Annotated in this window: 47 protein-coding genes; 25 read left to right on the forward strand and 22 right to left on the reverse strand. The window is 55.4% G+C overall.

Annotated features, from left to right (window positions below):
* Window positions 1-7: 7 nt before the first annotated feature.
* A complete protein-coding gene (locus I4W09_RS10530; protein ID WP_271756774.1) occupies window positions 8-178 on the forward strand; it encodes an IS3 family transposase in 171 nt (56 codons plus the stop codon).
* A 665-nt stretch (window positions 179-843) separates the two neighbouring features.
* Here I4W09_RS10530 and dinD read toward each other — a convergent pair.
* The 4 genes from dinD to I4W09_RS05265 form a co-directional block, all read right to left on the reverse strand.
* Window positions 844-1,704 (reverse strand): DNA damage-inducible protein D, encoded by an 861-nt coding sequence (gene dinD, locus I4W09_RS05250; RefSeq protein WP_196032564.1) that lies wholly within the window; start codon window positions 1,702-1,704, stop codon window positions 844-846.
* Between the two features lie 161 nt (window positions 1,705-1,865).
* Window positions 1,866-3,392, reverse strand: coding sequence for an FAD-dependent oxidoreductase (locus I4W09_RS05255; protein ID WP_196032567.1), 1,527 nt, complete (start codon window positions 3,390-3,392; stop codon window positions 1,866-1,868).
* Window positions 3,393-3,648: 256 nt separating this feature from the next.
* Window positions 3,649-4,653, reverse strand: coding sequence for a GGGtGRT protein (locus tag I4W09_RS05260; RefSeq protein ID WP_006235553.1), 1,005 nt, complete (start codon window positions 4,651-4,653; stop codon window positions 3,649-3,651).
* Between the two features lie 18 nt (window positions 4,654-4,671).
* Window positions 4,672-5,406, reverse strand: coding sequence for an iron-sulfur cluster assembly scaffold protein (locus tag I4W09_RS05265; RefSeq protein WP_117816822.1), 735 nt, complete (start codon window positions 5,404-5,406; stop codon window positions 4,672-4,674).
* 403 nt (window positions 5,407-5,809) lie between these two features.
* Between I4W09_RS05265 and I4W09_RS05270 the strand changes: the two genes are divergently transcribed.
* A complete protein-coding gene (locus I4W09_RS05270) occupies window positions 5,810-6,619 on the forward strand; it encodes a transposase (protein ID WP_196032570.1) in 810 nt (269 codons plus the stop codon).
* A 78-nt stretch (window positions 6,620-6,697) separates the two neighbouring features.
* On the opposite strand, the gene sufU is transcribed toward I4W09_RS05270, so the two are convergent.
* Genes sufU through sufC form a run of 5 tightly spaced genes read right to left on the reverse strand, consistent with a single transcriptional unit; the run spans window position 6,698 to window position 11,943 of the window.
* Window positions 6,698-7,132: a Fe-S cluster assembly sulfur transfer protein SufU gene (gene sufU / locus I4W09_RS05275; RefSeq protein ID WP_055286548.1), complete on the reverse strand. Its 435-nt coding sequence runs from the start codon at window positions 7,130-7,132 to the stop codon at window positions 6,698-6,700.
* Window positions 7,125-8,450 (reverse strand): aminotransferase class V-fold PLP-dependent enzyme, encoded by a 1,326-nt coding sequence (locus I4W09_RS05280; protein WP_230318691.1) that lies wholly within the window; start codon window positions 8,448-8,450, stop codon window positions 7,125-7,127. The genes sufU and I4W09_RS05280 overlap by 8 nt, the downstream gene beginning before the upstream one ends.
* Complete coding sequence (locus I4W09_RS05285) at window positions 8,447-9,718, reverse strand: SufB/SufD family protein (protein WP_196032573.1); 1,272 nt, start codon at window positions 9,716-9,718, stop codon at window positions 8,447-8,449. Before I4W09_RS05285 ends, I4W09_RS05280 begins: the two co-directional genes overlap by 4 nt.
* Window positions 9,718-11,130: a Fe-S cluster assembly protein SufB gene (sufB, locus tag I4W09_RS05290; RefSeq protein ID WP_196032576.1), complete on the reverse strand. Its 1,413-nt coding sequence runs from the start codon at window positions 11,128-11,130 to the stop codon at window positions 9,718-9,720. Before sufB ends, I4W09_RS05285 begins: the two co-directional genes overlap by 1 nt.
* Window positions 11,131-11,142: 12 nt before the next feature.
* Entirely contained in the window at window positions 11,143-11,943 is an 801-nt protein-coding gene (gene sufC / locus I4W09_RS05295; protein WP_196032579.1) for a Fe-S cluster assembly ATPase SufC, read from the reverse strand.
* A 218-nt stretch (window positions 11,944-12,161) separates the two neighbouring features.
* On the opposite strand from sufC, the gene I4W09_RS05300 reads away from it, so the two are divergent.
* The 3 genes from I4W09_RS05300 to I4W09_RS05310 all read left to right on the forward strand — a co-directional run bounded on the left by I4W09_RS05300 (window position 12,162) and on the right by I4W09_RS05310 (window position 16,551).
* Window positions 12,162-12,593, forward strand: a complete 432-nt coding sequence (locus I4W09_RS05300; RefSeq protein WP_117770222.1) for an RrF2 family transcriptional regulator — start codon at window positions 12,162-12,164, stop codon at window positions 12,591-12,593.
* Between the two features lie 139 nt (window positions 12,594-12,732).
* Complete coding sequence (locus tag I4W09_RS05305) at window positions 12,733-14,550, forward strand: VgrG-related protein (protein WP_196032582.1); 1,818 nt, start codon at window positions 12,733-12,735, stop codon at window positions 14,548-14,550.
* Window positions 14,551-14,751: 201 nt separating this feature from the next.
* Complete coding sequence (locus I4W09_RS05310) at window positions 14,752-16,551, forward strand: AAA family ATPase (RefSeq protein WP_196032585.1); 1,800 nt, start codon at window positions 14,752-14,754, stop codon at window positions 16,549-16,551.
* A gap of 17 nt (window positions 16,552-16,568) precedes the next feature.
* Here I4W09_RS05310 and I4W09_RS05315 read toward each other — a convergent pair whose 3' ends face one another.
* Window positions 16,569-17,591, reverse strand: coding sequence for a glycosyltransferase (locus I4W09_RS05315; protein ID WP_196032588.1), 1,023 nt, complete (start codon window positions 17,589-17,591; stop codon window positions 16,569-16,571).
* Between the two features lie 256 nt (window positions 17,592-17,847).
* Here I4W09_RS05315 and I4W09_RS05320 point away from each other — a divergent pair, with 256 nt between their 5' ends.
* The 6 genes from I4W09_RS05320 to I4W09_RS05345 all read left to right on the forward strand — a co-directional run bounded on the left by I4W09_RS05320 (window position 17,848) and on the right by I4W09_RS05345 (window position 25,516).
* Window positions 17,848-18,951: a glycosyltransferase family 2 protein gene (locus I4W09_RS05320; RefSeq protein ID WP_196032591.1), complete on the forward strand. Its 1,104-nt coding sequence runs from the start codon at window positions 17,848-17,850 to the stop codon at window positions 18,949-18,951.
* A gap of 6 nt (window positions 18,952-18,957) precedes the next feature.
* Window positions 18,958-19,998 carry a glycosyltransferase family 2 protein gene (locus tag I4W09_RS05325; RefSeq protein WP_196032594.1) on the forward strand — a complete coding sequence of 347 codons (1,041 nt, stop codon included), beginning with the start codon at window positions 18,958-18,960 and terminating at the stop codon, window positions 19,996-19,998.
* A 74-nt stretch (window positions 19,999-20,072) separates the two neighbouring features.
* On the forward strand, window positions 20,073-21,191 hold the full coding sequence (locus I4W09_RS05330) for a glycosyltransferase family 2 protein (protein ID WP_196032596.1): 1,119 nt from the start codon (window positions 20,073-20,075) through the stop codon (window positions 21,189-21,191).
* 12 nt (window positions 21,192-21,203) lie between these two features.
* Complete coding sequence (locus tag I4W09_RS05335; protein ID WP_196032597.1) at window positions 21,204-22,271, forward strand: glycosyltransferase family 2 protein; 1,068 nt, start codon at window positions 21,204-21,206, stop codon at window positions 22,269-22,271.
* Window positions 22,272-24,758 (forward strand): glycosyltransferase family 2 protein, encoded by a 2,487-nt coding sequence (locus I4W09_RS05340; RefSeq protein WP_196032599.1) that lies wholly within the window; start codon window positions 22,272-22,274, stop codon window positions 24,756-24,758.
* Window positions 24,759-24,949: 191 nt separating this feature from the next.
* Complete coding sequence (locus I4W09_RS05345; protein WP_187360521.1) at window positions 24,950-25,516, forward strand: DUF8462 domain-containing protein; 567 nt, start codon at window positions 24,950-24,952, stop codon at window positions 25,514-25,516.
* Here I4W09_RS05345 and I4W09_RS05350 read toward each other — a convergent pair.
* The 3 genes from I4W09_RS05350 to I4W09_RS05360 form a co-directional block, all read right to left on the reverse strand.
* Window positions 25,466-26,194: a nucleotidyl transferase AbiEii/AbiGii toxin family protein gene (locus I4W09_RS05350; protein WP_196032600.1), complete on the reverse strand. Its 729-nt coding sequence runs from the start codon at window positions 26,192-26,194 to the stop codon at window positions 25,466-25,468. The two genes, I4W09_RS05345 and I4W09_RS05350, sit on opposite strands and share 51 nt — an antisense overlap.
* Complete coding sequence (locus I4W09_RS05355) at window positions 26,194-26,736, reverse strand: type IV toxin-antitoxin system AbiEi family antitoxin domain-containing protein (RefSeq protein ID WP_158570937.1); 543 nt, start codon at window positions 26,734-26,736, stop codon at window positions 26,194-26,196. The genes I4W09_RS05350 and I4W09_RS05355 overlap by 1 nt, the downstream gene beginning before the upstream one ends.
* Before the next feature lie 184 nt (window positions 26,737-26,920).
* Window positions 26,921-27,865 carry a virulence RhuM family protein/type II toxin-antitoxin system death-on-curing family toxin gene (locus I4W09_RS05360; RefSeq protein ID WP_118237770.1) on the reverse strand — a complete coding sequence of 315 codons (945 nt, stop codon included), beginning with the start codon at window positions 27,863-27,865 and terminating at the stop codon, window positions 26,921-26,923.
* 433 nt (window positions 27,866-28,298) lie between these two features.
* Between I4W09_RS05360 and I4W09_RS10415 the strand changes: the two genes are divergently transcribed.
* A complete protein-coding gene (locus I4W09_RS10415) occupies window positions 28,299-28,595 on the forward strand; it encodes a glycosyltransferase family protein (protein WP_055252705.1) in 297 nt (98 codons plus the stop codon).
* A gap of 418 nt (window positions 28,596-29,013) precedes the next feature.
* Here the strand turns inward: I4W09_RS10415 and I4W09_RS05370 are convergent, their stop codons facing one another.
* The 4 genes from I4W09_RS05370 to I4W09_RS05385 all read right to left on the reverse strand — a co-directional run bounded on the left by I4W09_RS05370 (window position 29,014) and on the right by I4W09_RS05385 (window position 32,987).
* The gene (locus I4W09_RS05370; RefSeq protein WP_196032604.1) at window positions 29,014-30,795 is read right to left on the reverse strand and encodes an ATP-binding protein; all 1,782 of its coding nucleotides are present in this window, start codon (window positions 30,793-30,795) and stop codon (window positions 29,014-29,016) included.
* A 43-nt stretch (window positions 30,796-30,838) separates the two neighbouring features.
* Window positions 30,839-32,113, reverse strand: a complete 1,275-nt coding sequence (locus I4W09_RS05375; protein ID WP_158570935.1) for an SIR2 family protein — start codon at window positions 32,111-32,113, stop codon at window positions 30,839-30,841.
* Window positions 32,106-32,597: a hypothetical protein gene (locus I4W09_RS10420; protein ID WP_226790515.1), complete on the reverse strand. Its 492-nt coding sequence runs from the start codon at window positions 32,595-32,597 to the stop codon at window positions 32,106-32,108. Before I4W09_RS10420 ends, I4W09_RS05375 begins: the two co-directional genes overlap by 8 nt.
* A 153-nt stretch (window positions 32,598-32,750) precedes the next feature.
* Complete coding sequence (locus tag I4W09_RS05385) at window positions 32,751-32,987, reverse strand: phage holin (RefSeq protein WP_118237764.1); 237 nt, start codon at window positions 32,985-32,987, stop codon at window positions 32,751-32,753.
* Between I4W09_RS05385 and I4W09_RS10680 the strand changes: the two genes are divergently transcribed.
* The 11 genes from I4W09_RS10680 (at window position 32,980) to I4W09_RS05435 (ending at window position 45,141) form a co-directional block, all read left to right on the forward strand.
* Window positions 32,980-33,630, forward strand: coding sequence for a DDE-type integrase/transposase/recombinase (locus I4W09_RS10680; protein WP_255413431.1), 651 nt, complete (start codon window positions 32,980-32,982; stop codon window positions 33,628-33,630). The two genes, I4W09_RS05385 and I4W09_RS10680, sit on opposite strands and share 8 nt — an antisense overlap.
* A gap of 48 nt (window positions 33,631-33,678) precedes the next feature.
* Window positions 33,679-33,801: a hypothetical protein gene (locus tag I4W09_RS10535; protein WP_255413388.1), complete on the forward strand. Its 123-nt coding sequence runs from the start codon at window positions 33,679-33,681 to the stop codon at window positions 33,799-33,801.
* Between the two features lie 140 nt (window positions 33,802-33,941).
* The gene (locus I4W09_RS05395; RefSeq protein WP_147357377.1) at window positions 33,942-35,045 is read left to right on the forward strand and encodes an acyltransferase family protein; all 1,104 of its coding nucleotides are present in this window, start codon (window positions 33,942-33,944) and stop codon (window positions 35,043-35,045) included.
* Between the two features lie 208 nt (window positions 35,046-35,253).
* Entirely contained in the window at window positions 35,254-37,773 is a 2,520-nt protein-coding gene (locus I4W09_RS05400) for an N-acetylmuramoyl-L-alanine amidase (RefSeq protein WP_118237758.1), read from the forward strand.
* Between the two features lie 647 nt (window positions 37,774-38,420).
* Window positions 38,421-39,560, forward strand: coding sequence for a glycosyltransferase family 4 protein (locus I4W09_RS05405; protein ID WP_070097158.1), 1,140 nt, complete (start codon window positions 38,421-38,423; stop codon window positions 39,558-39,560).
* Window positions 39,561-39,665: 105 nt separating this feature from the next.
* The gene (locus I4W09_RS05410; RefSeq protein WP_118237756.1) at window positions 39,666-40,853 is read left to right on the forward strand and encodes a glycosyltransferase; all 1,188 of its coding nucleotides are present in this window, start codon (window positions 39,666-39,668) and stop codon (window positions 40,851-40,853) included.
* Window positions 40,854-40,869: 16 nt separating this feature from the next.
* Window positions 40,870-41,676 (forward strand): glycosyltransferase family 2 protein, encoded by an 807-nt coding sequence (locus I4W09_RS05415; protein WP_158570933.1) that lies wholly within the window; start codon window positions 40,870-40,872, stop codon window positions 41,674-41,676.
* A gap of 25 nt (window positions 41,677-41,701) precedes the next feature.
* A complete protein-coding gene (gene wecB / locus I4W09_RS05420) occupies window positions 41,702-42,841 on the forward strand; it encodes a non-hydrolyzing UDP-N-acetylglucosamine 2-epimerase (protein WP_055252470.1) in 1,140 nt (379 codons plus the stop codon).
* Window positions 42,842-44,074 carry a lipopolysaccharide biosynthesis protein gene (locus I4W09_RS05425; protein ID WP_055252469.1) on the forward strand — a complete coding sequence of 411 codons (1,233 nt, stop codon included), beginning with the start codon at window positions 42,842-42,844 and terminating at the stop codon, window positions 44,072-44,074.
* Between the two features lie 49 nt (window positions 44,075-44,123).
* Window positions 44,124-44,816: a glycosyltransferase family 2 protein gene (locus I4W09_RS05430; protein ID WP_055252468.1), complete on the forward strand. Its 693-nt coding sequence runs from the start codon at window positions 44,124-44,126 to the stop codon at window positions 44,814-44,816.
* Window positions 44,817-44,820: 4 nt separating this feature from the next.
* Window positions 44,821-45,141 (forward strand): DUF2304 domain-containing protein, encoded by a 321-nt coding sequence (locus I4W09_RS05435; protein ID WP_055252467.1) that lies wholly within the window; start codon window positions 44,821-44,823, stop codon window positions 45,139-45,141.
* Between the two features lie 423 nt (window positions 45,142-45,564).
* Here the strand turns inward: I4W09_RS05435 and I4W09_RS05440 are convergent, their stop codons facing one another.
* Together I4W09_RS05440 and I4W09_RS05445 are read right to left on the reverse strand one after the other, a co-directional pair.
* Window positions 45,565-47,145, reverse strand: a complete 1,581-nt coding sequence (locus tag I4W09_RS05440) for a glycosyltransferase-like membrane protein (RefSeq protein WP_118237750.1) — start codon at window positions 47,143-47,145, stop codon at window positions 45,565-45,567.
* Window position 47,146: 1 nt separating this feature from the next.
* Window positions 47,147-48,148 carry a glycosyltransferase family 2 protein gene (locus tag I4W09_RS05445; RefSeq protein ID WP_196032606.1) on the reverse strand — a complete coding sequence of 334 codons (1,002 nt, stop codon included), beginning with the start codon at window positions 48,146-48,148 and terminating at the stop codon, window positions 47,147-47,149.
* 873 nt (window positions 48,149-49,021) lie between these two features.
* Here I4W09_RS05445 and I4W09_RS05450 point away from each other — a divergent pair.
* On the forward strand, window positions 49,022-51,076 hold the full coding sequence (locus I4W09_RS05450) for a DUF2142 domain-containing protein (protein ID WP_055252548.1): 2,055 nt from the start codon (window positions 49,022-49,024) through the stop codon (window positions 51,074-51,076).
* A 31-nt stretch (window positions 51,077-51,107) separates the two neighbouring features.
* Here I4W09_RS05450 and istA read toward each other — a convergent pair whose 3' ends face one another.
* Window positions 51,108-51,914, reverse strand: a complete 807-nt coding sequence (istA, locus tag I4W09_RS05455; protein WP_118237746.1) for an IS21 family transposase — start codon at window positions 51,912-51,914, stop codon at window positions 51,108-51,110.
* 273 nt (window positions 51,915-52,187) lie between these two features.
* Here istA and I4W09_RS05460 point away from each other — a divergent pair, with 273 nt between their 5' ends.
* Entirely contained in the window at window positions 52,188-52,829 is a 642-nt protein-coding gene (locus tag I4W09_RS05460; protein ID WP_196032608.1) for a transposase, read from the forward strand.
* A 306-nt stretch (window positions 52,830-53,135) separates the two neighbouring features.
* Here the strand turns inward: I4W09_RS05460 and I4W09_RS05465 are convergent, their stop codons facing one another.
* Both I4W09_RS05465 and I4W09_RS10435 read right to left on the reverse strand, forming a co-directional pair.
* A complete protein-coding gene (locus tag I4W09_RS05465) occupies window positions 53,136-53,903 on the reverse strand; it encodes a phospholipase D-like domain-containing protein (protein WP_055252552.1) in 768 nt (255 codons plus the stop codon).
* A 977-nt stretch (window positions 53,904-54,880) separates the two neighbouring features.
* Window positions 54,881-57,352, reverse strand: coding sequence for a glycosyltransferase family 2 protein (locus tag I4W09_RS10435; RefSeq protein ID WP_271756773.1), 2,472 nt, complete (start codon window positions 57,350-57,352; stop codon window positions 54,881-54,883).
* Between the last annotated feature and the right edge of the window lie 319 nt (window positions 57,353-57,671).

A 57,671-nucleotide genomic window follows, 5' to 3' on the forward strand; every position in this document is an offset into this window, starting at 1 on the left:
GGAGCAGGTGTTCGGCCACATCAAGGACGAGTTCTTCCGCGGAAGGACGTGGCCGGACTTCGAGTCCTTCAAGGCGGACCTCGACGACTTCGTGGTCCATTGGAACACGAGGAGGCGCCAGGTTAAACTGAAGGGACTGACCCCGGAGGAGTTCCGGAGACAGTCCCTTGCGGCGTAGTTTTTATTTAAGCCGTCCAAGTTTTGGGGTGCAGTTCACACTGCCGGGGAGGGGCTTTATGCATTGCCAGATATCCGTCAATATCCGTTCTGCAATGCAGTTTCAGTGCGGTGAGAGCGTGTGGAAACATAACTACCTGCGATTTTGCTGCTACAAGGCACTCCATAACATCACGTTCAAGACTCTTAATCCCAAGGTCCAGGGTTCGACCCCCTGACGGCCCACCCAAAGATCGTTAAAGCGACTGGCTCAGGCTGGTCGCTTTTTTGTTGACCTCGCATGGGGTCGAACCCGTTGGGGCGCGGAGCTGAGGAAATGCGTAAGCATTTGCCAGCGCAGCGCGCAAGGCGCAAAGCGCCGCAGCGACCGCCTGCGCAGCAGGCTGACCCCCTGACGGCCCACCCAAAGATCGTTAAAGCGACTGGCTCAGGCTGGTCGCTTTTTTGTTGACCTCGCATGGGGTCGAACCCGTTGGGGCGCGGAGCTGAGGAAATGCGTAAGCATTTGCCAGCGCAGCGCGCAAGGCGCAAAGCGCCGCAGCGACCGCCTGCGCAGCAGGCTGACCCCCTGACGGCCCACCCAAAGATCGTTAAAGCGACTGGCTCAGGCTGGTCGCTTTTTTGTTGACCTCGCATGGGGTCGAACCCGAAAGGGCACAGCCGCTTTCACAGATCGAGCCTACCCTGGGGATCGGTAAAACCGTCAGTACCCTCCTTGAGTTTCTTCTCGTCTGTCTTCACGCGACGCTCGAGCTTTTTTGTATCCTCGGCAGGCGGTAGGTTCTCGGGGACAATTCCGCGGTCGATGAGGCTGCCACGCACGCTTGTGTTGTTCTCGACGTGCTCTTGCTTGATCTGGTCCAGGCCGTACAGGTCGTGTTCCTCGGCGTTGAAGGCCGTCATCGAGTTCGTAAGGTCCTTTGCTTTGATGAGGACATCGGCTAACCTGTCCGCCAATGCCGCGCTCTTGGGTACGCCGAGCTGCTGCTTCATTTCCGCCGTGCTTCTGCCGCCGAATAACGCCTCATCGCCCTTCGACTTGATGATCGCGAATCCTTTGGAGTCCACGCCGCGTTTGAACGCAATACCCGAGAGCTGTTTCTCTGAATCGGATAGCGAGTGACGCGCCTGCAAGCGCTGAATCTCTGCGAAGCGCTGCTCTATGAGCTCTTGGCGGCGCGTCTGCACGGCAAAGTATGCCTGGGCGAGCGCGATCTCTGGCTTGTTTGAATCTCCGTTCTGCGCGATTAAATAGCATGCATAGCGCGTAAGTTTGTAGTCTTTAACCGCGCGAGCGGCGACACCGGCAGTTACCATTTTCGTGGTGTCACGAAAATGGGAATCAACTGGAGTTTTGTTTGTTTCGCATGAGACTTTTGCCCTCTTAACAACTTCGGCGAAGTTCTCCCATCGAGTGTACCCCATGGGTTCCATTAAATCGCGTGCGAGCCAATACTCAACGCCGTCTTCCACATTGGCGTAGCTATCAAGTTCGATACGCCACTTCTCGATATCTCTACTGTCCATATCTCCTCCTCGCTGGTCTATTTTCTATGCGGGCTTTGCCCGCTCTGTATTCAGAATAAGGATACGCTGTCGTGCGGACACGAATGGGCCCCGTGCTGCTTCGAGCTCACGGGGCCCATGGATATCGATTGGTTGTGTTCTGCTTTAGATAGGTGTCCGGTTTAATCCGCTCGATAGTGCGACCCGAGACTTTCGGTTCGCTTGCGCATGGCTTTGACCATTTCCTGTGCTAGTCGAATCTGCGATTGCAGGCGGGCGAGGGCAGTGATTTCGCTGTCGTTGGCATGTGGCTTATTTAGAGCCGTGGCTTCGTCTTGCAGGCTTTCAAGCTGTTGCAGGGCCTCGGATAGGCCTGTTTCGGTCCTGTTGATCATGCAATAGGTGCTCATCGTGTGCCTAAGGCTGTGTGTCAGGCGTTCGGCATCTGTTGTGGCAATGCCGTACTGGGGGAGGGTGATATCCGCCTTCAGGGCTGCCTCAGGCTCCTTCTGCGCTGCAAGGGCTGCCGATGCGCCCGCGACGCGCCCGAACACGATGCCGTTGGCGCTTGACAAGCCACCAATGCGGTCGGCGCCGTGCATGCCGCCTGTCGCCTCGCCGCAAGCGTAGAGGCCCTCAACGCCCGTGTGCGCGGTCTTATCGATCTTGATGCCGCCGTTAGCGGCGTGGGCATACATCGCAACGCGCATCTCGTCGGTCGGCGCGATGCCGTGCTCGTCTTGCAGCCAGGTGGCAAAGGTCTGCACAAACTCTGGGACATCCTCGCGGGGGAAGTCGTAGTGGAGTGCCAGGCCTTCGACACCTGCCTGATCGATGACGAGATCGATAGCGCGGGAGGCCAAGCGTGACGTGAAGGGACCATATCCAGAGCGCTGCTCGAGCAGGTCGTTCAGCTTGTCGTCGGCAATATCTACCGGCTGGTCTACATGCACGTAGCGCCAGGTTTTCTCGTTGAAGACCAAGTTACGCCTGGGCTCGATGAAGCCGGGCATCATCTGCATGAACTCTATATTAGTAAGTGTTGCGCCGTGCGCCAGTGCGATGGCCTGCGAGGAGCTGAGCACATCAGCCGACGTAAGGCTGCGCTCGAACAGGCCGCCTGTGCCACCGGCTGCGATGATCGTGGCCTTGGCAGCAAAGGGCACGATTCGATTTTCGGTAAGGTCGTAGAGTACGGTTCCGGTTATTCTGCCGTTCGTGTCCTCAACAAGGTCGATAAGCTCATGGCGGGGGAGCAGGCGAATGCCGAGCGACTCGATCCAGGTCGTCAGAGCGTCCTCAAGGGGCTTGCGGGTGAGGCCGCGCCACATGCGCGTCTTGTGGTCAAAGCAGGGGATAAATTGCTTTTGTTGAGCACTCTTGGCGCTTTGCGGACGCTGGAGCTCAACGCCCAGGTCTTGCTCGAGCCAGTCAATCGCTTGGGGAATGCCGTGGACGAACGTTTGGACGAGTTCGGGGTCGGCGACACCGCCGCCGACGGTCTGGATGGTGTCGATGAGGTCCTGCTCGTCGTCTTCGTCGACGGGACCGATGAGGCCGAGGCCCCAGGTACCCGGGAAGAAGCTCGATCCACTCATGGTCTTGCCGGCGCTTGCCACAGTGACGGTTGCACCCGTGCGTGCCGCTTCGATGGCGGCACAAAGGCCCGCAATGCCAGATCCAATTACCAGTACATCAGTCGATTCCATCGGATTCCTTTCTCGTCCGGCGCATTGTCGCACGGGTGATCGGCAATGGGGCCGCAAAGACCCGTCAAATCGGTAAAGGGCAAATATGGCAGGTGGGCGTCATGGACGCTCTGACGCTCCATCTCTTCACATCTCGTATTTCGCCCCAGCTGATATATCGGCATTAGATACCCTGCGCCAGCGCAAACAAAAAGAGCCGCTACCCAGGTGGGTAGCGGCTCCAAAGCTCAACTATCTGAGCATCGCGCGGGCGCGATTAGGCCTTGAGGGCCTCTTCGACGGCGACAGCGCAGGCGACGGTGGCACCGACCATGGGGTTGTTGCCCATGCCGATGAGACCCATCATGTCGACGTGCGCAGGCACGGAGGAAGAACCGGCGAACTGGGCGTCGGAGTGCATGCGGCCCATGGTGTCGGTCATGCCGTAAGAGGCAGGGCCGGCGCCCATGTTGTCCGGGTGCAGGGTACGGCCAGTGCCGCCACCAGAAGCGACGGAGAAGTACTTCTTGCCAGCCTCGAGGCGCTCCTTCTTGTAGGTGCCAGCGACGGGGTGCTGGAAGCGCGTGGGGTTGGTGGAGTTACCGGTGATCGAGATGTCGACGTTCTCGTGCCACATGATGGCAACGCCCTCGCGGACGTCGTCGGCGCCGTAGCAGTTGACGGCGGCGCGGGGACCATCGGAGTAGGGGATGGTCTCGACGACCTTGAGCTCGCCCGTGAAGTAGTCGAACTGGGTCTTCACGTAGGTGAAGCCGTTGATGCGGGCGATGATCTGAGCAGCGTCCTTGCCCAGACCGTTGAGGATGACGCGCAGCGGCTTCTTGCGAGCCTTGTTGGCGTTCAGAGCCAGGCCGATAGCACCCTCAGCGGCAGCGAAGGACTCGTGACCGGCCAGGAAGGCGAAGCACTCGGTGTCGTCGGAGAGCAGCATAGCGCCCAGGTTGCCGTGGCCCAGACCGACCTTGCGGTCCTCGGCGACGGAGCCGGGAACGGTGAAGGCCTGGATGCCCTCGCCGATGATGGCGGCAGCCTCAGAAGCGGACTTGGCGCCACGCTTGACAGCGAGAGCGCAACCGAGGGTGTAGGCCCACTCGGCGTTCTGGAAGGCGATGGACTGGGTGTTGTTGACGATCTCACGCGGGTTGAAGCCCTTGTCGGTGCAGATCTGCAGAGCTTCCTCGAGGGAGGCGATGCCGTTGTCGGCGAGGCACTTGTTGATCTTGTCAGCGCGGCGCTCGTAACCTTCGAACGTAACAGTCATAGTTATTTCCCTCCCTTTCTACTCGTGAACCGGGAACACGCTGGCGACGGAGTGAGTCTCCTCGTCGGTGCGCGGGTCGATGTACTTGGCAGCGTTCTCCCACTGACCATAGTGGCCCATAGCGCCAGCGATGGCCTCCTCGGGGGTCTTGCCGGCCTTAACGGCGTCGGTGAACTTACCGAGGTTCAGGAACTCGAACGCGATGATCTCGTTCTTGTCGTTGAGAGCCATGCGGGTGACGTAGCCCTGAGCGAGCTCGAGGTAACGGGCGCCCTTGGCCTTGGTGCCGAACATGGTGCCGACCTGGGAGCGAAGGCCCTTGCCGAGGTCGTCGAGGGAGGCGCCCACGGGCAGGCCGCCCTCGGAGAACGCGGTCTGGCTGCGGCCGTAAACGATCTGCAGGAAGATCTCGCGCATAGCAACGTTGATGGCGTCGCAGACGAGGTCGGTGTTGAGGGCCTCGAGGATGGTCTTACCGGGAAGGATCTCGGAAGCCATGGCGGCAGAGTGGGTCATGCCCGAGCAGCCGATGGTCTCAACGAGGGCCTCCTCGATGATGCCGTCCTTGACGTTCAGCGTGAGCTTGCAGGCGCCCTGCTGAGGTGCGCACCAACCCACACCGTGCGTAAGACCGGAGATGTCGGTAATCTCCTTAGCCTGGACCCACTTGCCCTCCTCGGGGATGGGTGCGGGGCCGTGGTATGCACCCTTGGCAACGGGGCACATGTTCTCCACTTCCTGTGAGTACTGCATGCCTCTCCTCTCTATCGTGTTGGCGTCCCGTCTGGGGGTCGTGGCTGGCGATTGCCGGGCGACCCTTCGAAAGGGACATGACATGCAGCCCCTATAATACCGCGAAATGCACGGAATATTCGGCGAACGGCTCAGTTTTCGTAGCGAGAAGTCCGGAAGTTTTAATTGAAACGGTTTAACTCTATGTTCTGTGGTCGCGAACTTCCGTAGAGGGGGTCCGTCTTGGGCAAGCTATTGGTCAGCTCTTGTAAGCATTGCGGGGGTTGACCTGTTGCAACGGTGCCGTTCGCCGCCTGATTTCTGCCTTTGGCCGCGCGAGTGTATTGTTTTGCGTGAATGTTTTGATGGCACGCTTCAATCGTGCTGTATTGGATGGCAAGCAGATCCCGGCGAAGGGAGCGCCATGCAGCGCGTTTGGAGAACGGTTACCGGCTTTTACCATGTCTGTGCCCGCGGTACGGGCAGGCAGCTCATCTTTGAGGGCGATGAAGACCGGTGGGAGTTTTTGGAGCTGATGCGCGAGTGCTGCTGCGAGGAGGGTGTGACGGTTATCGCCTGGTGCCTTATGGGCAATCACGTGCATTTGGTGCTTACAGATTACGAGGACAGGATGAGCGCGGCGATGCACCGGTTGCTTTTGACGTACGCGCGGCGGTTCAATAAACGCACGGGGCGCACAGGGCATCTGTTCCAGAACCGTTTTGACCGGCGCTCGCTCGATACCGACTGGCAGGTGATGGAGGCTATTCGCTCCGTACACGCCGATCCGCAGGAGGCGGGCATCGGTCTCATTGAGCGTTATCCCTGGAGCAGCTTTGCGGAACATCTACGCTCTTACGACTGTGATGCGGCCGATGCCGCGAGGGGATTTTCTGATCCTTCTTGCGTGCTTGAACTTTTTGGTTCTGCCGAGGGCTTTATTGCCTATTCGCTTTCGACGCCCGACGGCAGCGAGCCGGCGCTGTGCGATATGAAAGATACAGAGTGGGAACGCCACGCCTTTGCCGACAAGTTGGCGAAGAGCCTCGGGGTTCCGCTCAATGGGGTTAAAACTGAACCGCCGGCGCAGCGCGATACCGTTATTGTTGGATTGAACAATGCCGGCTTTACGGTGCGCCAGATTGAGCGGTATACCGGGATTGGCAAAAGTACCGTCTCTCGTATCGTGCGCGCTTATGCTCAGGTGGACGCGCAGGTCGAGGGATCGAAATAAAGGCAGAAAAGAAAAATGGCCGAACCGCTCTTAGTCAAGCGATTCGGCCAACGAAATTCTTAAGATTTGGGATAAATACTACTGATTATTTTGCCCCTCGAGCATGCCGTCGAGGGTGCGCCAGGCGAGCTCGGCGCATTTGACGCGGGCGGGCATGTGCGAGATGTCCTGGAGCTGGGCGGCCTCGTCCAGGTCTTCCAGGTCCTCCTCGGAGAGCTGCTCGCCGCGGATCATGGCGAGGAAGAGCTCTGCCAGGCGGTGAGCTTCCTCGACGGTCTCGCCGGTGATGAGGTCGGCCATGATGTCGGCACTGGCCTGACTGATGGCGCAGCCGTGGCCGGTAAAGGAGGCCTCCTCGATCACGCCGTTCTCGACGCGCAGCTGCAAGGTGAGCTCGTCGCCGCAGCTGGGGTTGATGCCGTCGTGCTCGTGCGTGGGAGCATCCATCTCGTACTTATAGTCGGGGTGCGAGTTGTGCTCCATAAATGTGGTGGAGGTGTACAGATTACCCATTGAACGTGCTCCAAACGTGATGTAGGCCGGCGATGAACTTGTCGATGTCGGCCTTGTCGTTGTAGAAGGCCACGCTGGCGCGGCAGCAGGCGAGGTTCTCGACGCCCAGCCAGGTGAGCAGCGGCTGTGCACAGTGGTGGCCGGCGCGAATGCAGACGCCGTCCATGTCCATGATGCTCGCGACGTCGTGCGGGTGGATGCCCTTGACGTTAAAGCTCACAACGCCGTGGTGGTTGTCCCAATAGATGGAGCCGATGATCTGGACAAAGTCGAGCTGCATGAGCTCGCCCATCAGGTAGTGGACGAGTGCCTGCTCGCGGGCCTGGATGTTCTCGTAACCCACCGTGTTGACCAGGTAATCAAGGGCGGCGCCCGTGGCGAAGATGCCGGCGGCGTCCTGCGTGCCGGCCTCGAACTTCTCGGGGACGGGCGCCCAGACGGCTTCCTGCTCGGTGACAGAGTCGATCATTTCGCCGCCGGTGAGCATGGGCGGCATGGCGTTGAGCAGGTCCATCTTGCCCCACAGCACGCCGATGCCCATGGGGCCCATGGCCTTGTGCGCGCTAAAGGCAAAGAAATCGGCGCCCAGATCGGCCACATCGACCGGCATGTGCGGCAGCGACTGCGCGCCGTCGACGACCAGATAGCCGCCGTACTTGTGCACGAGCTTGCCGAGATTCTTGACCGGGTTCTCGACGCCCAGCACGTTAGACACCTGACCCACGGCCAAGATTTTGGTCTTGGGGCCCACCTTGGACAGAACCTCCTCGGTGGTGAGTTGACCGGTCTTGGTGGGGTAGAGGTAGACGAGCTTGGCGCCGGTCTCGCGGCAGACCTGCTGCCACGGAATCAGGTTGGAGTGGTGCTCCATGATGGTGATGACGACCTCGTCACCGGGCTCGAGCACCGTGGGTGCAAAGCTCTTGGCGACCAGGTTGAGCGACTCGCTCGTGTTGCGGGTGAAGACGACCTCGTTGGCCTGTGAGGCGCCGATGAGGTCGGCGATCTGCTGGCGGACCTTCGCGATGGCGTCGGTTGCCTCGACGGACAGCGAGTACAGGCCGCGCAGGGGGTTGGCGTTCATGCGCTGATAGAAGTCGCGCTCGGCGTCGAGCACACAGGCAGGGCGCTGCGCGGTGGCGGCGCTATCGAGGAAGGCGATCTCGGGGTGCTGCTGGAAGAGCGGGAACTGCGCCTTGTAGGGGTTGGTCTCGATGTCTACGGTGGGCCAGCCGCGCGAAGCCTCGTCGCTGGCGTCGAGCTCCATGGGCTCGGGGGCAGTGCAGGTATCGCATTTAACGTGCTCGGTGTCGATCATGCGAGCTCCTCTTCAAAGTTGTCGATCAGGTTGTTGCCCAAGCGGACGACGGCGGCGCGGGTGCGCTCGTCGGTCGCGGAAAGCGCGGCGTCCTCCAGCTTGGCGCGGATGAACAGGTCCTCGGCGGCATTTTGGTCAAGGCCGCGGCAGGCGAGATAGAACAGCTGCTCGTCGCGGACGTGGCCGATGGTGGCTCCGTGGTTGCCGGCGACGTCGTCCTCGTCGCAGAGAATGACGGGGACGGTCTTGTTGTCGACGCCCTTGTTGGCCAAAAGCACCGTCTCGCGCTCGGTGCCGGTTGCACCCTTGCAACCGTGCACGAGGTCGATGGTGCCGCGGTAGACCTTCTTGGACGTGCCGGTCAGCACGCCGTTGGCGTCGATCTCGCACTCGGTCTTGCGACCGCGGTGGCGCAGCTCGTAGTTAAAGTCGCGCACCTGCTCGCGGGCGCCCAGGTAGTCAGTATCGATGGTGACCTTGGCGGTATCGCCCAGCAGGTCGCCGGCAAGGCCGGTGGCGCTGGCGCCGGCACCCAGGACGGTGTGCTGCACGTTGACGCGCGCGCCCTCGTCCAGGAACAGGCCGGTGTCGTCGAGCGCGATCCAGCTATCGTCGAGCGTCTGCGTGCAGGTCACGTTGACGGTGGCGTACTCGTGAGCGCACACGCGTAGCACGGAGCCCACGACACCCTCGCCGGTAACGGGGGAGTCTAGGGCGACCTGCAGATCGAGCGTCGACTGGGGACGAGCGACGACGTCGACGGCGGCGATGGCCGCGGCGGCATCGACACCGCTCACGTGCACGGTAACCGTGGCGTGCTTGTATGTGGGCACATCGATGACGATGCGCTTGGTGGCGTGGTCGACCAGATAGGCGTAAGCAGCCTCGCCCATGCCGGTCTCAAAGGCCTCAGCAGGGGAGAGCTCCTCCTCGAGCTTGATGGCACCGGCCTGGTAGATGGAGGTGGCGGGCACGTCGAGCTCGGTCTCGGGCGTGATGCGGGCGCGGTCGGCGGCGTCGCCGGGGGCGGAGGCGCGGCGCCCGGGGAAGCGCTCGGCCATGGCGTCCATGGCGGCGTCGAACGCGTCTGCCATGCCGGTAAACTGCTCGTCCAAGCCCTCGACCTCAACGGCCCCGGTGGGAGCGGCGGCAAGCTCGTCAGAGAGCTCGAGCTTGGTCTGATTCATCTTCAGCCAACCCCAAGTGGCAGCTGGCATCGCATTGACCTGCTCAAGGGTGGTAGCAGCGGTGTTCGTGGTCTGGTTCATTATCCGATCGCTCCTTCCATCTCGAGCTTGATCAGGTTGTTCATCTCGACGGCGTACTCCAACGGCAGCTCCTTGGAGACCGGGTTGGCAAAGCCGTTGACGATCATGGTACGGGCCTCTTCCTCCGAGATACCGCGGCTCATCAGGTAGAACACCTTGTCGTCGCCGATACGTCCGATGGTGGCCTCGTGGCCGATGTCGACATTCTTGGCGCGGATGTCCATGGCGGGGATGGTGTCGGAGCGGCTCTGGTCGTCGAGCATGAGCGACTGGCAGCTCACGGTTGCCTTGGAACCCTCGGCCTTGGGCGTGGCCACGATGGAGCTGCGGAAGGTCTGGATGCCGCCGCTCTTGGAGATGCCCTTGGTCTCGACGGTTGCCGAGGTATCGGGCGCGTTGAGCACGACCTTGCAGCCGGTATCTAGGTTCTGGCCGGCGCCGGCAAAGGTGATGCCGGTAAAGCTCGAGCGGGCGCGGCGGCCGTTGAGCACGCTCATGGGGTAGAGGTAGCCCACGTGGCTGCCGAAGGAGCCACTGATCCACTCGATGTCGCCGTCCTCGTCCACGCGCGCACGCTTGGTGTTGAGGTTGTACATGTTCTTGGACCAGTTCTCGATGGTCGAGTAGCGCAGGTGCGCGCGCTTGCCCACAAAAAGCTCGACAGCGCCGGCGTGGAGGTTGGCCACGTTGTACTTGGGCGCGGAGCAACCCTCGATAAAGTGCAGGTCGGCATCGTCCTCGACGATGATGAGCGTGTGCTCAAACTGGCCGGCGCCCTTGGCGTTAAGGCGGAAGTAGCTCTGCAGCGGGAAGTCCAACTTGGTGCCCTTGGGCACGTAGACAAACGAGCCGCCCGACCATACGGCGCCGTGCAGGGCCGCAAATTTGTGGTCGGTGGGTGGGATGAGCGTCATAAACTTCTCGTGGATGAGCGGTTCCCACTGCGGGTCGTGCAGGGCTTCCTCAATACCAGAGTAGACGATGCCCATCTTGGAGGCGGTGTCCTGCATGTTGTGGTAGACGAGCTCGGAGTCGTACTGCGCGCCGACGCCTGCCAGGTAGCTGCGTTCGGCCTCGGGGATGCCCAGGCGCTCAAAGGTGTTCTTGATGTCGTCGGGCACCGACTCCCAGTCGTGCTTTTGGTCGGTGTTGGGCTTGACATAGGTGACGATGTTGTCCATGTCCAAGCCCTCGATGGAGGGGCCCCACGTCGGATCCGGGAAGCGGTTGAAAATCTCGAGGGACTTTAAGCGCAGGTCGAGCATCCACTGCGGCTCGTCCTTCTTGGCGCTGATCTCGCGCACGATGTCGGGCGTGATGCCGGCGTCGAGGCGCTCAAATCCCTCCTCGCTATAGGTGAAGTCGTAGAGGCTGCGGTCGATGTCCGCGACCTCGGTGCGGTTCTTGCTCATTGCGTTGCCCCTTTACGCCTGCTGCTCGGCAGCGGCGGCCTCGGCCTGGGCGCGCTGCTCGGCGGCCTCGCGCTCGAAGGTCTCAAAGCCGTTCTTGTCGATCCAGGGGATCAGCGAGGCGTCGTCCTCGCGCACGATGTGGCCCTTGACCATAACGTGGACGCGGTCGACATTCAGGTGCTCCAGGATGCGCGTGTTGTGCGTGATGATGAGCATGGAGCCGTCGCAGCTCTTGCGGTAGGCGTCCATGCCATGACTGACGGTGGAAAGGGCGTCGACGTCCAGGCCGGAGTCAGTCTCGTCCAGGATGGCCAGCTTGGGCTGCAGCAGCAGAAGCTGGAGCATTTCGACCTTCTTTTTCTCGCCGCCCGAGAAGCCCACGCCCAGCTCGCGGTTGAAGTAGGCGGTATCCATGTTGAGCTCGGCCGCGAGCTCCTTGACGCGACGGCGGAACTCCTTGCCCTTCATCTCCAGGCCGGGGCGGCCGGCGATGCTGGCGCGCAAAAAGCTCGACAGCGGCACGCCCGGAATCTCGACCGGGGCCTGGAAGCTTAGGAACAGGCCGGCGCGCGAGCGCTTGTCGGTGGTGAGCTCAGTGATGTCCTGGCCGTCAAAGACGATGCGGCCGTCGTTGACCGTGTAAACGGGGTCGCCCATGACCAGGTGGCCGAGGGTGGACTTGCCGGCGCCGTTGGGTCCCATCAGAACGTGGGTCTCGCCGGCGGCGACGTTGAGGTTGACGTTGTGGAGGATGGTCTTCTCGTCCACGGAGGCGGTCAGACCTTCGATGGAAAGCAGCGGATTTGCGCTCATGCTGTCCCTCTCTGTATATGGTGTACTCATAGGTGTACTAAACCCTAGGAATCTTCTCGGAATAAAGTTACTATGGGTTCGGCGTTAGTCAAGGGAAAACCCGACTAATCCACTCGACTTTTTAGATGAGGGACATAAAATCAGGTTTGTTTGCCCCGCGTGCATAGGATTTGGGCAAACAAGCCTGGTTTTGTCCCAGTAACGATGGGAGGGTAGGTATGCTCATTTCTTCTAAGGGCCGCTATGCCCTCCGACTGATGATCTATATCGCGGCGCTGGGCGACGCCGAGGGCAAGATTGCCCTGCGCGAGGTTGCCGACCGCGAGCATATCTCGCAAAAGTATCTGGAGCAGCTGGTTCGTCCGCTTATGAAGGCGGGCCTGCTTAAGAGCGTGCGCGGCAAGGGCGGCGGCTACATGATGGCCAAGGACCCGGCCGAGGTGCGTGCCGGCGACATCCTGCGCGCCGTCGAGGGCAGCACGGCTCCGGTGGCGTGCGACGGCATCGACAACAGTTGCGCCCGCAGCGATCTGTGCTCGACCGTCAAGTTCTGGCGCGGTCTGGACGACGTGATCGAAAAGTACGTCGACGGCGTGACGTTGGCCGACTTGGCCGCCGTCCCCGAGATCAACTTTGACATTAAGCTGTAGGTTGAGCGCAATTCCTTAAGATTTCGCGGAGGGTTGTTGCCGTTTACCGAGGGGTTGTTGTGCAACAACGGGCGAGCTGCAATACTTATTTTTATCTTTGCAAACTGAACTTTAACTACACCAATGCAGGGAGGATCTTATGCAGCCCAAGCATTCTGCGATTGTCGCGGGCCTGACGCTGGCGCTTTCGTTTGGCGCCGTTTCCGCGCCGGCACCCGCCGCTGCCGAGGAGCCCACGCCAGGCGTTGCCTCGGATGCCACCGATATCGATAAGGGTCTCTACACCCAGCAGTCTTTCTCGGGCGTGCTGAGGTCGGTCCAGGGTGTCTCGTTTGTCAACGTGACTCCCGAGATGAAGTACTTCACCAAATATGAGAGCCATGGCAACTATAACCAGGGCTTTTCGTATGGCGACGGCTATAACGCGCTGGGCTATTACCAGTTCGACCGCCGTTGGTCGCTCATCCCGTTTATGAAGCAGGCCTACAACTACAACCCTGAAAAATACAGCATGCTCAAGGATGCGATTGATCGCGGCAGCGAGATCTCCAACACGAGCAATGCCATGTACGAGAACGGCCAGCTCACCGAGTTGGCCCGTATCGCTCAGGATGCCTTCCAAGGTGCGTACAACACCGATCCTGTTGAGTTCTCAGCACTTCAAGATGCCTATGCGTACAACTCGTACTATGCGGTGACCGAGGCGTGGCTCAAGAGCGGCCTTGGTATTGATATTTCGGGCCGTGCCGATTGCGTCAAGGGCATGGTGTGGAGCATTACCAACATGTGCGGCACCGGTGGCTGCAGGGACTTCTTCCGCTGGGCGAATCTTTCTAATGATATGACTGACCGTGAGTTTGTGACGGCGCTCTCCAATAGCGTGGTCAACAATGTCGCCACCAAGTATTCGAGCCAGCCCCAGTATCATGAGGGCTGGAAGAACCGTTATAAGAATGAGCTGAAGGACTGCTTGGCTTATATCGCCGAGGACGAGGCCGCTGCCGCTGCGACGCCCGTGCAGCCCGAGCCTACACCGGCGCCCTCGCCGACACCTGATTCGAATGACGACTCGAGTGACGATGCCAACGATGACAGGATGGATGCGCCCTCGACCGATGCTGACGGTAATGGCTCTGCTGGTGGCACTACCAACGACGGCTCTACCTCGAACGGCTCCAATTCGAACGGCTCTGCTGCGGGCGATTCGTCTTCAAGCTCTGCCGGCAATACGGACAGCGACGCTTCTGGTTCGACCGACGCTGACACCTCTAACTCATCCACCGGCTCGAGCGATTCGTCCGTTGACACCGGCTCTAACAACGGCTCTGGCTCTGACGCAACCCCTGATTCCGATGCTTCCAAGGACGACTCGAATAAGGCGCCGGACGCTCCCGTTGCTTCGCCGGACAAGAAGCCTTCTTTCTCCGAGCAGCTTGGTTCTACGCTGGGTTCTTCGCTGATGGCTGGCGTCAATAACGGCTCGGCCCAGAACAAGGACAACTCTGATCAGGCTTCCACGGAAAAGACCGAAGCCGCAAAGGGCGACTCCAAGGATAAGGCTTCCGAGAAGGTTGAATCCGATAAGGGTTCTAGCTCTGATGAGAAGGACGACAAGTCCGCTCAGAAGAAGGACGAGGACAAGAAGTCTGAATCTGAGGAGAAGGACAAGAACAAGGACAAGACCGAGGACGGAAAGCAGCAGGGCGAGGACAGCAGTAAGGGCAACACCGACAACCAGAACCAAGAGCAAAATGACTCCAAGACGGTGACCACTACAACCACCACTACAACGACTAAGACTTCGGGCGGTAACATGCCCAAGACGGGCGACCTTATCGTTATGGCGAGCCTTGCCAGCGCGAGCTTGGCCACGCTGGGCGCTACGTCTATCGTAAGTGGTAAGCATAAGCTCGATCAGCAGAAGAAGGCTTCTGGGGAGGACGACTCGGGGGAGTAGGCTCTCAGTTGCCAGATAACTAAATAGTCGGGACGGGGTCCGGTGCGAATGTATCGGGCCCCGTTTTGTTGTGCAACGATTTGTTATGCCCCCTCGGGGCGTCAGTTGCTACCGTTGCCCGAAACCTTTGCAGGTCGATATTGTTGCGCTCCGCCTGCTCGTTACAATAGGCATCGTGCTGCGTTAGAGGGAGGGTTTACGGTGTCTGAACAGGTGAATTGTGGTTTTACTCATGCGTTTGGTGCGCGGTTGCTCAATCATGCGGATAACGCAGCTCTACCGGTTGATGTTCACGACTTTTCCGATGCAATCAATCGGTATTTACTCGTCGATAAGACCATGTTTATTGCCGATATGTTGGATTGTGAGGCATCCGTCGCGTTTTGCTGCCGACCCAAGGGTTTTGGCAAGAGCATGAACTTGTCGATGCTCAAATGCTATTTGGAACGACCTGATCACCGGCGGCCGGATCGAAGCCCGTTCGTCTGCACCCAGATTTGGCAGGCGGGCGGCGGTCGCTATCGTGATGAGTACGCGTGTTATCCGGTCATCATGCTCGACTTTTCAGCTGTCGCTGTGAGGCGCGACGCTGATGCTGCGGCGGCTATTCGCAGCGCCGTCGCGCACGAGTGCGCCCGATTGCTGCCGCTGCTTGCCGCGCCTGATCTGTCAAGACGTGAGGTTCGTCTTATCGAGAGGGCGGCGCGTGGGGTGGCCAGCGATAGAGAGATCGATGCGGCGCTAGGCGTGCTTATTAAGCTGCTCCAGACAGCTTTCGATGAGCAGGTTGTTCTTCTGATAGACGACTACGACGCGGTATGTCCAAAGCGTTTGGACACTAAGGACTACGGTAGCATGGATTCCCTAGAGTCGCTCAGCCGGATGTTGTTCGACACCATTGCCGACGCCGGCGATTTGTTGCGATTGACGTGCCTTATGGGCGAGCGCCCCGGTCCTGCCGAGTTTGCGTTGTCCCAACGTGGGGTTTCCTATCGGTCGGCGACGCCGCTGTCGAGTTGGTGTGATCGATGGTTCGGTTTTTCGGACGACGAAGTCCAGGTACTGTTGGATCGCATCGGTCGCAACGGCTGTCTGGATGACGCGCGTGAGTGGCTCGAGGGTTATCTGTTTGGTGGTTTTTATTGTTCGATCCCGGAGCGTGTGGTGGACTACGCACATCGCGGTTGCGTCGCGCCCGTTCGGACAGATCTGTATGGTTGCGCCGATCGTCTGAGCGCATACGTCGGTGACTGGAATCTCATGCGCCTGTCCGCATTGTTCGATTTGCTTGAGCCGCATGGGTTTATTGAGGCGTCGGTGCATGTGCATGCCGAGGAGGCCGATGCCGCCAAGCCCGAAGATATCTGGACTGCGCTGTATCTGTCTGGATTCCTTACCACGGACATGACGGGGCATTCGGAGGACGGCGTGCGCCTTCGTTCCCTGCGTCTGCCTAACAACGAAGTACGTCAGGCGCTCCGTCTTGTAATTCTGGAATGGTTTGAGTGCGCCGTTGAGGACGTTCGAGTTATCGACTCGTTCCATGACGGGCTGTGTCGTGGAGACGAGGACGCTGTAAAGCAAGCTTTGAGCTGTGCTATCGGCGATCTGGGCATCGATGTGGGCCAATCAGATATGCCGACAGCCTATCATCTGGCGCTGCAGGGGCTCTGCTTTGGACTGCCCGGCTATTGCAATCCCAGCTCCAAGCGAAGTGGCGTTTCGGATCGCTGGGATATCCAGGTGATTCCCACCGGTCGGGTGTTTGACGTGGCCGACACGCTCGGCATACTCGACGAGCGCCCGCTGATAACGATCAACATGATGTACGACCCTGGCGTCGATGCCCTGGGCCTAGAACTGTTAGCGGTTCAGGCGCTGCTCGAAATCGAGCGCAACGGCATCGATGATATTCGCGTGCCACGCCCCGCCGTCGGGCGGATGCGCTGGGGCTTTGGCTTTGACGGGCAGCGTGTGTCCGTGGTGTGCCAACGGTTGTAGGGGATGGCGAAAGCCCTTTACTGTTCCGCGTCCTTCATGGGCGGCATGGGCTTCCAGTCGGGATCCTTGATGATCTTGCGGGCATCCTTCATGCCGCGGCGCAGCGCCGGAATGCCGGTCTTAAAGCATTTGTCGACCGCGGCCAGGCGAATGAATTCCTTGCAGAAGGTTGCGGCATTGCCCAAGCGGAACAGCATGGGGTGGTAGTCACCGTAGATCTGCATATAGCGAGCGAGGAAGCCTCGGTTGCGCATGATGTAGTAGCGGTTGGTGTCGCTCGTGGAGTTGAGCTGTCGTTTGCCGGCGATGTCCCAGTTAGAGACGGCGCGGGCGCGCTTGAGCACCACGTCGGCAACAACGGCGGCGGGGAAGTGCTGGCTGGCCACGTAGCCATAGCAGGCATCGTCGCCGTAGATAAAGAAGCGCGCGTCGGGCAGGCCAATCTTGTCGACCACGCGGCGCGAGAACATGCCGCCCTCAAAGCACAGCTGGTTCATGGCGCGGTAGCCCTCGGGACCCAGATCCCACTTGGCGATGGGGTTAGGGATGCCGAGCGAAAGGATGAGCTGGTACTGCCAAAAGAAAGCGCCGCCGTCAAAGTCCAGGCGCGAACCCTGGATGACATCGTAGCGGTCGGTCCACTTGGCAAGACGCTCGATGCCTTCGGGGATGACGAGCACGTCGTCGTCCATCACCCAGAACCACTGGGCGCCCAGGTCGTAGGCGCATTTGGTGCCGGCGGAGAAGCCGCCCGCACCGCCGCCGTTTTCGAGCTGCGGGGCGTAGATGACACGGTCGGTGCCGCCCTGCGCGTCGGGCTGCTCGGTGTCGATGCCCCACAGGTTGGCCAGGCGCTCGTTGAATGCGGTGCACATGGCCTCGGTCTCGCGCGAATTCTCGTTATCGACAATCACGATGCGCCAGGGCGTTGCCGTGAGCTCGGTCATAGAGTCGAACAAGTTGGCCAGGAGTTCCTGGCGCTTGTACGTAACGACGACGATGGCGAGCTTATCGATGGGAGCGGGAAGGGTTGAAGGCATGGGGCAATATATCCTTTCACGCGCGGCGGGCGAGCGCTGCACGGAAGCTATCGAATACGTCCTTGGGACTGTCCTATTGTAAAGGCTCGGCGCACCTTAGCGGCAAGCTTTGAATAAAACGCAGGAACCTGCCATGGGCCCGCCGCATGACGTGGGGCTGCTTTGCCCGCAAGAGGCTCCATAGATTATATAAACGCCCGCTGGCACGCTGACCCTTTGATACCATGAAACGACAGGTATTTCCTAAGGAGCACATTTGTCTACTAACGCCTCTGGCAGCCCTGTTCTGTCGCTGCTTATTCCCATTTACAATGTTCAGCGCTACCTGCGCGAGTGTCTCGATTCCGCCCTGGCGCAGACGCTCAAGGATATTGAGATCATTTGCATTAACGACGGGTCGACCGACAACTCGCCGGCGATTATCCGCGAGTATATGGAGCGCGATGGGCGCGTCAAGATGATTGACAAAGCCAACAGCGGCTACGGCGACTCGATGAACCACGGTCTGGAGATGGCGCGTGGCAAGTACGTTGGTATCTTGGAGTCCGATGACTTTATGGCGTCCGACGCACTCGAAAAGCTTGTCTCGGCCGCCGATACCAATAATGCCGACTTTGCGAAGGCGAACTTTGATTTCTACTGGTCTAAGCCCGAGGAGCGCCGTTCGCTACACGAGATGTTTAGACCTCGGGATTGCGGCAAGCCGGTGCACCCGAGCGATACGACACAGTTCTTTAAGCAAAAGCCGTCGATTTGGTCGGCCGTGTACCGTCGCGATTTTCTTGAGCGCAACGGCATTAAGTTCCTGCCGACTCCGGGGGCATCCTTTCAGGACACGTCATTCGCCTTTAAGGTGATCGCGTGCGCAGATAAGGCTGTTTATCTGCATGATGCCGTGTTGTCGTATCGCCAGGACAACGAGAATTCCTCGGTCAATTCTTCGGCTAAGGTCTTTTGCGTCAATACCGAGTATGCCGAGATTGAGCGTTGGATTCGAGAGGATTATGCCCGCGACCACGCAAGTGATGACGTCGCGCGCATGCTCATGTTCAATCAGCTCATTAAGTACGATTCGTACATGTGGAACTACGTGCGCCTGGCGCCTAAGTTCTATAAGGAGTTCCTGGTTCAGATGGCCAAGGAATTTCAGGCGGCCTTGGACGCGGGGGAGTTTTCGCTTGACGACCTCAAGCCGTGGAAGCGCGCGAACCTCGCTGCCATCCTCAAAGATCCTGAGGGCTGGGTTGACGAACATCCGAGCTTTGCGACGGATGGTGCCTTGGGGCGTGCTAAGTATTACGCCTCGGTTGGAGGCCCAGGCGTGGTCGCCGCTTTCCTCATCGAATCGCTGAGGGGGTAGGTCGGCATGGGAGAGGCCTCGTGTCCTAAAGCTACCATTGTCGTCCCCGTTTACAACTCTGCGCGCTCCATTCAGCGATGCCTCGATTCGCTGTTGGCCCAGTCTGAGCGTTCGATTCAGGTTGTCTGCGTCAACGACGGTTCGACTGATGATTCGTTGAACGTGTTGCTCCAGATTGCGCAGGCCGACGATCGCGTACTGGTGATTGACCAGGAAAACGCGGGTGTCTCGTGTGCTCGAAATGCCGGTATCGATGTCGCCGAGGGCGAGACCGTCTTTTTTGTGGACGCCGACGATTACATCGATGCCCAGACGGTCGAGCGCGTGCTGCATGCCATGGAGTCTGCGGATGCCGAGGCCGCCGTTTTTGGCGGCGTCTGTAAACCTGCCGATGCTGCCCCCAAACGCGTCCAGCAACTCATGAGCCCCAAAGCTGGTACCTTCGGCGCCCGCGATCCTCAACTGCTGTTCCATTCGAATGCGCAGCCCTATGCCTGCCGTGCGGCTTTTTCGCGCGAGCTGCTCAATCGCGAAGGCATTCGCTTCGCCCCCGGTTTGGCTTTGGGCGAGGACGTCGTCTTCCAATTTGCGGCTTATGCGCTTGCCCGCAGGACCGTCGTCATGCCTGACAAGTTCTACCACTACGTGATGGAGAGCGAATCGGCGACGCACGAGTTCAACAGTGCCGAGGCGCGCGCCAAAAAGCTTGACGCCCACATGAAGATGCTCGAGGAGGTCTTGGAAGACTGGGCGGCCTATGGTCTTTTGGACCTGTGTCCCGGCGAGCTGATAACTTGGTTTTTGGACCTAATTGTGTTCGATCTGGCGCGCTTGGATGCCGATGACTTCCATCGCGTGGCGGCTCGCGTCAACATGGACCTCACGACGTTTTTGGGAACGGAGTGGGCGGATATGCCTGCTAAGGGTGCCGTTCGCCGTGTTGCCCACAAGCTCGTTGCGGCGACCTCGGGCGTTTCGATGGCAGACGCCACGCTGTTCTATCTTTCGACTCGCGGTCTCAAAGCCTGCCTGGAGCGCTTTCTATAATTCCAAGCGCTGCCGCCCGCCGCAACTCGGCTGCTAAAATAACCCTGTTACACGCTATTCAACGGGAGGTTCTCTTGCAGAACTCTGATACCCCTAAAGTTTCGCTGCTTGTCCCCATTTGCAATGTCGAGCGCTATCTGCGCGTGTGCCTCGATTCCGCCGTGGCGCAGACGCTCAATGACATCGAGATCATCTGCATCAACGACGGCTCCACCGATAGCTCGCCGGATATCATCCGCGAGTACATGGAGCACGACCCCCGTGTAAAGATGATCGACAAGGCCAACAGCGGCTACGGCGACTCGATGAACCGTGGCCTGGAGATGGCGCGCGGTGAGTACGTGGGCATCCTTGAGTCCGACGACTTTATGTTTGAGGATTCGCTTCAAAAGCTGGTCGCCAAGGCCGATGCTGAGCATGCCGATGCGGTAAAGGGCGACTTTTATCTGTATTGGTCCACGCCCAGCGAGCGACGTGAGCTGTTTGGGATTATCGACGAGCATATGACGGGCGCCGCGTATCGCCCCGTCGATCGCCCGGGCATCTTCTACCGCAAACCTTCCATTTGGTCGGCTATCTATCGGCGCGCGTTCCTCAACGACAATCAGATTCGCTTCCTTCCCACGCCGGGTGCCTCGTATCAGGATGCGGGTTTTAACTTTAAGGTCTGGGCATGCGCCGAGCGTGCTGCGTTTATCGCGGACCCCATTTTGTGCTATCGCCAAGACAACGAGAAGAGCTCCGTTAATTCGCCCAACAAGGTATTTTGCGTGTGCGACGAATACGCCGAGATGCAGCGCTTTTTGGATGAACGCCCCGAGCTTAAGGCTCAGCTTCAGGGTATTTTAATGCGCATGAAGGTCGATACGTACCGTTGGAACGATGAGCGCCTGGTCGATGAACTGCGCGAGCAGTTTTGGCAGAAGGCCTCGCCCGAGCTCAAGGCCGACTGGGATGCCGGTCGCTTTGATCTGTCGCTGTTTGATCCGCGTGGCGAGACCGACTTGCGCCTGATGGTCAAGTCGCCCCGCGCCTATATCGATTCGCGCTTTGACTTTAAGAAGCCGGGCAAGCTCAATACGTTTAAGCATTACTTTAAGATTGGCGGCCTGCCGCTGGTCTGGCGTGTGCTGACGTATCAGTGCACCTACTGCGACAACCCGCACCCCGATGACGTTCCGGCCGCACAGTAGGAGCGAGTGACTATGGCTACCCCCAAGATTTCCGTTGTCGTTCCCATCTATAAAGTGGAGGAGTGCCTGGCCTGGTGCCTGGACTCCCTGCTTGCGCAGGACATGCCCGATTGGGAAGGCGTGCTGGTCAACGATGGCTCGCCGGACGGCTCGCGCGATATTGCGGCTGCCTATTGCGAAAAGGACGCGCGCTTTACGCTGGTCGATAAGGAGAACGGCGGCCTGTCGAGTGCGCGTAATGCAGGCATCGCCGCGTCCACGGCGCCTATCGTTGCGTTTTTGGATTCCGACGACCGATTTACGCCCGATGCATGCCGCGTGATCGTCGATGTCTTTGAGCGCGAGGACTGCGACGTTTTGACCTTTGGCGCGAACCCGTATCCGCTGGAGGCGGGGTATCCGTGGCTTAACTATGTGCTGAGCCCGCGCGATGTGTCGTTTGAAGGCTATAACTCTGACTTGCTGTTTAAGGAAGCATCTCGCCCCTTTGCATGGCGCACCGCCTGCAAGCGTGAGTTTTTGCTGGGCAACGGGATCGTGTTCGACGAAACCGTTAAGTACGGCGAGGACCAGGTCTTCGATTTTGCCGTGTACGGTCGTTCGCACAAGACCGCGCTTATCTCGAACAAGCTGTATGACTACCGCGTGGCGCGCAAGGGTTCGCTCATGGACACCATGCGCTACGACGACGAGACACGTCTGCTGGAGCACGTGAAGATTTACTCCGCGGTGCTGGCTGACTGGCGGCGCGACGGTCTCGATGCTCAGCATGCCGATGACCTGGCGTACTTCCTCTGCGATCTGGTGCTGTACGATGCGCTTAGGTTGCTGGGTTCGGACTGCGGCAAGGTGTTTGCTGCCGTTACCACGGCGCTCGCCGGCTCTACCGTGGGCAGCGTTGCTGCGCTCGCACAATGCGCTCCTTCTGTTGCTGTTATGGTGCGTGCGGCGCTTACCAGCAAGGCCCCCAATGCCCGCGAGTGCAAAAAGCTCATGTTCGATTACGACGTCTTGAGGTTTGGGCGCCTGGGTGCCTGCAAGCGCGTGGCAGCGAACGCCCTGGGAAAGCGAGAAGTGTAGATGAGTATCAAGCGTTTGGCACTTTGCCGCAGCCAGGGCCGTCTTTTTGTGCTGCTTCGTTTTGCCGGTCAGGATGTCGCCGCGCTTATTGAGCGGGAGGCCTCTCAGGCGTTTGCCCATGCGACTACGAGCGGTTCTTGTTTGCTGTCGCTGGTGCTCCCGGTCGATCATGGCCGTGTGCTGGCGCTTTGCCCTTCCGTTTCCGATTACGAGCGCGAGCTCGCCGTCTTGGTGCTTCCGTTTTTGGATGGCTCGTCGATGGATGTCGTTTTTGCATCCGATGGCCAAAGGTTGGGCTCCATTTGTCTCGATAGCCGCGTGGCCAAGCTGGAATCCAAGATTAACTACAAAGCAAAGCCTGCGCTGTGTGCGCTTATCCGCGATGCGCAGCGTGGCGAACACTGCGGTCGCTACGAGATCGATGCCATTCGCTATTTGCCGGCAGACTCCGGCGCGGTGTGGCGCTATGAGGTTACCTGGGCGGGAGACTCCCAGTGCGCGCCTGAGCTTCAGATCTTCGATACGCATATGAATGCCATCGATGCTACCGTGCATGTGTTCGAATCGCAGGTCGATGTGCCGCAGCAGGATGGATGCCGTGTCAATAAAACGTATCTGAGCGTTGAGATGCCTCAAGATATACGAGATTTTGTCGCGATTGTGAGCGATTCCACAGAGCAGATCCAGAGCGGGTTTTGCGCCATGGATGGTCGCCTGTACAACGGCATGGTCGACGACAGCTGGAACCGCATGAAGGATGCACGCGCTGATGACGCAGCTTATCGACGTTGGTTTGAGCAACATCGCGCAAAGCCGGGCGATCTGGCGTGCCAGCGTGTCGCTTCGGTGGCTTTTGCCTATAGACCACTCGTGAGTATTGTGGTGCCGTGCTACAAGACTGATCGGGAATACCTGCGCGAGCTGCTGGACTCGGTGCTAGCCCAGAGTTATGACAACTGGGAACTGCTCCTTATGGATGCCTCGCCTGAATGGGATGCGGTGGCCGCCCTTGCGGCAGGCGCCAACGACGAGCGCATCCGTCGCATCGAGCTTCCCGGCAACGGCGGTATTGTGCTCAACACCAACGCAGGTATCGAGCGAGCGACAGGCGACTACGTCGCGTTCTTGGACCATGACGACATTCTGGAACCGGACGCGTTATTCCAGTATGTTTCCGCGCTGAATAAGGCGGCCGAGGACAAGCGTCCCCAGGTCCTGTTCTGCGACGAGGACATGTTCCAGAAAACGGGGGAGTGGGGCCAGCCGGTCTTTAAGACGCGGCTCAACGTCGACCTGCTCTATAGCCATAACTGCGTGACGCATTTCCTGATGGTGGAGAAGGCGCTCATCGATCGTATTGGCACGTCCCCGGAAGACGTTGCGGGTGCCCAGGACTACGACTTGACGCTTCGCTGCCTTTCGGCGGACGCGCGGTTTGAGCATGTTGCGCATGTGCTGTATCACTGGCGCGTGCATCCGGGATCGACCGCCGATGGCTCTGCCGATAGCAAGCCGTATGCTATTGAAGCTGGGCGCCTTGCGCTGCAGCGCCACTTTAACGCGCTGGACATTTGCGGAACAGTCGAGGAGACCGAGACGCCGTTTGTCTATCGCATGCGCTATGCGCTGCCGGAGTCTGCGCCGCTGGTGAGCATTGTGATTCCCACCAAGGACCACGTTGAGACGCTCGATGCCTGTGTGATGTCGATCGCCCAGAAGGCCACGTATACCAATTACGAGATCGTCTTGGTGGAGAACAACAGTGAAGCCCCGGAGACGTTTGCGTATTACGAAACCCTGCCAGAGCGCGTGGCTGCAGCATCCGAAGGCAAGGGCATCGCGCGCGTTGTGTACTGGCCGGCCGAGTTCAATTACTCTCAGATCATCAATTTTGGTGTGAAGCACGCCAAGGGTGACTATCTGCTGCTGCTCAACAACGATACCGAGGTCATAAGCCCCGACTTTATCGAAGAGATGATGGGCTATCTGCAGCGTCCCGATGCGGGCGTGGTGGGCGCCAAACTCTACTTTGCCGATCATCTGGTGCAGCATGCCGGCATTTTGGTTGGCGTGCGTGGCGCACTTGCCCATGCCAACCAGGACTTCTCGGCAAAGCGCGAGGGCTATCTTGCCCGCGCTGTGCGCCCGGGCAACTTTAGCGCCGTAACGGGTGCCTGTCAGATGGTCCGACGCGACGTATTTGAGCGGGTCGGAGGCTACGACGAGGAATTCGCCGTCGGCTTTAACGACGCGGACTTTTGTCTGCGCGTGTGGGAGGCGGGCTATCGAACCATCTATACGCCCTATGCCGAGCTGTATCACTACGAGTTCACCTCGCGCGGCAGGGAAGAGGCCAACGAGAAAAAGCTGCGCCGCTGGAAGCGCGAGCAAGCGCTGTTCATGCAGCGCTGGCCAGAGTTCTTCCTCGATGGCGATCCGTGGTTGGGGCCAAACCTATCTGCCGAGAGTGAGTATTTCTCGGTCTAAGGCAATGGGTTTAGGAAGTCCTGAACTTTCTTTCGCTATGAGCTTGGAAGAAAGCAATGGTGGACTACTAACTAAGTCATATTACGAAAGCTCGATACTTCCGCGATAAGTTTATACAAGCTTATACAGCTCGATATTATTCGATATAAGTAGATATCGCACTTGCCTTTGCCGGCTTACCCGCCGGCGTTATGGATCTTATTAACGGCAAGGCGCTTACGTTCTTGCGTCGTGCCCTCTCCGAAGATCTGGCGCCTATCAACCAGGTGGAGGTAGCGCTCTCTATGGGCGATAGCTTTGTCGCGACTGGTTTGACCATAGAGGACGATCTTCTGTCGAGAGCCGCTAAGGCCACTAAGGGCTATGCCTATCTGGTGCAACTGGTCGGTTACTCCATTTGGCAACGCGCCAACTTGCATCGTGCCAAAAGTGCCATTGTGAGCGAGGGCGACGTCACCGAAGGCATTGCGCTGGCAGAGGCTCGTTTTCACGATGTTGTTCACGAGCCCGCGATTTCTGGACTTGGACTCAACGATATCAAATACCTTTTGGCCATGTGCGAGGATAAGCAGCAGTCCAAATCATCTGAGATTGCTAAACGCATGGGTAAAAAGACCAATGAGGTCAGCTCTATTAGGGCTAAGCTGCTTCAAAGAGAGGTTATTCAAGCTCCGCAGAGGGGCTACGTGCAGTTTGCCGTGCCGGACCTAGATATCTATCTGCGAGAGAACGCCGCGGAGATTCTCGAGCGGTTCTAAATCGAGGCATGAATAGCCGCCGGTTAACTGCCCTTGTCGACTTGGCTCGCGTCCCCCCAATCTAGTAGACTCTGAACCGTTGCTAGATTGGGGGGGGGGATTTTCCATGAAACGCTCCATGAAACGAGTTTCCGGGGCCGTTCGGATGCCGTGGCGCAGCAGGGACTTGAGCTTCTCGGCGAACACCTGCTCTTTCGAGTTCGCAAGCAGGCAGACGCCCTCCTGCCGGTGTGCCACGTCGAACCACAGCTCGTCCTGCTCCATCGCAGCGCTCGCGTGGACCCCCAGGTCGAGCTTCGTGTCGAACGTGCTGCGCCCGTCGCTGACCTTGAGGTTGACGCGCCTGCCCTTGTAGTCCTGCTGCGACAGCTCCTCTATCTCGCCGGCGATGCGGACGGTTACGCCGTCGCCGAGGTTCGAGAGGGCGGACACAAAGGAGCGAATGGAGGCGTCGTTCATCGGGTACCGCACGAAGTCGAGGTCTATGTCCTGGGTTGCGCGGCGCCCGCTCCCCGACAGCGCGCACATCAGGACCCCTCCCTTGACCGTCACTCGGTCGCGCATGCTGGATGCCGCCAGCTTTGAGAGGATCACGTCCTGGCAGACGCGCGCGGTCGCGTTGAGGCAGGAGTAGCCCTCCTCGCGCTCGTAGCGCGCCCTCATCTCGTTCAGGTCCATCAGAATACCTCCTCCATGGCGCGCTCGAGGTGTGCCTCGCCGTGCGGGATTGCCTCCGCGTAGTCCTGCAGCCTGTATATGTCCAGCCGCTCCGACCGCCTGCGGAACGAGGCGACGGCCTCCCGGTAGAGGTCGTAGGGCAGCTTGTTGCGCGAGCGCATGAGCTCGAGGAGCATGCGCTCGGGGTCGTAAGCGGCAAGCTCGGTCCCGTCCACCGAGACGGTCGACCTCCCGACGCCCAGCCATCCCTCCGGGATGAAGTGCTGGCGCACGGCGGCGTCGCGTATCTTGGTCCCACCGCGCTTCGTGGCCAGGTCGATCTGGTCGGGGGGCGCGGTCACGAGCCCGTGGGCGTAGAGCGCGGTCTGCCCGGTCAGGATGCCCCCGGGGTAGCGCTTCGCGATCACGGCGAGGGCGTCCTCGTCCCGGTTGGTCGAGTACATCCCTCGGCCGACGGGGTGGAGCGTCCCTTCCGACACCGCCTTGCGAACGCGGTACCTGCTCCCGAGTTCAGCCAGCGCCTCCCGGTAGGTGATCACCATGCCGACCTCCCCTCGAAAGCCATATAAGCCTACATCTGATGACAATTGTAGGCTTATATGGCTTTTCATGGAACGACTCATTGCGGCACCTCCCTCGCCATGACGGTGCCTTACTTTGATGGCCCTTTCCTCGTTTGCATCTGCTATATGAAGGAACGTCGATTCTGGTGCTCGGGCGAAGGCGCTACGCGATGAAATTCTCCACCAGCGTAACCATGGAGTCCTTCTCGCTTGGGTCAGAGAGGGCAATCATGAGCGTCATGGCCGCGAGCGCGTTGCCCTCCACGCGGAGTCTTTCGCCGTTGCGCAGCATCCCGTTCTTGTCGAGGAAGTGAATGAAGAGCGCCGCTGCAGAGCGCTTGTTGCCATCCAAGAATGGATGGTCCTTCACTACGAGGTAGAGAAGGTTGGCGGCCTTTGCTTGAACGGAGGGATATAGGTCTTGGTCGCCAAAGCCCTGATAGAGGGCGCTGATGATTCCGGCGAACTGGTTGTCCCGCTCTCGTCCGAACAGGGTGGACGACGAGTAGAACGGTAGGCTGCGGACGACTTCGAGGGCTTCGGTGTAACCGAGCTCCCAGTTGGGCTCGTTGCCCTGGGGCGCCTTCATCCTTCCCGTGTCGTATTCATCGAGCAGAGTCAGGCTCGGAAGGTACTTCTGTAGAATTTCTGCCGCACCGGAGAGTTCCGGAGTACTCGACCTCTCGAGGACCTTGAAGACCGTTCCGAGCGCCTCGAGTCTCTTTTGGTTGATGGAGTATCCCTGGAGTAGATGCTGCTTGAGCACGCCATTTGCCCACCGGCGGAAGTACACGCCCTGCTGAGACTTCACGCGGTAGCCAACCGAGATGATCATGTCGAGGTTGTAGTGCTCGACCTGACGTTTGACCGTTCTTGTTCCCTCTAAGCGAACTATTTCAAAAAATGAAATAGTTCGAATTCCGGCAAGCTCTTCCTTTGCTGCGGAATGAATGTGCTTGGAGATAGTCGGCACTCCGCGCCCGAACAACGTCGCCATCTGCTGCTGGGTTAGCCAGACCGTATCGCCGTCGACGCGCACGTCAAGGTGGACTGCGTGGTCGGGGTCCTCGTACAAAGCGATCTGCTGGCTTGCGTTGGAATTGTCCATGATGTATGCCCCTTCGGTTTAGTCGACATGCTATGATCCGCACGCCGGAGGACGAGTGGTTTCAACATGCCGGTATTGCGTAGCTTCAACCGGCATCCCGCCGGTCAGTCGGCGTCGCGTGCGCCGGCTAAGCCAGGGTCGGGGCAGCAGGGATCCGCGGCGCCGGCGCTTCGTACCATTGGGGGCCTCCGAAGCGACTTTCACTCTGTCTTATTCTGGTAGATACAGTGTACCACGAAACGCGAACATGCGTACGTATTTCTGTTTAAATTTTAGCTGGACGCGGCGGTGTGTCGTCCTCTGCCTTGTTCTCCGAAGCCAGCTGTATTCCGGGCCGCGGTTCTACAAGGCAGGGGGTAGTCAGATGGATAGGATTATCCTTCTCCTACTTCTCTTGACCTTCCTGGTCATCCTGAGCAAGTAATGGGCTTTAGTGGGTGCCAAGCTCTACTTTGCTGGCCATTTGGTTCAGCTAGCTGGCATTGTGGTCGGCGTGCGCGGCGCCCTTGCCCATGCCAACTGGGACTTTTCGGCAAAGCGCGAGGGATATCTTGCCCGTGCCGTGCACCCGGGCAACTTTAGCGCCGTTACGGGCGCCTGCCAGATGGTCCGTCGCGACGTTTATGAACGGGTTGAAGGCTGCGACGAGAAGTTTGCCGTCGGTTTTAACGATGCGGATTTTTGCCTGCGCGTATGGGGGCTACCGCACCATCTTTACACCTTATGCTGAGCTGCACCACTACGAGTTCACTTCGCGCAGCAGGGAAGAGGCCAGCGAGGAAAAGCTGCGCCGTTGGAAGCGCGAGCAGGCACTGTTTATGCAGCACTGGCTGGAGTTCTTCTTGACGGGTGATCCGTGGCTGGGGCCGAACCTTAGCAGCGAGTGCGTGTATGGTGCGCTGAAAAATACTGTGCTTGTTCTGGCTTGTTGCTAGGCGTAGCGCGCGTCCCGCCGGTTGAGAAGCTCGCAGTAGTTCGACACCGCCTCTACCTGCGGCGCCTGCTCCTGCGGCTCCTCCGGCTGCCCTTGCTGCCCTGCGGCTTACCATCCTACTCACCCACGTATGACTCCCGTGCCCCGAGCGGGCAAAAGGAAATGCCCACAACGTCTCCGTTGCGGGCATTCTCCGGGCCGGCCACAAATAGCTTTATCGAATCCGATTGCTCTTCATCATCCGGATCGTTGGCGTCTCGTCGGCAAAGTCATCGTCTATCTGTAGTTCAAGGGGCACCGTAATGGAGCTTCCCAGCGCGGTCGCGGTTCCCGGGGCGAATGCGGGAAGGCGCATGACCTGGCCATTTGATATGGAAGGGATATTGCGGCGAACGTAATCGAGGTCGTAAGAGTTCTGAATGCGGTGGATTATGAAGGTTCCCGTCTGAGAGAGCACGACGCGGGAAAGCTCACTGGGGATTTGGCTGATGGCGGTAAGGTAAATGCCAAACTTACGGCCCTCCCGTGCAATTCGATTGAACACTGAGTCGTCTGTCAGGTCTGCATCCCTGATATAGCGATGCGCCTCGTCAAAAATGAGATAGATGGGTGTCGAGGAGCCTCTTCCTGCATCTAGGCTAGCCTGAAAGAGGGTGCGCGCAACGTAGTGGGAAAACAACTTCAATCCTGACTCGTCGATTATCTGAGATACGTCTAGCACAAGAATGCCATGCCCCTTGTTTAAGAGGGCAGCAATTGACTCGTCCCGCTCAAGTGAGAAGGGGTCTTGCGAATACCTTTCCCTAAGGTTTCTAAGCTGAGTAACCAGCCCCTCTGAATACGACCTTATCTGACGGTTGCCCCGCACTTCTTCTTCGTCGAACACGAAGTCAAGCGCATCAACGACGTCAGAGATTGAGACCTCGCTTTTAGGTTTTTCGTACTCACATAAGATGCGTTCGATATTGGGAAGTCCATCGGACATGTATTCGTCCTCGATGAACTCCTTCAAAAGGGACTCAAGCCCTTCGACGACATCTTTCGATATGTTTCCGTATTCCAGGTTGAAAGACACTAACAGGTTATGAGCGGTCTGAGGGCGAGAGAAAGGTCCGGACTCGCGTTCGAGAATCTTGTTAAGTTCTCCCTCAATCGGCTGGTAATACTTTGAGACCTGAAACTTCCTCGCTGCGTGGCTATCGATGCTCGTGTCCCGAATTGCGGTATATGCAAAGGCAGCAAATAGCTTCTTCTTGCCCTCCTCGTTGAGGTGGGAGTATCTCACGGCCCTCTCAAGCAGAGGTTTCTGGATGCGTCGCGAGGGGTCGAGAATAGCTGACCAGTCATCCATCGACAACTCTCCGGGCGCGAGGTGGTACTCATCAGCGCCGATTCGTCTCGTGCAGCCGTAACCGCCGCGCGTGAGAAAGTCATAATCGCCGTGCAGATCGAAGACGAAGAATCGGGGCTCTGCATCGAGCGCGTCCTCGGCATCTAAGAGCGATGCCGCCCTATCAAGCAGGAGCCGCGCGGTTGAGGACTTTCCCGAGCCGGTATTACCGAGAATAGCGAGATGACCAGAGAACAGGGAATCGATATCAAAAGTGGGTCTTACTGAATCGTACCCAGCGAGGGACCCAATCTCGACTCCTTCCCGCACGCAAAAGACCCTCTTGAGGATTGATTCATCGCAGGCATAGACATTGGAGCCGACCATGGGGAGGTCTACTACGCCGGGCACGTAGGAAGATCCTTCAATCTCTCCAATGGGGACGGCGGTGAAGATATAGCTCGTGCTAAACCTCGACGAAGGCTGGTCGGAATACGGCCTCTCGGCCTCTTCTACGGAAGTCACGCGAAAAATGATCTTTGTCGAGATAGAGAGATAGGAAAAGAGATATTGATTGAGCCCGTTTAGATGCCTTGGCTCGCCATCGAGCATCCGGTCTGAAAAGTCGGAACGTGATGCGCGTAGTCTTATCTTCTCCTGATCCATATAGCAGATGGTACCGATGAGCCAACCCGGATTGGGAACCTCATTAGTCATTCTTGTCACCAAGCCCCAAAGATCCAGATGCCACATCGTCTCCGAAGGTGATCTCGGGCCCGATAAAGTCAGCAAATTCCGAGAAGTATAGCGGGCGCTTGCGGTCTAGTTCCCTTTCACTTGGATATACGAAATAGGTGTTCGCGCCACCTGCCTTATCGTAGAACACACGTGTAGGGGAACCGACATCTGCTTCTGCCGGGTTGCCGATAAAGGCGAGGAGCGTGAAATCGGGCCTCGCAAGAGCCTGGCTGATAAGGTTTGATATGTGAGAGTCCGCGAAGCTGAATCCACAAGTCAGAAGGACTGTGTTGGGGACGGCGAGGGCATTTACGAACTCGCGGAACATATCGCTATAGGGGGAGCCCTGGGTCAAGGCGTATTTGGAAGTCATCGGGGCGATAAGTTGTCTGTCGCCTTGGTACTCGTCGGTGATGTCGGGAAACCTGGGGATCCTTACGACGTTTCCGTCATAAATCCTCCAGTTGATGGATCCGTGCATCTTGTAAAGGCGAAAGAAGGGGTTCACCGGTTCGTAGTGATCCCTGAATCTCTCGTCGAGGTCAATCGGCCTGCGATGGTATTCCCGCGGGTTGAATGTGGGTATCAGCCCGTTCGAGAACCCGTCCACATAGGCGTAGCCGCTCGATTCAAGGGCCATCTCATGAAATAGGTCGTAGTTTGTTGTGAAGAGATTAACGACGTCGAAGGCAGCTTGACCACCGCGCGCAAGGATCTGTCGCGATACGCCAAGTCCCTGAACAAACTTACGATAGCTATCAAGGACGTCGGAGTGCTCCGCGCTGTATTTGATGTCGACGGACTCGAGAAAGGCCTTGCGAACTGCATCGGAAACCCTCTTGTCGTCATCGGCGCTATCTAGAGAGCCCTCGATGCGCTGACTCAGCCACGAGAGGAGGTTCTCTATGTTCGAGTACTTCGCAGGGTCTTCGTTATCTCGACAGGCAATTTTAGTTATCCGACTTTCCAGAAGGATAGATAGATCGGGATCGTTGAGCTTGAGGTCCGCTCGCAAGTTCCTGAAGGTTTCACCCATCAGGGGAATGGCCGGAGTAGATGCGCCAGAGCCGATAAGCGTGGCTAGGTTAATCGACCTGGAAAGAATGCCTTGAACAAAATGTCTGGCTTCTACCGCGTTTACCTCACGCCTTGTTGCACCCCTCTGCAAGGTAAAAAGGGGTTTGGAGGATTCTTTCTGCATATCGGAGGACACGTTGCCCGGTATGTTTATTGCGTTGTCAGACATGCATGCTCCCAATAAACTCAAGAACTCCTGCTCGAACGCGCCCGGGAACTGAAACATCCGCTCCTTGCCCCCGATGCTCACGTAGATCGAGCCGCCGTCTATCCTCGTCACGGTGCCGGCGCCCCATGCCTTGTGGCGCACCTTGCACCCGGCTCCCAGTGCGTTCAACTGGGCCTTGTTCGACGCCGGCCGCGCCGCTGTCGGCCGCGGTTTTCGGCTTCTCTGCGCCAGCCTTTCTCGCCGCGACGGCACCGTGTATGCAGTCGGTCGCGCTCTTGCGGTAGCGCGAGGCCACCACGGAAAGCTTGCGTCGCAGCACCTCAGCGAGGAAGTTGCCGTTGTCGTACGGCGGCTCCAGGAACCGGGAGTCGATGCGCTCCGTCTCGGATTTCACCATGTCAAGCATGGCGTTCACCTCGCACTCGTTGGTGAAGACCTCGCCAACGTCCTGAACGCGCTCCTTTGATTTACCCTGTACAGCCAAAAAACACCCCTTAGCCCATGCCGGCGGATCAGAAAACCGCAGCATAAAACACTAGTGAACAATTCTAACAGAAGGTGCGGACGCAATATTGCATCTGTTCCCAAGCGGAGCCTTTGCAGCAACCGCCACGGGACGCAGGCCAACCGTTCATTATTATGCCCCCCCCAGCGGAGCAACCACTGCCACGTGCTCACCCGTCGGGGGCCGCCCGCGCCGAACTTGCGTTCGCTCCGGGTGCCGAGCTGGGTCGGTCGCGCCGCGGGCCGCCCATGCGCGTGGAATGGCCTCGTAGCCGAGTCCCAGGTACGCGAGCACCGGTGTCGCCGCCGCGCCCGCGATGCCCAGCCAGAACGCCAGCGGCTTCGTGCGGACCCTCCAGTTGATGCCCATAGGTCTTCTCCTTCCATGGGCAATTCAAAGGGGCTGGTCGCCTGCGCGCCGCGGAGGAGGCGCAGGTACAGCCCGTACGTGGGCGAGGTCTACGTGGCGCCTGGGAACACCTGCCTGGACGAGAGGGGCAGACACCGCTTCGCGGCCAGCCAAACGGGCTGTGGGTCACAGGCATCACGGAATTCCGCATCCCCGCCGGCAAGTGCACCTCTCGCCGGCGATCAATTGCTTCAACGGAATGCCCGTCGGCTGGTCCATCGGCACGCCCCCGAACGCGGTGCTTGCCAACTCATCGCTCCTGCGGGCCTGCTCGCAGCTTGCGTATGGTGAGCACCACTGGGTGCACTCCGACCGCGGCAGCCATTACCGGTGGCCCGGTTGGATCGCCATCTGCGATGGGCACGGCATCGTGCGCTCGATGGCGAGGAAGGGGTGCTCACCCGACAATTCAAGGGCGGAGGGCTTCTTCGGCAGGCTGAAGGTGGAGTCCTTCCACGGAAGGGGCTGGGACGATGCTGGCATGGGGGAGTTCATGGAGATGCCGGACGCCTATCTGTTCTGGTACCGCGACAAGCGCCGCAAGAGCGACCTGGGCTATATGAGCCCGATGCAGTTCCGAAGAAGCCTAGGTCCTGTAGCGTAGGAACACAGTCCGGGGTTTCCGCTGCAGTCCCCGGTGTTCAGTTTAGCCTTGACAGAAGCAGTCCACCTGGAGCGCAACGTCGCGGAGTGGTGCCGCCACAAGCGCGTCGGGGGCGCCACCGTTGCCGCGCTGAAGGCCGCCTTCATGGACAAGCTCGGTAAGGTCGCGTAGGATAACGGCCGACGACGGCCCTGGAGGGAATTACGCCTCTTTTCGTGACACAACTTGCCCTCCAGGTGTAATTGGCTAAATTGTTGGTATGCAGGACACGTTGGCGACTCATAAAAGTTGCACGGTTGATGGGGGAGAGTTTGGGACGATCAAAAGAGCGCAATTCAAAGGTTGAGCTTCTGCGCATCATCTCGATGTGGTTCATAGTAGCTCATCATTTCGTGATTCATAATGCTGAGCCTATTTCCGTTTTCCCCGGGACCGTTGCACGCATGGTGCTGCATGGCGTGTTGTACCCTTCGGGGCGTATTGCCGTTGCCGTGTTTTTTATCATTACGGTGTGGTACCTGGCCGACGCGCAACTGACACTTAAGGGTCAGCTGCGAAGGGCTTGGACCCTGCTGGGGCAAATGCTCTTTTATAGTGTGCCACTCGTCCTGTACTTCGGCGTGTTTAAGGCGGGGGATGGTCTGCAAGCTGAAGAGCTAATGGCTGCCGTCTTTGCTCCGCTCGCCTCTCTGTGGTGGTTTCCTACGGTGTATATTTTGCTGATTCTTGTGGCGCCCTATCTGTTCGACGGGTTGCGTACCTTGACGAGCCGGCGACTGGGTGAGCTCTGTATGCTGCTGGTCGTGTTATATGGGGTCTTGCCCGTTGTGCCGTATTCGACAATTGGTGGCTTTGTTTCCTCCCTGACGGGTCAGACGGTCGTGATCGCGTGCGTGACGTGTTGGTTTAAGTGGCATTATCGCGGTGGGGCGGGTGCGAGGGTTTTGGTGCTGCCCGTTCTTTCGTACGTTGCTGTGTATGTTTGCTACTTTGTGGCTCAAAAGGATGTGCTCCTTTTGAGCGCTTTCGCTTCCAACGTGTACGAATCGGTGGTGACTAATCCCGCAAGCCTCTTGTCGCTTACGATCGCACTTCCGGTGTGCTTGTTTGTCTTTAACGCTCAACCTGCGCATTGGCCTGTTGTCAATTACTTGGCCACGTTGTCGTTTGGCGTGTACCTTGCCACGGACAGCGCGTACATGCAGGAGCTGCTGTGGAAGAACTTGCTTGTGTTCTCCCACTGCCACCCAGCGTGGGGACTGCTGTCGGTGGTGCTCGTGGTGACCGGCGTGTATGTTGCCGCTTCCTGCGTCGAGGCGGTTCGACAGGTTCTGTATCGGGCGTTTTTCAAGCATCCGGGTAGGGTGTTTGATGTTTTGTGGGACAAGATTGAAGGGGTTTCTTTGCCGAAGTAGGCCATTGTTGGGTCAAGTCCTAAGCGGTGCGTAAATTCGTAATCGCGATTCTCCTACGCTGCCTTCCTCAGCTCGGTTCCGATAATGGGGTAAGGGTGAAAATGGGTTAACGGCAGGTCAAGTAATTCAGTTAGAATTATTCGAGTTCTATTTTGTTTTAGTTAAAGTCTACAATTTAGATTTACGTTAATTTATTGGGAGTGCATATATGAAAAAGGTTCGTTGCGCAGTTGCTAATTTGGTTACCGCTGTTCTGGTTTCCTCTTCTTTCCTTGCTCCCGTTTCGTCGGCCTATGCACTTGAGTTTTCCTCGCTCTCTAATAATGAAGCCGAGACCTCTAGCTCCTCTTCATTTTCGGATTTCGTTTCCGAGGATACTGAGAAGACCGCCGAAGCCGACTCTTGTGAGGATACTGAGAAGACCGCCGAAGCCGACTCTTGTGAGGATACTGAGAAGACCGCCGAAGCAGGCTCTTGTAATTCGGATGTCGAATCGGCCGCTCAATCGGCTCAATCTTCCGATTCCTCTTGTGTCGATGCCTCTTTCCAATACTTGTACATTTCGCAACCCTCTCTTTCTTTGGGTGCTATGCAAGAGGCGGCGTTCGCAACTGCATCTGATTCTGATGTTTTGACCTCTGCGTCCCTATCATTCGTCAGCAATTCTGGCGAAGAGCGCTCCGTTGAAGCTTCGGCTTTCTCTGGGAATGCTGCGGGCTTTACATTTGGACAAGATTTGTTGGTAGCGCGGTATTTTTTAACCGGTATTACGTATCAGGTGAAGGATTCGAACGCGATCTATTCAGTGGACCTCTCCTCTGAGGATTACAGCTTTGACGTAGTCAATTCGTCTTCTTCATCTGATAGCGTTGACAATATCGATGATTTGTCGGTCTACTATGCTGATGAGAACGGCAATCCTGTCGAGGCTTTCTCTATTGAAGAGGCGCTTTCCGGTTCTGAAGGTGATGGTGACATTGCGGCTTATAGCGTCGATTCCCGTTCGGCTCGTAAAAACGTTCGCGTGGTTGCACTTGATGCCGGTCACGGTGGATCCGATCCCGGCGCTCAGGGCAATGGGAAGAGTGAAGCCGACCTAACATGGAAGATTGTTAGCGCGTGTAAGACCAAGCTTGAGAATTACGGATTTAAGGTAATTCTCGCTCGTGAGCAGTCGGGCAGCTACGGTAGCAGCGACTTCCTTTACCGCGTTCAGCGTTGCGTCAATCAGGGCGCCCAGGCCTATATCAGTTTCCATATCAATTCAGGTTCGTCCGCAGCTCATGGCGCCGAGGTATATTCGCCTACCGTGAACGGGGCTGACTATACCCAGGTTTCGTACGAGCTGGCCCAGAAGGTTCAGAACAATCTTGTTGCTCTCGGACTTACAAACCGTGGTGTCTTTCAGATGCAGGTAGGCGACGAATTCGCTGTTATTCGTTGCGCTCGTGAAGCTGGAATCCCCGGTATTTTGATTGAGCACGGATTTATCTCTAATTGGGGCGATGCGAACAAGTACTTTAGTGATGCCGGGTGCAAACGCCTTGGAGAAGCTGATGCGGATGCCATCATCGCGCAGTTCCCCAAATCCTCTTGGCTTGATTATTCGTCTGTTTTCGATGCCGACTACTATCTCAATAAGTATCCAGATGTTAACGAATGGGCAAACGGAAGCAAAGATAAGGCCCTGGATCACTTCATCAACTACGGCATGTCGGAGGGCCGCCGCGGCTCCGAGGCGTTCGACGTGCAGAGCTACTACAATGAGTACCCCGATCTCCGCGCCGCCTTCGGCACCGACCTCGCCAGCTACTACTCGCATTACCTTATGTACGGCAAGAAGGAGGGGCGCCACGCCACCGGCTGCTCGAAGCTCAAGGGCGCCGCAACCAAGGCGGGCGGCGTGGACTACGCTCCCGTCTACGACCCCGAGTACTACCTCTCCCGCAACGGCGACGTCGAGAAGGCCTTCACCAAGTCGACCTACGGCGGCGTGACTATGGTCGACGACTCGGCCGTCCTGCGGCACTTCATCAACTACGGCATGTCGGAGGGCCGCCGCGGCTCCGAGGCGTTCGACGTTTATAGTTATAGAACGAGGTACCTCGATCTTAGGAAGGCTTACGGAAGTAATTTAAAAGAGTATTATCTCCACTATCTCGAATATGGGATGAAAGAGCACCGTAATGGTTCGAGCATGACTGGATTTGAGGGCTATATAATGTCCTCGTCTTTCACTTCTTACGAGGATGCTGCCGTTCATTACGGCAGGACTGTTGGGAAGCATACTTATCCAACAAGCGTGTATAAAAGCAAAGGCAGCGCCTCTATTGATGAGTTTTGTAAGATCCTTTACGAAGAAGCCTCATTTGAGGGAGTATGTCCTGAAGTTTTATATGCTCAAGTCATGAAAGAGACGGGCTATTTAAGATTCGGAAATTTGGTCCAGGCAAATCAGTGCAATTTTGGAGGTGTTGGAGCCACCGGTCCTGGAAATCCCGGATATACTTTTTCTTCCGTTAGAGAAGGGCTTAGGGTTCAGGCGCAGCATTTAAAAGCGTACGCAACAACTGAACCTTTGAATAATCCGTGTATTGACCCACGCTTTAATCTTGTTTCCCGTGGGTGTGCTCCCAAGACGACGGACCTAAATGGACGTTGGGCCGTTCCCGGTAAAGGTTACGGCGAAGGCTTAAATGCAATTGTCCTTGATGTTTTGTGCATGTAATGGGTCTACATGAGTAATCGTCCTTCTCTGTACCACCTGTAGCGCGCTTTAGTGCCGCTCACATCCGCGCCCGCGACCCACCGGCTCGCCGCCTATACGCTCGAGACGCCATACCGGTAGTCGAGAGAAAGGAACTGATCTTGGCGAGAAGGATACCGGCGAGGGTGGTGCTCAGGCTGACGTCGTCGAACCTGTCGCTCAACGTGATCGCCTCTGCACTGCACGCGTCGAAGGTCGGCATCACGCTCAGTTTCCTGCACGGCGAGTACCGCGAGGATGCGCCGCGCGGGGCGAGGCGGCGATGTCCTACGACCGCTTCTGCAAGCGGTACAGGCAGTTCACGGTCAGCAGGAACGTCGTGAGCAGGGTCGGCCGCAAGGCGGGCAGGAACATGGAGGTCGACTGGTCCGGTCCGACCATGTCCCTCGTCGACCAAGCGAGTATCTGGGTAACGGTTTTACGACTAATCCCGTGACCGTCAAGTAGCAAAGGGACGGAGCGTGAGCTCCGTCCTTTTGTTTGTAGGGCGGTCTGCTACCATAAACTATATCTTTTGCTAAGAGATTGGGAGCTCTTATGCCAAGATTCAAGCTCGTTCTGGCTTTTCTAGAGCGAGATAGAGATGACGAGAGAGTAAGAAAGAATCAATGGCTGAAGCGCTGAGAATAGCAATCTTTTCCGCTCAATATCTGCCTCACATTGGCGGTGTTGAGTCCTATACCAGAAACCTCGCAGTTACGCTCATTGGCATGGGCCATAAGCCGGTCGTGGTCACGTGTAATTGCGATTCGCTGCCGTCTCGAGAGGTAACAGACGATGGTATTGAGGTTGTAAGACTGCCGTGTTTTCCATTGCTTGGTGGCAGGTTCCCTGTCTCGCGTTTTGGAAGAGCTTATCGGAGCATGCTGAGGGCTCTTGATGGCGAGTGCTTCGATGGCGTCCTAGTTAATACGAGGTTTTATCCCCATTCAATCTGTGGGCTTCGGTTCGCCAGGCGCCATCATCTTACCCCCATCGTTCTTGACCATGGATCGCAGTATCTTACATTCGGAAACGCAGTATTGGATGTGTTCGTTCGCGCCTATGAACACATAATTACTTCGATTGCCAAGCGGTTTCATCCAGTGTTTTGCGGTGTTTCTAAGAAAAGCCTGGATTGGCTTCGACAATTTGGTATTTCTGGCATTGATATCCTGCCTAACGCGATTGACGTTGATGCTTATTGCTCCAATGCCTCAAATCGAGATTTTCGTGCCGAATTGGGCGTCGGGACGGATTCTGTTCTTGCCTGTTTTGTTGGAAGGTTGATTCCCGAGAAGGGTATCGACTCCCTTCTTGCGGCTATGAAGCAACTGAATGAAACGCCCGTAAAGTTGGTGGTTGCGGGTGATGGTCCCCTGCGTGAGTTGATGGATTCTACTCCTGAGAATGTCTCCTATGTTGGTCCTTTGCGTCCGGCGGATGTGTCGTCCTTGCTTCAGGCCGCAGACGTGCTGTGTCTTCCTACGAGATCAGAGGGTTTTTGTACGACCCTTCTCGAGTCTTCGGCGTGCGGCACCCCGGCAATCATTCCCTTGGTGGGCGGAGTTGACGAAGTATTTGGTGAGGAAGATTGCGGTTTTTTGTTGGATGGCTGTGCTCCCGACCAAATTGCCGAAGCAATACGAGTGGCGTGCGCATCGAAAGCGGAGACGCGGCGAAAGGGACGGCTGGTCCAGAGTAGAGTTCGAGAGTATTGTACGTGGGGCAATACTGCAGAGAGGCTCGTTGAACTTCTTGGTGCGTAGCAATTACGTTGGTGTTGCTTTTCCGTTGACTGGGGTTTGCCGCGGTTTTGTTTCCTCGTTCGGATATTGTTTTCTTCAGAAGTAGGAGAATGAGAAGGTATAGTGATGCACGATATTCTTATTGTGACCTCAAGGAATGTTGCCACCTCGGGCGGCGAGTTTAGCCTGATTAAAAATAGAGCAGATGCTCTAAAGAATGGGTGGGGCATTGAGTCTGATGTTGCGGCTCTTTGCAATGTTCGCTTGGGTGTTTCTGAGGGTGGTGAAGCTTTTGGACCCGGCGTTTATGTTCGGCGGGATTTTATGAATCCCATGCAGCTGCTGTCGGGATATGAAGAGCTAATTACCACTGCGGAAAAAAAGGTTTTGAGTGGCTCCTACAAGGCGATCATCCTTTCTGGCGTGGGGCTGTTTCGTTATGTCGACCGGATGAAGCGCGCCGCCGAGGCGTCGGGAGCTTTTGTATGTGCTGATGTTCATGGTTATTACGGCGACGGCTCCCTTCTTGCACGCGACGAGCCCCTCTTCCTTGGCTCATTCCACCGTGCCGCCGCTTTTGTTGAGAGATACGAGCAGCGCAAATATTTGCGTAAGTTCGACCGTATCTTTTGTGTTTCTCGAGCGTATCGCAGTTTCCTTTGTCGAGAGTGCGGCTGCAAAGAGGGTCAGTTCTACATTGTTCCGTGTGCGACGGGGGCGAAGCCAAGCTTTGGTCGTGCGGAGGAGCTTAAGTATCGAGAGGATTATAGGAGGAAGTACGGTGTAGAAGATAACGAGTGGCTGCTCGTTTACTCAGGCGGAGCTTCGTCGTGGCAATGCCTTCCGCAAACTGCAGAGTTGTATCGCGAAATACTGAAGAGGCGTGGGGCAAAGCTACTTGTTTTGTCTGGTGACGTTACTTCTGCACGCGCCGCAATCGGTGATTGTGACGACGTTGAATTCGATAGCTTCAAGCCATCTGACCTCCCTAGCGTGTTCTGTGCTGCGGACTTCTTCGTGATGTTGAGAGAGGACGTTCCAACGAACCACTTTGCTTACCCTAACAAGTTCTTGGAATACGTCGCGGCGCACAGGCCGGTAATCACTACTCCTTACGTTTACGACATTGCCGAAGAGATTGATAGACATGGTGTTGGACTTCTGTATAACGGGGATGTGGATGATCTCGTTTTGAAAATGGACAATGCGGTATGCGACAGGGATTCATGTGATCGCCTGGTGCAAAAGGTTTCTTTTGCAAATTCCCTCATCCCGTTTGCCAGGGATTTGGGAAGCGTTGGGTCCAGTTGCTAAAGTGAGCGGGTCGTCTATGCTTATAACGGTTTTTACCCCGACTTATAATCGCGCATATATCCTTCCCAAGCTATTCGAAAGTCTGAAAAGACAATCTTTTCGAGATTTCGAATGGATAATTGTTGATGATGGAAGCACGGATGATACGCGAAAGCTCGTCGAGGCGATGCAGCAAGATTGTCAGGTGAAATTTCCTATCCGCTATTTTTTCCAGGTCAATAGCGGAAAGCACGTTGCATGGAATAAGGGTCTTGATGAGGCGAAGGGAGCCTTGTTTTTCCCGGTAGACAGCGACGATTATCTAACCGATGATGCCTTGGAGCGTATTGGGGAGAACTGTGAAACCGTTATGTCTAACGAGCGCCTGATTGCCTTGTCGGGAGTTCGTATTTTTCCGGGCAACAAGCTTACGGGAGGAATTCTGCAAGACAATGTGGGTTCGTACATCGATTATTCGTCAATTGATCGCCGATCGAAGGGGATTACGGGTGACCTTGCCGAGGCCTTTGTGACGGAACGGTTGAGGAAGTACCGATTCCCGGTTTTTGAAGATGAGAGGTTTGTTCCTGAAGCAGTTGTCTTTAATAGATTCAGCAACGATGGATATCTAATTCGTGGGTACGCCTTTCCTCTCTACGTGTGCGAATACCTTGCCGATGGCTACACGAAGAATACTGATCGGCTGCTCATTACGAACTGGAAGGGATATCGCCTGTACGTTTCAGAGTTGATGCATAGCACAGTCGGAATAAGGGCAAAAGCCATTCCGTTTTGTGGATTTATGTACCGTTCGTTATTGAAAATGTTTGGTTTGTGCAAATAGGCTTGAGTGAAGTATGGAGTGCAGCATGAGCTCTTTGTCGAAGAAGACGGTCCTGTTGGTATTTGGAACAAGGCCCGAAGCAATCAAGATGTGTCCTCTCGTAAAGGAGCTGAAGAACCGATCTGGCCTTAACGCGAAGGTTTGCGTTACCGGCCAGCATCGCCAGATGCTCGACGTGGTCCTTGAGGAGTTTGGGGTTGTGCCCGATTTTGATTTGCACGTCATGAAACAAAGACAGACTTTGTTCGATGTTACCACGGCTGTTCTTAATGGCTTGGACGGCGTGCTGGATCAGCTCAAGCCCGACGTTGTTCTTGTTCACGGTGATACGACGACGTCCTTTGCCGCCGCACTTGCATGCTTCTACAAGGGCATTCCCGTGGGCCATGTCGAGGCGGGTCTGCGTACATACAACATCCACTCACCGTATCCCGAGGAATTTAATAGGCAGGCAACCGGCATACTTGCCGCTTGGCACTTTGCTCCAACTGAAGCAGCTCGCAACAACCTGCTTTCTGAGCATCGGGATTCCAGTCGAATTTTCGTGACGGGAAATACTGGCATTGACGCGCTTCGTACGACGGTGCGCGATCATTATTCGCATCCCGAGCTTGATTGGGTTGGAGATAGGCGCCTGATCTTGATTACGGCTCATCGTCGAGAGAATCTTGGCGAGCCCATGCACCACATGTTCAGGGCTATTCGCAGAATTGTTGAAAAGCATGATGACGTGCGCGCTGTTTATCCTGTACATTTGAATCCTGTCGTTCGCAAGGCGGCTCATGAAGAGTTGGACGGCTGCGACCGCATTCATCTAATTGATCCTCTAGACGTGGTTGATTTTCATAATTTCATGGCCCGCTCCTACTTGATTCTTACCGATTCAGGCGGCATTCAGGAAGAGGCCCCGGGCTTGGGTAAGCCGGTTTTGGTGATGCGTGATACGACCGAGCGCCCTGAGGGCGTTGCGGCGGGCACGCTTAAGCTTGTTGGCACAAGTGAAGATGCTATTTTCTCAACATGTTGCGACCTCTTAGAGAATGAAGAAGCATATTCCCGCATGGCTCATGCCAGCAACCCGTATGGTGACGGTCATGCGAGTGAGCGAATTGCTGATGTTCTGGAGAAGGGGCTGCAAAGTCTCGGGGAAGCATTGGTTCGGTAGATGAGTGAGGTTAAGCAGCTCTCTCTTAAAGAGAATATGCTGTGGAACTCGTTCGGTTCCATCGTTAACCTTGCTTGCCAATGGCTGATTACGATTCTGATCGTTCGCCTTGGTTCAGGTTACGAGGCATCCGGCGTTTTCTCTTTGGCAATGTCCATCTACAACATCTTTGCCCCTATCGCTCAGTATCGCATGTATACGTACCAGGTCTCAGATGTTGAGAATGAGAATACCACGGGTGAATACCTGGCGTTTCGGTTTTTCACTTGCGGAGTCGCGCTCGCTCTGTGCACCGGCTATTCGCTGTTTACATGCGAATCGGGAGCGATTGCAGCTATTCTGCTCTATGCCGTCTACAAGTCTATTTCCTTGGTTGTAGACGTCTTTCACGCGTGCGATCAGCGCCATCATCGAATGGATTACATCGGTAAGTCTCTGTCTTTTCAGGGGATTCTATCTCTTGTTGCCTTTACCGTAGTGTTTGGCTTATGCGAATCGCTCGAGGCGGCGATAGTTGCAATGACCGTTGTCGTGATCCTCGTTGGTGCTGTCTACGATTTGCCAAGGACCCTTCAATTCGGCCCATTGGCCCCAAGCATCTCGTTCAAAAAGTGCCTTCGACTGGCCTTGAGATGTCTCCCCATCGTTCTTGCGTCCATTGCCGCGGCGTCAGCATCTTCGATTCCAAGGCAATACCTTGTTGGTGTTCAAGGGGAGGCTGCTCTTGGCATTTATGCTGCCGCAGCTGCTCCTGTTGCGCTTATTCAGACGGGCGCCTCCTATATCTACAATCCTCTTCTAGGCTATTTTTCGGAGAGTTTTGCTGCTAGGGACAGGAAAGGCTTCAATGCGCTTTTGACAAAGGCGACGGTCGGGATCGTTGTTCTGGGGCTGGTGTGCGCTATTGGAGTAATGGTTTTAGGTGAGCCGGTTCTTGTTCTTGTGTATGGGAAAAAGATGTCTGGCTTTTCATATCTACTTCCTCCGCTTGTGGCGCTTGCGATGCTTACGGGGTATATGTGGTTTGTAAACGATTTGCTAATGGCTATCAGAAACTTCCGGGGTGCCTTTGTTGGGAATGTTGCTGCTCTAATTTCCTCTCTCTGCGCCTTACCTTTAATTGCTCTGTATTCGATGGATGGTGTTACATATGTCTGTCTCATTTCTGCTCTTTGTGGAATAGGCTTCATGGCAACCGTGTTAGTTATTCAGCTAAAAGGCTACTGGAAATAGTATGTGATGCCTGGATTACGTTTCGGAAGATAAAAGGTAAGGTGGATGTATGGATAAGCATCATCGATTGCTGGTTATTATTCCAGCGTATAATGAGGAAGAATCGCTCGAGGCCACGGTTGACGAGCTGGTAGGTGTCGCTCCAAGTGTTGACTATCTCGTAGTAAACGACGGCTCCAAGGATTTAACTGAGCGGATTTGTCGCGATCGTGGGTACAACTACGTAACACTGCCAGTCAATTCTGGCCTCACCGTTGGATTTCAGACGGGCATGAAGTACGCGCTCCGCAACGGCTACGATTATGCCCTTCAGTTTGATGCGGACGGTCAGCATATGCCTGAGTATATCGATGAAATGCTCGAGACCGCTATTAATGAAAACGCTGATATCGTAATTGGCTCACGCTTCCTCCACGTGAAAAAGGAAATCTCCGCTCGAATGATTGGCTCACGCCTTATTACAGTCATGATCAAGCTGACTACGGGAAAGCGCGTAGCTGACCCTACCTCGGGAATGAGAATGTTTAGCAAGGAAATGATTAAGCGCTTCGCGCAGGACGACTCGCTTAACCCTGAGCCCGAGAGCATTTCGCTTCTTATAAAAAAGGGGGCGAAGGTGAGCGAGGTTCAAGTTGAGATGCGTGAACGCCAGGCGGGGGAGAGCTATCTTAATATCTCCAAGTCGATTGCTTACATGGCGCGAGCTTGCATCTCCATTCTTTTCGTTCAGTGGTTCAGGTGATTATATGTCTAGCGTTTTAAGGGTCGTACTCATTCTGGGTGCATTTGCCATCTTGTTCGTGATAGTGAAGAAGCTCCGTAAGGCTCAGATACAGGTTCTCGACTCCGTGTTCTGGTTGTTCTTTGCTTTGAGCTTTGTCGTGTTTGCAGCCGTTCCCCAGATTGCCTTCTGGCTCGCAGGGGCCCTTGGCTTCGAAAGCCCGTCGAACTTCGTATTCCTCTATGCAATTGCGCTGCTTCTTTATCGAGAGTTCTCCAACACGGTAAAGATTGCAGAGCTCAGACGTCGCGTGAACGCACTTGTTGAAGAGCTCGCTCTCAAGTAGCATGACACCAGTCTTTATGCCCTTCGAACCCACCAACATCATCGTCATCGGTGGCTGCGGCTTCATCGGGTCCAGCTTCGTGCACTACGTAGTGAAGAACTACCCCGGGGTGCACGTGACCGTGCTCGACAAGCTCACCCACAGCTTAACCCTCGCTTCATGCACGACATGTTCACGGCATTCAATGCGCTACGGATGCCGGCAGGTCCCTCCTCGATAGCTACCATCTAAATGCGGCCTTCATTTAAATATCCAAGAGTGACAATTCAACCCCTTGCACTACCAGGTCTGGTCATCAATGAGATTTGCATGTGGATTAGAACCTACTTGGCGAACCTGGACTACAGAATAGTTAAAGATTGCCGCCATAGCCGTTGTTATGATGTAGAACTACTGGTCTAGAAAGAGGTTTCTCGCCGCAAGTTAAACCCCGCGGAGTCTTTCTCGGCCAGACAGTCTGTTTTCCGAGAATCGCTTCGCAAACACATCAATCAGGTTTCTCCATCCAAGCACCGCGAGCGCAATAAAAAATGGAGAATAGAGAAACATATACCTGGCCCTGCACTCAAACAGCATCAAAAACACGCTGAGCAAGAACACCGAACATAAAACCACATACTCCGTCTTTGATCTAGGGAACTTCAGCCAGTTCAGACACATACCGACCAGGACAAACATCCAGCAAAGCTGGGCAAAAACCTGGAACAGCGTGAAAGAGCCGTCTTCTCCAAAGAACTTTGACAGCGTGTTGTCAGAATGAGGAGTACTCAAAAAAAAGTTTCCTTCAGCAGCCCACGCAAAAGTACCGTCCGAATAGTTCGAAATAGTCTTCTGGACCATCAACTTCAAAACACCCTGGGGACCCAGAGACTCTAACCTCTCAGCCCACTTTTCGAAATTTGCATGTGATCTATCCTGTTGGCTACCAAATGAGGCGGAATAGATAACGTCGTCTTCATAGTAGCACCCATAAGTCTCGTCATTAAATCCCATCATCAAGAAATGAGCCATCGAAAAGGATTTATCGGCGTCAATCACCGGACCCGCCTCCCTTGCGAGTGAGTTGGCGCCAAACGAGAGAACAAGAGCACATGTGATCGCAGCGAATTGGAAAAAGAGCGATTTGATTTGAGAGCAATCCAACTGCCCGTCAACGACAAACCTTCGACGACTTATCGCGCATGCAGCCTCTATAAGCACAATTGAGACAACAACGAAGATGGCCGTAGGCTTAATAAAGTATCCGACCACGCCGAAAAAGAGCATGCCGAATGTGCGTAACGGGCTTCGGCCAGTATTGTTGTACAGAAACAAGACCAGCGCGGGGCAGATAGTTCCATACGTATCTGAATAAGGAACCGCAATCCAAGGAGAGAAGCTCAAGTACAAACAACCGAACGCAAGCGTATAGTACCCAGGACCAAAACCCGCCAGCCTCGCCACAACAAAGGAGGTCAGAACAACAGCCAAAGTAACACACGCTGCTCCCACCACGTCAAGCATGAGGTATACGTTTTGGAATCCAATAAGTTGGCAAAAGTGGCCCACAGTCTTGAAGATAAAAAGCAAAAACAGCTGGTTGGGATAGCGCGAGAAATAATCCAGCGTGGCTCCCTCATCGGACAACCCCGACATCAGCACACCGACATCCCAGCCTGTCTCAAAATATATGCTATTGATTAGGCAGATTTGAAGCACGAAAACTACCACGGCCAATGAAATGCTAACGCGTCTAAACATTTGAAGACCAAGGAAGTCCACGTTCGCCTTTGGCCGTCTCTTAGCCAATGCCACAGAGACAACGAGCCCCACTATCACAACCACAGCCAGACTAGGTAAAGAAAGGGATGCCTCCTCCCCTTTGCAGGCATAAGGCAGGCGCGGGGCAAGGAAAGCAACGGCAAGCAGGGCAAGCGAGAAATACGCCAAAGCGACACATCTGCCAAAACGCAAAAACCACGGAATCTTAACGACTCCACGTGTCGCAGGACAAGATTCGACCACGTTAGCCCCTTAGGTTTCGTCGGTTGCTTTCATACGTTCTCTTTTCGATTAGATAGCGCGGGCGACTCTTTGTCTCAAGATACGCCTTGCCCACATACTCGCCGATAACACCGAGGCTCAGGAGTTGCGTGCCACCCATAAACAAGATGACACAGATGGTACTCGTCCAGCCCGAAACCGTCGCCCCAGAGAAATAAGAGAGGATCGCCCAAAAGGTCCCCAATAGGCCAACGAGGCCAATTACAGCGCCCGCCGCGCTAATTAGGTGGATAGGCTTAATCGAAAGGCTCGTTATCCCGTCAACAGCGAGAGCGATCATCTTTCGTAGGGGATAGTGACTGTCACCCGCAACGCGAGCTGCGCGCGAGTACTCAACGGTTGAACTGGGAAGCCCAATCAACGGAACCATTCCGCGCAAGAACAGATTTGATTCTCCATATTCCGACAACCCATCCAGAGCGGCAAGGCTCAAGAGCCTATAATCTGCATGATTGAAGACGGTATCTACCCCCATCTCTTTCATCATGCCGTAGAAAGCCTCCGCAGTCATCCTTTTAAAGAACGTATCGGTAGACCTGTCGTTTCTAACGCCATATACGACGTCACTACCGTCCAGGTACTTTTCAATCATTTTAGATACGGCCGAGATATCGTCTTGCCCGTCGCAATCCAAAGAAATGGAGACGTCACAGTACTTACGCGCTTCCATAAGCCCCGCAAGAAGGGCATTCTGATGACCTCGATTTCTTGACAGTGATATTCCCCTGAAATGAGCATCGTCGTTTGAGAGTCTTTCAATGATGGTCCATGTGCTATCACTCGACCCATCGTCTACAAACAGAATGCTACTTTTATCACTTACGATTTCGGCCGAAATCAATCCGCTGAGCTCAGACAAAAACGTCCCAGATGTTTCCGGCAAGACAGCTTCCTCATTGTAACAAGGAATGACCATCCACAGAATCGGCTTCGGGGACGGAGTCTGAGTATCATCGCTTTGCATGCACTTGCCTTTCACGGACAAAACGTTCAACGAAAAGTGATTATACTCCACCTCGCGGCGCAGCCCCGGTGCTAGACTCGTCATCTCCTGACGAATCAACCATGGTAAAAATCCCCAAACTGAAACGCCGCGAGAATTCTCGCGTTGAATAGCTTGCGCTTATGAAGTGATTGGACGATCAAGAAGATACGTAGCGCTGCAGGCGAGTTGGGGAGTGTGTTAGGGATATTAAATATAAAAATCCCGGATATGCTTTCGCATAAACGATGTCACGGCGATTCTGGGATTTTGGGCTGTGCGGAGTATGAGCTCAAAATGAGTAACAACGATAAGAAAGTTTCCGGGAGGCGTTTGGTTAGAATTTCTTTTTGTTCAAGCTGCACATCCGAGGCTCCTCAAAAGATGGAGCTTGGTTTGGCGCAGTAAGTAAGAATCCTGCTTGCACTGCTTGATGCCGCAAATGGGGACGGCGAGATCGTTTCGCTTATGTCAGTGGCATGGGTTTTCCGGGAGCTACTATCGGCTGGGCCTTCTCAGAATGGTACAAGGGAGGCAATGGTGAGATTTCTGCGGATAGCACCATTGCCTCTCTGATTATTTGGTTTTCCGCTTCATGTGTAATTCTCATCTTATTTATTGCGTCTAGGGCATGCTTTGCAAGGCGCCGTTCAAAATTGCGCGGGATGTTGCTAATCTTGGAACAAGAACTTGAGAATGAGCAAATAGCCAAGAGGGCTCACTGTATCATCAGATGATGAGAAATCGATTGAGCCCAGGCATGCTGTATCGATACTAACCAGTGCAGAATAGCAAGTGAGGGGAAAACTCTGAAACTGCCCTTAGCCCCGCTTGAGGTTTGGAGGATAAAGAAAGATGACTATTGGGAAGGCCGATCTGAGTAAGGCGGATATTGGGGTAATTGCCGCGTTGCTCGTCGGCGTTTTATCTGCTGCGTCGCTGGCCTTTATCAAGCTACGTCCTTCCGCGGCTTTTGTCTATGCCCTGGCTGCGTTTGTCGGAGCTGTACTCATTGCTTATTCGTATCATTTCTTTCTTAGGACTCCGAAACAGACCAAATATGGCGTTTCTTCTCCCAAGATGCTCGCTTGTATCATTGGGTTAAGCGCTATAGGTGCCATTCTTCTTGAGGTGTTTACGCTTTGGGGAGCGCCGTTGTCTACCCCGTTAGAGTTATCAGATTGGAGCAAGCGACGTATTCTAATCTTTTTCGTCGCTATTTCGGGCTGCATAATCGTACATGTCTCCAATTCGTACGCCGCGGTTCCCAAGATCGGGCCTTCAGGGCATTCGTATCAAAGGTCTATTGGCAAACTGTTTGTCTACTCTATTCCGGGTGTCACGCTGATGACCCTCTTTGTCGCAATAATTTGCTTGGTGCCTAGTTACTTTGTCTCTAAGATAATCGGTGTAGTTGCGGGTCGTTTAACTTATCTGTTGATTTGCTTGTTCCTTGTCGGCGTTGGTGCGTTCTTTTATTTCTGGAAGAAGGGAAGGGTCGAGCTTTTTTTTCTCAGCTCTTGCCTACTATTGGGATCTTTCTTAGTTTTCATAGCACCTCCGGTAACCGCGATTTCTTGGGATGACGAGATTCATTACGACAGGGCTCTCGGTTTGTCATACCTAGGACATTCGGAGTATTCATACGCGGATCAACTACTCGTCACCAAGCCCTGGGCTGCGGTGAATTTAGACCATGAATTGCTCCGCGAGTCGGTGGATGAGGTCGCTGAAGCGGGTGCTTCTGCTGAACAGTCGGGCGAATATATGGAGCAGGCAAGTTTTGCATCGCCCATATCGAAAAGCAGCCTCACTACGGTCTCCACATTCGGGTATGTTCCATCGGCAATCGGTCTGTGGGTAGCTCGCGTATTCCATGTTCCAATTTTGGTGAGCTTCATGTTTGGTAAGATGGGCAACCTTATTTCATATGCAGTAGTTGTTGCTTTCGCCATCCGTATTATCCCTACTAAAAAGTTGTCCATGATGCTCATTGGTCTTCTTCCGACGAGTATTTTTCTCGCTTCAAATTATTCGTATGATCCTGTTGTGACGTCATTTCTCATGCTTGCAGCTGCTTTGGTAGTGAGAGAAATTAGCCGTCCGCTCGAGCGACTTACAATCAAAAGCCTGCTAAAAATCGTCACTGCGTTATTCCTAGGGCTTGCTCCAAAGGCAATTTACTTTCCAGTCATTGGTCTGCTACTTCTTATGCCCCGAGCCAAGTTTTCCTCGCGCACCGCTTACAAACGCTATATCGGTTTCGTAGTCGCCTTCGGGCTCGTAATGGTTTTATCATTTGTGTTGCCAATGCTATTTAGCGCTGATGCGCAAGCAGGGGATGCCCGCGGGGGATCTGATGTTAGTGCGTCAGGTCAAATCGCGTATATTCTCTCTCATCCGTTGGATTACGCATACACGCTCATCAACTTCATATTGGGCTATATTTCCCCTGTTAATTCCGATATGTACTCGCTTTCATTCTCTTATATGGGCGTCTCTCTTCCGGTTGTGTTGCAATGGAGCTCAGCCTTGCCCTTTACGGTTCTCGTCGTTGGATCTTTAATTGATAGTCCAAAAACGAAGACTTTTGGATTGAGCCTGTGTGGTAGGTTGTGGGTTCTTACTATAGTCGCATCATCGATTGCTCTTGTTTGCACGGCTTTATATGTGAGCTTTACATCAGTTGGATCGGATACCATTGCAGGTTGTCAAGCACGATACCTTACTCCGCTGTTGCTATACGCTGCCTTGCTTGCCCCTTCTTTTTCTACAGGGGGCATACAGATCAGTAATTCAGGCAAATTGATAAAGGAAGAAAGCACGACAAGAATAACTATGCTGCTTCTTACGTCAATTATGGTCTTTTTCTCCGCAGCATGTTCGTATTATTTCATAGTAATCTGGTAGTTTGGTGGCCAGCCACGCGGCGAGCTGCTGGTTATAGACTAGTGGCTGACCGAGGAGGTCGACGACGCCGGGTCGCCTTGTCGCGGGGCCTGCGGACCCTCGCCGGCATGACCGCCGACCCGTAGTGGGCGGCGAGGTCCTCGTACGCGGCGTTGAGCACGACCTCGCCCTCCCTCGGGTGGGCGGTGACGCCGGTCTTGAGGTTGTCGGGCGCGATGCACGGGGTGGCGCCTCCGAGGAACTCGAACGCGTGGACGTGGCAGCGCAGCCAGGTGTCCTGCTTCATGTCGAGGGCCGGCTCGACGTAGCTGTACCTGCTGAAGGGCAGGCAGGCGACGAACAGGTAGACCTTCGAGACGACGCCGGTCGCCGGGTCGACGAGGGACATGGTCGGACCGGACCAGTCGACCTCCATGTTCCTGCCCGCCTTGCGGCCGACCCAGCTCACGACGTTCCTGCTGACCGTGAACTGCCTGTACCGCTTGCAGAAGCGGTCGTAGGACGTGGCCGCCTCGCCCCGCGCGGCGCACTCCTCGCGGTACTCGCCGTGCAGGAGCCTGAGCGTGACGCCGACCTTCGCGAGCTCGGCGTGGACCGCGTCCCAATCCGGGTCCGGGTACACCGGCCCCGGCTGCTCGCGCTCCGGGAACAGGCGGGCGTACACTTCCCCGGCGCTCATCCGTTCCGCTTCCTCCCAGGCGACGTCGTGCTCGGCCGCGGCCCTGAGCACGACGGAGACGCTGGCTTTCGACGCGTGCAGCGCGGCGGCGATCGCGTTGAGCGATAGGTTCGACGACCTCAGCCTGGGCACCTCCCTCGCCGGTATCCTTCTCGCCATGATCCATTCCTTTCTCTCGACTACCGGTATGGCGTCTCGATCGTATAGGCGGCGGACCGGTGGGGCGCGGGCGCGTATGCGAGCGGTACTGAAGCGCGCCGCGGGCGGTGAGTATTGCTCGCTCTGAGTAGCACCTGTTTCGCGCTTTCCGTATCGCTTCCCATCCAGACGTTTCGCTCCTTCCGTATCGCCCGTTCCGCCATTTCCGTATCGCCCCTCCTCCGCCCGTAGAATCGGCTTGCCATGCAACCGATCCACGGAAGGAGAAACCACATGGCAAGGAAGATAAGGGCGAAGCTCATAATGGAGCTCCGCGACCAGGGCATGTCGAGGAGGTCGATCGCCAAGACCAGGCACATGTCCATGGGCAGCGTCTGCGAGGTGTTCGACATTGCGGACGATCGCGGCATCACCTGGGACCAGGTGAAGGGTATGGGGGACGAGCGGGTCTACGAGCTGTTCTACCCCGACCGCAACGCGCGCGAGAGCGTCTTCGAGGAGCCCGACTGGTCCTACGTGCACGCCGAGATGGCGAAGGTCGGCGTCAACCTGCGCCTGCTGCACGACGAGTACAAGTCGAAGTGCTCGCGCGAGCACATGGTCGCCATGGGCTACACCAGGTTCTGCGAGCGCTACGGGGACTACACCGTGGCGAACAACCTGACCAAGCGCATCGAGCACAAGGCCGGCGTGTCCTGCGAGGTCGACTGGTCCGGCCCGACGGTCGGCAGGGGGCTGGTGAACCCGGTCACCGGGGAGGTCTCGAAGATCTACCTGTTCATCGGCGTGCTCCCGTTCAGCCAGAAGGCCTACTTCGAGCCGACGCTGGACATGAGGGAGCGCACCTGGCTGCGCTGCCACGTGCACATGTACGAGTTCTGGGGCGGCGTGCCACAGTGTTCAGTTGACCGTTGACACAAACACGCGTGCGCGGATGCGAGCGGCACTCAAGCGTGCCGCGGGCGGTACCGAAGGGCAATATTCACATTTTTGGATGATACTACCGAAGCGCGTTGCAGGTGGAACGGAGAAAGTCTATTACTCAAGAATAAACGACGCGCAACCGATCGGATGAATCGAGATATTGCACACCTCTCGTTACGTCTCAACATTTCCATAGAGAACAGCAGAAATCTCAAAACTCGACAAGGCGCTCAGATCCGGCATCTCTATTGCCATGAGCAACAAATGATTATTTACCTTTGCATTATCAAGTAACGGTTAGGCCATATCCAACTTTCTCCCTTTACGGTAAAGGTGAACAAATTCATCAGAGAATTTCTTTACGTAATCTCTATCGATGGCGGTCGCTAGCGTTTCATCATTATGTTCTGCTGTCTTTGTCCAGTTGTATGAGCCATGCATTACGTACTCAAAATCAATGATACAAAACTTATCGTGCATACGGTTCCATTCACGCCAACCAGAACGCGAGATGAGAACGGTATCAAAACCACTAAGCTGGCCATAGTAAGGACGATTGGCATCCTCGTCTGAGACAATCAATCTCACGGAAACGCCTTGCTGCCTTTTTGCTCTGAGCTCATTTATAAAGGCCCGATTGGTCAGCCATGCCACTGCAGCCCAGATGGAATACCGCGCATCCCGGATACCTTGGATAATTTCTTCTTGAATATTGGTAAACACGACATCATGTTCCGTGTATTCAACATCTTCGGATTGAATAATCTTTGGGCGAAGGGTCAATTCTCCTAAAGCATACTCATCGCTTTCTTCGTACACGTAATTGATTATGTCGTACAAATCGTCATATTGATTATTGGCTTCATTCAGAAGGGGTACGGGTATGCGCAGCTCAATATCTTCGTATCGCTGATTAGGGCGCCCATGCCGCACAAACCCCCATTGGGGTTTTCTATTCAGCGTGACTCTTCTGAGTATGGGCAATAAGTCGTCTTTTTTCCCTGAATACTTTTTATCGAATTTCAAGACCTCAATCATAGTCCTTACGAATAATTCGTCATCCATTACATCCTCCAACATAAGAAACTAGGCATTTAGCTGCATGGAGCAAGGATGTTTTTGAGTGCCTCAACCATCCAGCTTTCGAGCGCACCACTCAATAAGCCTCCGATAATTCCGAATGCAGCAATTTTGTAATCATGAAGCTTCTGCTACCTTTTCTCCTCTTTGTTCAGGGCAACAACGGTGGCGTAATCATCTACGAAATCAAATCCTCTTTGAGTGACTCCCCCAAAGAGGAATCCACCATCGCTACCATGGCCTTTTATCAAGCCCGCTTCGTGTAGGCCGTTGTAGAGCTCAATATACTTTTCGATGAAACAGTACTTCTCGCCCGTGAGATGAAGGTGATTCTCGGCAACAAAACCGCTACCCTCACTTCCCCCTCAGCCGCAACTAGCAGATTCAACCCCTCAAGCTCACTGCTCTGCAAGTCGACACCATTTACTGAGTACATCGGCACCGCCTGAAATTATCCTTAAAGCTCAACACTAGAGACATCGAATTCACCTGACATAAGTTTAGACAGCAGAGTGTCACGAAGCTCGATGAGAGCGACAATTTCTTTTCTGTTTGAGAGAAGCATATCGTATAGAGGGGCAACTTTTCCAGAGAAAGCTTGCAGGTCATCAACGTCGGAAATCACCTTCTTGCCATAATCTGTTCCTTTCTCTCGACTAATGGTATGGCGTTTCGAGTGTATAGGCGGCGGACCGCTGGGGCGCGGTACTCAAGCGCGCCGCTGGCGGTACTGAAGGGCAATTTTCACGTTTTTGAATGGCGGTACTGAAGCGCGTTATAAGTGGTACGGAGAAAGACGATTACTCAGTCAATGAGATTCCTTTCTCTAAATACAGAAAAAGGAATCAGTAACTCACAATTATGTCGCCGCAATAAGGGGGGGGCGGGGGAATGGAGGCCCCGTCCCCCTTATCTATATGCAATGATATTGCTTGCACCTATTGTGAGGCTGCATTTAGATCTCACAAGTGGTAATAGCGATTTCCAGGTTCTCCCACGGTGAAATTCGGGTTTATATATGGATCGCCTTCGACATAGTAGTTTGCCCAGCGATAATTCATGTACGCAACCTCTTTGTGGAAGCGAATCTGCTTGTTTGTGTTGTTTTCAACGCCTCTAGAAATTGACTCGTAATGATACAGCTCGACTTCGGGCGTGTATACAATCAGATCGTTAATCTCGCGAAGCTTTAGGCAAAAGTCAACATCATTAAATGCGACTTGAAGCTCTTCGGTGAAACCTCCGACTTTTTCGTATTCGCTTCGTTTGGTCATGATGCAAGCCGCCGTGACGGCGCTGAAATCTTGCTGCGCATCGTTGAGTGCAAAATAGCCCCAGTTGTCTTTTGGCATGCTTTGGCAGAGATGTCCTGCCACGCCGCCCGTGACGCATAGGCCAGCGTGTTGAATGGTGTTGTCGGGATAGTAGAGTTTTGCACCAACTGCGCCAACATCCTCGCGTGCGCAGATGCCAAGCATAGTTTCAATCCAATTGGGCGTAATCACTTCGGTGTCGTTATTCAGCAGCAAGAGATAATTTCCCTTGGCGCGGGCCACTCCAAAGTTCATGAGCTTGGAAAAGTTAAATTCGTGCTCCCAGGTAACAAGGCGAACGATATCAGGGTATTTGGCTTGTAACTTATCGTAATACTCGAACGTCGCATTTTCCGTGCTGTTATTTTCGATTATCACAAGCTCGTAATTGTCGTATGTGGATTTCTCGATAATTGACGTAATGCAGTTATCGAGGATATTAGCGTGATCTTTGGTCGGAATGATGATCGAAACGAGCGGATGGGAATCTGGTACGGCGTAGGTTACTTTATATGTAAAGGGACGACGCGCTTGTTCAACTTTTGCATTGAGCCCAAGTCTGTCGAGGTGATTCTGAACCGCCTTAATACCCGCAATGGTGGCATAAGGTTTGCTGTCGGCATTTGCCGCGGTTGACGTTTCGCTTAGGCGCCAGTGATATAGAACTTTTGCAACATGGTGGACGTTCCTAGCCTTTTCCACGGCCCGGAGAGTCAAATTGTGATCCTGGGCCCCATCGAACTCTTTCGTATTCGGTTGCAGCGTGTCAAGAAGGGACTTACGGATGGTAAGCATGTGGCATATATAGTTATTATTTCTGAGTAAATCGATATTGAAATCCGGTTTAAAGAACGGCTGTGCCAGCTTTCCATCGGGCATGAGTTTGTCTTCATCGCAATAAAGAAGATCAACGTTATCATTGTTTTCAATTGCCTCGGCATACGAGAACAACAAATCCGGTTCAAGGATGTCGTCATGGTCAAAGAAGCTAACGAAATCGCCCGAAGCTACGGCAACGCCTGCGTTTGTATTTTCGGAAATACCCTTATTTTCGGTAAGAATAATTGACTTAATTCTGTTGTCGCGGGCTGTCTCCTGCTCAACGCGAGCCTTTAGTTCCTGATTGTCAGGGCTTGCATTAACTAGGAGGAGCTCCCAGTTTGCATAAGACTGGTTTTTTACGGATTCGACCATATCGTTAAAAAACGAAATGGGCGTGTTGTAAAGAGGGACAATGATGCTGAATTTCGGAGCGCTATTGAAGACGATTTTTCTCTGCTTCTCCAGTGCACCAATGGTTGCCTTATGCTCTGTAAACCATTCGGGGTATTCAGGGTCAAACTGCGCATGGGTAAAGAGGAAGTTGGTCTCCTCAAGAAGCAAGCCTAATTTATCAGGCGTTAAGCAGTCAAATGCACTGAATGATGGGTGATTTTGATCGTCAATAATAAAATAGTAACGATCAAACGCCTTTGGCATGCGGATCGAGAGCTGCGTTTCAAGTTGCTTTTTCTCGGATGTAAATCCAACGCTCGTTACATTTGAACCGAAATTGACTATGCTCAGCCCAACCTCATTGAGGAACCGGTCGAGGCAGCGAAGTTTGATTTGCGAGTCATTGCGGTACGGTGTTCTAACCGTGCACCTCAGGATATACTCGTTTGAATCTTCGATGCACTGCCAAAAATCAATCGTCGCCATCTCAAACTCTGAAACGTCATCGTAATTTCGGAGTTTGCTGCACATGTCAGGTTTAATTTTGTAGTTAAGACGCGACTCCCATTTGATGTTCTTGCAATTGAGCGAAAGGGAGTCGCTGCTCAGGTTGCAACCGTCTTTGCCGATTTCGTTAAACTCAATTTTAATGGCTCGGGTATCGGGGTCGGGGATTACAAGAACGTATGAGTTCGATTCGCCGTTATTGTCCTTGAATTTTAGAAGAGACAAAGGTAAGCGGCGGTCGTCATCCGTTGCCGCTTGAGCTTTTATGCTGGAGCCTTCATGGATGCCTTCTATTTTAAGTTGCTGGTAGATTTTCCAGTTTCCTCTGCATACTCCGGTTGTTTCGACTCGCATTGTTTGCCTTTCGTTTGTTGGACACTGCTCATTGTACTTATTCACTTCATGTCTCGCTATAAATGCAGAGAGGAGTTCCGTGATTTCTGGCATTCTTAGATGTGTCGCTATGAGTTCGTCAGACGCTCCGTTCCGCTGTGTTAACATCGAAGAGGACATCTACGTACATCACGCTTTCTGTCGCTGTTGAGGTTCAGGTTATTGTCCTCGCGGCGCTCTGCTTCCTAGTCGTTGCTCATTTCGGGTCCATTGACTTCAAGGGGGTTATTATGAAAGTTGTCTTGTTTGTTGGAGGGGTTGCAAGGGTCCTAGGCGGGGGCTGCGCCCAACGAACGGATTGACGTGACGTGCGAGGTGTGTCCTA

Origin of the sequence: Collinsella aerofaciens (assembly GCF_015670795.1) — a bacterium.
GTDB lineage: Bacteria > Actinomycetota > Coriobacteriia > Coriobacteriales > Coriobacteriaceae > Collinsella > Collinsella aerofaciens_Q.

Excerpts from the sequence above, each read along its gene's own strand:
- dinD (WP_196032564.1), bottom strand. The coding sequence starts at position 1,704 with ATGGACAGTAGAGATATCGAGAAGTGGCGTATCGAACTTGATAGCTAC.
- I4W09_RS05255 (WP_196032567.1), bottom strand. The coding sequence starts at position 3,392 with ATGGAATCGACTGATGTACTGGTAATTGGATCTGGCATTGCGGGCCTT.
- I4W09_RS05260 (WP_006235553.1), bottom strand. The coding sequence starts at position 4,653 with ATGACTGTTACGTTCGAAGGTTACGAGCGCCGCGCTGACAAGATCAAC.
- I4W09_RS05265 (WP_117816822.1), bottom strand. The coding sequence starts at position 5,406 with ATGCAGTACTCACAGGAAGTGGAGAACATGTGCCCCGTTGCCAAGGGT.
- I4W09_RS05270 (WP_196032570.1), top strand. The coding sequence starts at position 5,810 with ATGCAGCGCGTTTGGAGAACGGTTACCGGCTTTTACCATGTCTGTGCC.
- sufU (WP_055286548.1), bottom strand. The coding sequence starts at position 7,132 with ATGGGTAATCTGTACACCTCCACCACATTTATGGAGCACAACTCGCAC.
- I4W09_RS05280 (WP_230318691.1), bottom strand. The coding sequence starts at position 8,450 with ATGATCGACACCGAGCACGTTAAATGCGATACCTGCACTGCCCCCGAG.
- I4W09_RS05285 (WP_196032573.1), bottom strand. The coding sequence starts at position 9,718 with ATGAACCAGACCACGAACACCGCTGCTACCACCCTTGAGCAGGTCAAT.
- sufB (WP_196032576.1), bottom strand. The coding sequence starts at position 11,130 with ATGAGCAAGAACCGCACCGAGGTCGCGGACATCGACCGCAGCCTCTAC.
- sufC (WP_196032579.1), bottom strand. The coding sequence starts at position 11,943 with ATGAGCGCAAATCCGCTGCTTTCCATCGAAGGTCTGACCGCCTCCGTG.
- I4W09_RS05300 (WP_117770222.1), top strand. The coding sequence starts at position 12,162 with ATGCTCATTTCTTCTAAGGGCCGCTATGCCCTCCGACTGATGATCTAT.
- I4W09_RS05305 (WP_196032582.1), top strand. The coding sequence starts at position 12,733 with ATGCAGCCCAAGCATTCTGCGATTGTCGCGGGCCTGACGCTGGCGCTT.
- I4W09_RS05315 (WP_196032588.1), bottom strand. The coding sequence starts at position 17,591 with ATGCCTTCAACCCTTCCCGCTCCCATCGATAAGCTCGCCATCGTCGTC.
- I4W09_RS05325 (WP_196032594.1), top strand. The coding sequence starts at position 18,958 with ATGGGAGAGGCCTCGTGTCCTAAAGCTACCATTGTCGTCCCCGTTTAC.
- I4W09_RS05335 (WP_196032597.1), top strand. The coding sequence starts at position 21,204 with ATGGCTACCCCCAAGATTTCCGTTGTCGTTCCCATCTATAAAGTGGAG.
- I4W09_RS05340 (WP_196032599.1), top strand. The coding sequence starts at position 22,272 with ATGAGTATCAAGCGTTTGGCACTTTGCCGCAGCCAGGGCCGTCTTTTT.
- I4W09_RS05345 (WP_187360521.1), top strand. The coding sequence starts at position 24,950 with ATGGATCTTATTAACGGCAAGGCGCTTACGTTCTTGCGTCGTGCCCTC.
- I4W09_RS05350 (WP_196032600.1), bottom strand. The coding sequence starts at position 26,194 with ATGGACCTGAACGAGATGAGGGCGCGCTACGAGCGCGAGGAGGGCTAC.
- I4W09_RS05355 (WP_158570937.1), bottom strand. The coding sequence starts at position 26,736 with ATGGTGATCACCTACCGGGAGGCGCTGGCTGAACTCGGGAGCAGGTAC.
- I4W09_RS05360 (WP_118237770.1), bottom strand. The coding sequence starts at position 27,865 with ATGGACAATTCCAACGCAAGCCAGCAGATCGCTTTGTACGAGGACCCC.
- I4W09_RS05370 (WP_196032604.1), bottom strand. The coding sequence starts at position 30,795 with ATGGATCAGGAGAAGATAAGACTACGCGCATCACGTTCCGACTTTTCA.
- I4W09_RS05375 (WP_158570935.1), bottom strand. The coding sequence starts at position 32,113 with ATGTCTGACAACGCAATAAACATACCGGGCAACGTGTCCTCCGATATG.
- I4W09_RS10680 (WP_255413431.1), top strand. The coding sequence starts at position 32,980 with ATGCCCATAGGTCTTCTCCTTCCATGGGCAATTCAAAGGGGCTGGTCG.
- I4W09_RS05385 (WP_118237764.1), bottom strand. The coding sequence starts at position 32,987 with ATGGGCATCAACTGGAGGGTCCGCACGAAGCCGCTGGCGTTCTGGCTG.
- I4W09_RS05400 (WP_118237758.1), top strand. The coding sequence starts at position 35,254 with ATGAAAAAGGTTCGTTGCGCAGTTGCTAATTTGGTTACCGCTGTTCTG.
- I4W09_RS05405 (WP_070097158.1), top strand. The coding sequence starts at position 38,421 with ATGGCTGAAGCGCTGAGAATAGCAATCTTTTCCGCTCAATATCTGCCT.
- I4W09_RS05410 (WP_118237756.1), top strand. The coding sequence starts at position 39,666 with ATGCACGATATTCTTATTGTGACCTCAAGGAATGTTGCCACCTCGGGC.
- I4W09_RS05415 (WP_158570933.1), top strand. The coding sequence starts at position 40,870 with ATGCTTATAACGGTTTTTACCCCGACTTATAATCGCGCATATATCCTT.
- wecB (WP_055252470.1), top strand. The coding sequence starts at position 41,702 with ATGAGCTCTTTGTCGAAGAAGACGGTCCTGTTGGTATTTGGAACAAGG.
- I4W09_RS05425 (WP_055252469.1), top strand. The coding sequence starts at position 42,842 with ATGAGTGAGGTTAAGCAGCTCTCTCTTAAAGAGAATATGCTGTGGAAC.
- I4W09_RS05430 (WP_055252468.1), top strand. The coding sequence starts at position 44,124 with ATGGATAAGCATCATCGATTGCTGGTTATTATTCCAGCGTATAATGAG.
- I4W09_RS05435 (WP_055252467.1), top strand. The coding sequence starts at position 44,821 with ATGTCTAGCGTTTTAAGGGTCGTACTCATTCTGGGTGCATTTGCCATC.
- I4W09_RS05445 (WP_196032606.1), bottom strand. The coding sequence starts at position 48,148 with ATGCAAAGCGATGATACTCAGACTCCGTCCCCGAAGCCGATTCTGTGG.
- I4W09_RS05450 (WP_055252548.1), top strand. The coding sequence starts at position 49,022 with ATGACTATTGGGAAGGCCGATCTGAGTAAGGCGGATATTGGGGTAATT.
- istA (WP_118237746.1), bottom strand. The coding sequence starts at position 51,914 with ATGGCGAGAAGGATACCGGCGAGGGAGGTGCCCAGGCTGAGGTCGTCG.
- I4W09_RS05460 (WP_196032608.1), top strand. The coding sequence starts at position 52,188 with ATGGCAAGGAAGATAAGGGCGAAGCTCATAATGGAGCTCCGCGACCAG.
- I4W09_RS05465 (WP_055252552.1), bottom strand. The coding sequence starts at position 53,903 with ATGGATGACGAATTATTCGTAAGGACTATGATTGAGGTCTTGAAATTC.